51 protein-coding genes and 1 pseudogene (1 of these 52 running past the window's edge) are annotated in these 56,900 nt (G+C 64.4%); 22 read left to right on the top strand and 30 right to left on the bottom strand.

Translation table 11 applies throughout. From position 1 onward, the window contains the following. From ccoG to ACXJMY_RS21690, 7 genes are all read right to left on the bottom strand, one after another. A protein-coding gene (ccoG, locus tag ACXJMY_RS21720; RefSeq protein ID WP_456621387.1) for a cytochrome c oxidase accessory protein CcoG crosses the window boundary here: on the bottom strand, positions 1-1,454 show its 5' portion. The gene continues 13 nt to the left of window position 1, outside the view; 1,454 of the gene's 1,467 nt are visible here — the first part of the coding sequence; the start codon lies at positions 1,452-1,454; its stop codon lies beyond the left edge, outside the window. A gap of 111 nt (positions 1,455-1,565) precedes the next feature. Beyond that, positions 1,566-2,438, bottom strand: a complete 873-nt coding sequence (gene ccoP, locus ACXJMY_RS21715) for a cytochrome-c oxidase, cbb3-type subunit III (protein WP_456621386.1) — start codon at positions 2,436-2,438, stop codon at positions 1,566-1,568. Positions 2,439-2,444: 6 nt separating this feature from the next. Beyond that, positions 2,445-2,609 carry a CcoQ/FixQ family Cbb3-type cytochrome c oxidase assembly chaperone gene (locus ACXJMY_RS21710; RefSeq protein ID WP_015687703.1) on the bottom strand — a complete coding sequence of 55 codons (165 nt, stop codon included), beginning with the start codon at positions 2,607-2,609 and terminating at the stop codon, positions 2,445-2,447. A gap of 13 nt (positions 2,610-2,622) precedes the next feature. After that, on the bottom strand, positions 2,623-3,357 hold the full coding sequence (ccoO, locus tag ACXJMY_RS21705; RefSeq protein WP_027546562.1) for a cytochrome-c oxidase, cbb3-type subunit II: 735 nt from the start codon (positions 3,355-3,357) through the stop codon (positions 2,623-2,625). A gap of 12 nt (positions 3,358-3,369) precedes the next feature. Further along, on the bottom strand, positions 3,370-5,019 hold the full coding sequence (ccoN, locus tag ACXJMY_RS21700) for a cytochrome-c oxidase, cbb3-type subunit I (protein ID WP_456621385.1): 1,650 nt from the start codon (positions 5,017-5,019) through the stop codon (positions 3,370-3,372). Positions 5,020-5,230: 211 nt separating this feature from the next. Beyond that, a complete protein-coding gene (locus tag ACXJMY_RS21695; protein WP_456621384.1) occupies positions 5,231-5,656 on the bottom strand; it encodes a CBS domain-containing protein in 426 nt (141 codons plus the stop codon). 35 nt (positions 5,657-5,691) lie between these two features. Beyond that, positions 5,692-6,525, bottom strand: a complete 834-nt coding sequence (locus ACXJMY_RS21690; protein WP_456621383.1) for a universal stress protein — start codon at positions 6,523-6,525, stop codon at positions 5,692-5,694. 206 nt (positions 6,526-6,731) lie between these two features. Between ACXJMY_RS21690 and fixL the strand changes: the two genes are divergently transcribed. The 4 genes from fixL to ACXJMY_RS21670 all read left to right on the top strand — a co-directional run bounded on the left by fixL (position 6,732) and on the right by ACXJMY_RS21670 (position 10,223). Further along, positions 6,732-8,249 (top strand): sensor protein FixL, encoded by a 1,518-nt coding sequence (gene fixL / locus ACXJMY_RS21685; protein ID WP_456621382.1) that lies wholly within the window; start codon positions 6,732-6,734, stop codon positions 8,247-8,249. Positions 8,250-8,252: 3 nt separating this feature from the next. After that, on the top strand, positions 8,253-8,870 hold the full coding sequence (gene fixJ / locus ACXJMY_RS21680; RefSeq protein ID WP_456621381.1) for a response regulator FixJ: 618 nt from the start codon (positions 8,253-8,255) through the stop codon (positions 8,868-8,870). A gap of 43 nt (positions 8,871-8,913) precedes the next feature. After that, on the top strand, positions 8,914-9,336 hold the full coding sequence (locus ACXJMY_RS21675; protein ID WP_456621380.1) for a response regulator: 423 nt from the start codon (positions 8,914-8,916) through the stop codon (positions 9,334-9,336). A gap of 185 nt (positions 9,337-9,521) precedes the next feature. Then, positions 9,522-10,223, top strand: a complete 702-nt coding sequence (locus ACXJMY_RS21670; RefSeq protein WP_456621379.1) for a helix-turn-helix domain-containing protein — start codon at positions 9,522-9,524, stop codon at positions 10,221-10,223. 61 nt (positions 10,224-10,284) lie between these two features. Here the strand turns inward: ACXJMY_RS21670 and ACXJMY_RS21665 are convergent, their stop codons facing one another. From ACXJMY_RS21665 to ACXJMY_RS21650, 4 genes are read right to left on the bottom strand one after another with little or no spacing between them, the layout of a single operon-like run. After that, positions 10,285-11,580, bottom strand: a complete 1,296-nt coding sequence (locus ACXJMY_RS21665; protein ID WP_456621378.1) for an MFS transporter — start codon at positions 11,578-11,580, stop codon at positions 10,285-10,287. 23 nt (positions 11,581-11,603) lie between these two features. Next, complete coding sequence (locus tag ACXJMY_RS21660; protein ID WP_456621377.1) at positions 11,604-12,125, bottom strand: PRC-barrel domain-containing protein; 522 nt, start codon at positions 12,123-12,125, stop codon at positions 11,604-11,606. A 24-nt stretch (positions 12,126-12,149) separates the two neighbouring features. Continuing rightward, positions 12,150-14,354, bottom strand: a complete 2,205-nt coding sequence (locus ACXJMY_RS21655) for an amylo-alpha-1,6-glucosidase (RefSeq protein WP_456621376.1) — start codon at positions 14,352-14,354, stop codon at positions 12,150-12,152. Positions 14,355-14,411: 57 nt separating this feature from the next. Beyond that, positions 14,412-16,175: an ABC transporter ATP-binding protein gene (locus ACXJMY_RS21650; protein WP_456621375.1), complete on the bottom strand. Its 1,764-nt coding sequence runs from the start codon at positions 16,173-16,175 to the stop codon at positions 14,412-14,414. Between the two features lie 277 nt (positions 16,176-16,452). Here ACXJMY_RS21650 and ACXJMY_RS21645 point away from each other — a divergent pair, with 277 nt between their 5' ends. Next, positions 16,453-17,523 (top strand): glycosyltransferase family 4 protein, encoded by a 1,071-nt coding sequence (locus ACXJMY_RS21645; RefSeq protein WP_456621374.1) that lies wholly within the window; start codon positions 16,453-16,455, stop codon positions 17,521-17,523. Between the two features lie 184 nt (positions 17,524-17,707). Here the strand turns inward: ACXJMY_RS21645 and ACXJMY_RS21640 are convergent, their stop codons facing one another. From ACXJMY_RS21640 to ACXJMY_RS21620, 5 genes and pseudogenes are all read right to left on the bottom strand, one after another. After that, positions 17,708-19,639 (bottom strand): alkyl/aryl-sulfatase, encoded by a 1,932-nt coding sequence (locus ACXJMY_RS21640; RefSeq protein WP_456621373.1) that lies wholly within the window; start codon positions 19,637-19,639, stop codon positions 17,708-17,710. 128 nt (positions 19,640-19,767) lie between these two features. Further along, the gene (locus ACXJMY_RS21635; protein WP_456621440.1) at positions 19,768-21,051 is read right to left on the bottom strand and encodes a TRAP transporter large permease; all 1,284 of its coding nucleotides are present in this window, start codon (positions 21,049-21,051) and stop codon (positions 19,768-19,770) included. 240 nt (positions 21,052-21,291) lie between these two features. Further along, a pseudogene (locus ACXJMY_RS21630) lies at positions 21,292-21,603 on the bottom strand (TRAP transporter small permease); the annotation flags it as partial. Between the two features lie 296 nt (positions 21,604-21,899). Beyond that, complete coding sequence (locus tag ACXJMY_RS21625) at positions 21,900-22,904, bottom strand: DctP family TRAP transporter solute-binding subunit (protein ID WP_456621372.1); 1,005 nt, start codon at positions 22,902-22,904, stop codon at positions 21,900-21,902. Between the two features lie 199 nt (positions 22,905-23,103). Further along, positions 23,104-23,874 (bottom strand): methyltransferase domain-containing protein, encoded by a 771-nt coding sequence (locus tag ACXJMY_RS21620; protein WP_456621371.1) that lies wholly within the window; start codon positions 23,872-23,874, stop codon positions 23,104-23,106. 143 nt (positions 23,875-24,017) lie between these two features. Between ACXJMY_RS21620 and ACXJMY_RS21615 the strand changes: the two genes are divergently transcribed. The 3 genes from ACXJMY_RS21615 (at position 24,018) to ACXJMY_RS21605 (ending at position 26,731) form a co-directional block, all read left to right on the top strand. Next, positions 24,018-24,761 (top strand): SDR family NAD(P)-dependent oxidoreductase, encoded by a 744-nt coding sequence (locus ACXJMY_RS21615; RefSeq protein WP_456621439.1) that lies wholly within the window; start codon positions 24,018-24,020, stop codon positions 24,759-24,761. 206 nt (positions 24,762-24,967) lie between these two features. Further along, entirely contained in the window at positions 24,968-25,531 is a 564-nt protein-coding gene (locus tag ACXJMY_RS21610) for a hemerythrin domain-containing protein (RefSeq protein WP_456621370.1), read from the top strand. A gap of 156 nt (positions 25,532-25,687) precedes the next feature. Next, entirely contained in the window at positions 25,688-26,731 is a 1,044-nt protein-coding gene (locus ACXJMY_RS21605) for an alpha/beta hydrolase family protein (RefSeq protein ID WP_456621369.1), read from the top strand. An 85-nt stretch (positions 26,732-26,816) separates the two neighbouring features. On the opposite strand, the gene ACXJMY_RS21600 is transcribed toward ACXJMY_RS21605, so the two are convergent. Continuing rightward, positions 26,817-27,170 (bottom strand): UBP-type zinc finger domain-containing protein, encoded by a 354-nt coding sequence (locus ACXJMY_RS21600; protein WP_456621368.1) that lies wholly within the window; start codon positions 27,168-27,170, stop codon positions 26,817-26,819. Between ACXJMY_RS21600 and ACXJMY_RS21595 the strand changes: the two genes are divergently transcribed. Beyond that, entirely contained in the window at positions 27,170-28,603 is a 1,434-nt protein-coding gene (locus ACXJMY_RS21595; protein WP_456621367.1) for an amidohydrolase family protein, read from the top strand. The genes ACXJMY_RS21600 and ACXJMY_RS21595 overlap by 1 nt on opposite strands. Before the next feature lie 147 nt (positions 28,604-28,750). After that, positions 28,751-29,179, top strand: coding sequence for a hypothetical protein (locus ACXJMY_RS21590; protein ID WP_456621366.1), 429 nt, complete (start codon positions 28,751-28,753; stop codon positions 29,177-29,179). A gap of 131 nt (positions 29,180-29,310) precedes the next feature. Here ACXJMY_RS21590 and ACXJMY_RS21585 read toward each other — a convergent pair whose 3' ends face one another. From ACXJMY_RS21585 to ACXJMY_RS21570, 4 genes are all read right to left on the bottom strand, one after another. Next, a complete protein-coding gene (locus ACXJMY_RS21585; RefSeq protein WP_456621365.1) occupies positions 29,311-29,883 on the bottom strand; it encodes a dihydrofolate reductase family protein in 573 nt (190 codons plus the stop codon). 110 nt (positions 29,884-29,993) lie between these two features. After that, positions 29,994-31,094 carry a calcium/proton exchanger gene (cax, locus tag ACXJMY_RS21580; protein WP_456621438.1) on the bottom strand — a complete coding sequence of 367 codons (1,101 nt, stop codon included), beginning with the start codon at positions 31,092-31,094 and terminating at the stop codon, positions 29,994-29,996. A gap of 303 nt (positions 31,095-31,397) precedes the next feature. Next, positions 31,398-32,825: a TAXI family TRAP transporter solute-binding subunit gene (locus tag ACXJMY_RS21575; protein ID WP_456621437.1), complete on the bottom strand. Its 1,428-nt coding sequence runs from the start codon at positions 32,823-32,825 to the stop codon at positions 31,398-31,400. Positions 32,826-33,592: 767 nt separating this feature from the next. Then, positions 33,593-34,654, bottom strand: coding sequence for an isocitrate/isopropylmalate dehydrogenase family protein (locus ACXJMY_RS21570; RefSeq protein ID WP_456621364.1), 1,062 nt, complete (start codon positions 34,652-34,654; stop codon positions 33,593-33,595). 170 nt (positions 34,655-34,824) lie between these two features. On the opposite strand from ACXJMY_RS21570, the gene ACXJMY_RS21565 reads away from it, so the two are divergent. Continuing rightward, positions 34,825-36,213, top strand: a complete 1,389-nt coding sequence (locus ACXJMY_RS21565) for an MFS transporter (protein WP_456621363.1) — start codon at positions 34,825-34,827, stop codon at positions 36,211-36,213. A gap of 10 nt (positions 36,214-36,223) precedes the next feature. On the opposite strand, the gene ACXJMY_RS21560 is transcribed toward ACXJMY_RS21565, so the two are convergent. The 7 genes from ACXJMY_RS21560 to ACXJMY_RS21530 all read right to left on the bottom strand — a co-directional run bounded on the left by ACXJMY_RS21560 (position 36,224) and on the right by ACXJMY_RS21530 (position 44,872). Then, the gene (locus ACXJMY_RS21560) at positions 36,224-37,840 is read right to left on the bottom strand and encodes a B12-binding domain-containing radical SAM protein (protein WP_456621362.1); all 1,617 of its coding nucleotides are present in this window, start codon (positions 37,838-37,840) and stop codon (positions 36,224-36,226) included. Positions 37,841-38,063: 223 nt separating this feature from the next. Next, positions 38,064-38,903 carry an aKG-HExxH-type peptide beta-hydroxylase gene (locus ACXJMY_RS21555; protein ID WP_456621361.1) on the bottom strand — a complete coding sequence of 280 codons (840 nt, stop codon included), beginning with the start codon at positions 38,901-38,903 and terminating at the stop codon, positions 38,064-38,066. A 20-nt stretch (positions 38,904-38,923) separates the two neighbouring features. Continuing rightward, a complete protein-coding gene (locus ACXJMY_RS21550) occupies positions 38,924-40,330 on the bottom strand; it encodes a hypothetical protein (protein WP_456621360.1) in 1,407 nt (468 codons plus the stop codon). Positions 40,331-40,353: 23 nt separating this feature from the next. Continuing rightward, a complete protein-coding gene (locus ACXJMY_RS21545; RefSeq protein ID WP_456621359.1) occupies positions 40,354-41,514 on the bottom strand; it encodes a radical SAM protein in 1,161 nt (386 codons plus the stop codon). Continuing rightward, complete coding sequence (locus tag ACXJMY_RS21540; protein WP_456621358.1) at positions 41,511-43,478, bottom strand: RiPP maturation radical SAM C-methyltransferase; 1,968 nt, start codon at positions 43,476-43,478, stop codon at positions 41,511-41,513. The genes ACXJMY_RS21545 and ACXJMY_RS21540 overlap by 4 nt, the downstream gene beginning before the upstream one ends. Beyond that, positions 43,475-44,410: a radical SAM superfamily enzyme gene (locus ACXJMY_RS21535; protein WP_456621436.1), complete on the bottom strand. Its 936-nt coding sequence runs from the start codon at positions 44,408-44,410 to the stop codon at positions 43,475-43,477. Before ACXJMY_RS21535 ends, ACXJMY_RS21540 begins: the two co-directional genes overlap by 4 nt. A 207-nt stretch (positions 44,411-44,617) precedes the next feature. Further along, on the bottom strand, positions 44,618-44,872 hold the full coding sequence (locus ACXJMY_RS21530; RefSeq protein ID WP_456621357.1) for a hypothetical protein: 255 nt from the start codon (positions 44,870-44,872) through the stop codon (positions 44,618-44,620). Positions 44,873-45,154: 282 nt separating this feature from the next. Between ACXJMY_RS21530 and ACXJMY_RS21525 the strand changes: the two genes are divergently transcribed. The 10 genes from ACXJMY_RS21525 (at position 45,155) to ACXJMY_RS21480 (ending at position 54,300) form a co-directional block, all read left to right on the top strand. Then, on the top strand, positions 45,155-45,604 hold the full coding sequence (locus tag ACXJMY_RS21525; protein WP_456621356.1) for a (2Fe-2S)-binding protein: 450 nt from the start codon (positions 45,155-45,157) through the stop codon (positions 45,602-45,604). A gap of 11 nt (positions 45,605-45,615) precedes the next feature. After that, entirely contained in the window at positions 45,616-47,802 is a 2,187-nt protein-coding gene (locus tag ACXJMY_RS21520) for a molybdopterin cofactor-binding domain-containing protein (protein ID WP_456621355.1), read from the top strand. Positions 47,803-47,855: 53 nt separating this feature from the next. Beyond that, complete coding sequence (locus ACXJMY_RS21515) at positions 47,856-49,127, top strand: FCSD flavin-binding domain-containing protein (RefSeq protein WP_456621354.1); 1,272 nt, start codon at positions 47,856-47,858, stop codon at positions 49,125-49,127. Beyond that, a complete protein-coding gene (soxX, locus tag ACXJMY_RS21510) occupies positions 49,120-49,569 on the top strand; it encodes a sulfur oxidation c-type cytochrome SoxX (protein WP_456621353.1) in 450 nt (149 codons plus the stop codon). The genes ACXJMY_RS21515 and soxX overlap by 8 nt, the downstream gene beginning before the upstream one ends. An 8-nt stretch (positions 49,570-49,577) precedes the next feature. Then, complete coding sequence (locus ACXJMY_RS21505) at positions 49,578-50,045, top strand: SoxY-related AACIE arm protein (protein WP_456621352.1); 468 nt, start codon at positions 49,578-49,580, stop codon at positions 50,043-50,045. Continuing rightward, positions 50,045-50,362, top strand: a complete 318-nt coding sequence (gene soxZ / locus ACXJMY_RS21500; RefSeq protein ID WP_456621351.1) for a thiosulfate oxidation carrier complex protein SoxZ — start codon at positions 50,045-50,047, stop codon at positions 50,360-50,362. Before ACXJMY_RS21505 ends, soxZ begins: the two co-directional genes overlap by 1 nt. After that, a complete protein-coding gene (gene soxA / locus ACXJMY_RS21495) occupies positions 50,359-51,138 on the top strand; it encodes a sulfur oxidation c-type cytochrome SoxA (RefSeq protein ID WP_456621350.1) in 780 nt (259 codons plus the stop codon). Before soxZ ends, soxA begins: the two co-directional genes overlap by 4 nt. Positions 51,139-51,218: 80 nt before the next feature. Next, on the top strand, positions 51,219-52,544 hold the full coding sequence (locus ACXJMY_RS21490; protein ID WP_456621349.1) for an ABC transporter substrate-binding protein: 1,326 nt from the start codon (positions 51,219-51,221) through the stop codon (positions 52,542-52,544). Next, positions 52,541-53,479 carry a carbohydrate ABC transporter permease gene (locus ACXJMY_RS21485; protein WP_456621348.1) on the top strand — a complete coding sequence of 313 codons (939 nt, stop codon included), beginning with the start codon at positions 52,541-52,543 and terminating at the stop codon, positions 53,477-53,479. The genes ACXJMY_RS21490 and ACXJMY_RS21485 overlap by 4 nt, the downstream gene beginning before the upstream one ends. Further along, positions 53,476-54,300, top strand: a complete 825-nt coding sequence (locus tag ACXJMY_RS21480; RefSeq protein WP_456621347.1) for a carbohydrate ABC transporter permease — start codon at positions 53,476-53,478, stop codon at positions 54,298-54,300. The genes ACXJMY_RS21485 and ACXJMY_RS21480 overlap by 4 nt, the downstream gene beginning before the upstream one ends. Here ACXJMY_RS21480 and ACXJMY_RS21475 read toward each other — a convergent pair whose 3' ends face one another. Beyond that, positions 54,301-55,059 (bottom strand): GntR family transcriptional regulator, encoded by a 759-nt coding sequence (locus ACXJMY_RS21475; RefSeq protein ID WP_456621346.1) that lies wholly within the window; start codon positions 55,057-55,059, stop codon positions 54,301-54,303. Between the two features lie 97 nt (positions 55,060-55,156). Further along, complete coding sequence (locus tag ACXJMY_RS21470; RefSeq protein ID WP_456621345.1) at positions 55,157-56,074, bottom strand: amino acid ABC transporter substrate-binding protein; 918 nt, start codon at positions 56,072-56,074, stop codon at positions 55,157-55,159. A gap of 145 nt (positions 56,075-56,219) precedes the next feature. Between ACXJMY_RS21470 and ACXJMY_RS21465 the strand changes: the two genes are divergently transcribed. Beyond that, positions 56,220-56,900 (top strand): NAD(P)/FAD-dependent oxidoreductase (locus tag ACXJMY_RS21465; RefSeq protein ID WP_456621344.1); only part of this gene is annotated, 681 nt, incomplete at its 3' end.

The raw sequence follows: 56,900 nt of genomic DNA, 5'->3' as shown, positions 1-56,900 counted from the left end.
AAATTGTCGGTGGCGGAAGCGACCTCGCCGAGCCCGATATCGGTGACGTGGAAGCGGACCGGAATCGACTTCTCCGGATTGCCGTCCGCGGGCGCGGTCACGAGCAGCCGAAGCTCGCTGGTGGAATCACGGGGGATCACGATCATCGGCCGGTCCGGCGTCACCGAATCGACACCGACGACATGGATCGTCGCGTTGGCCGGACCGTTCGCGTCGATCGCGACGACGCGGTCGTAGCCGCTCTTGTTCAGGAGACGGACGGTGTAGGCGTTCCGGATCGAGCCGTCGCTGAGCCGGACCGCGACCGGATTGCGGTCGTGCAGCACGTTGACGTCGAGCAGGCTGCGCGTCGCCAGCGTATAGAGCATGATGCCGCCGACGGCCGCGATGATCGCGCTATAGACGATGGTGCGGGGACGGACGATCCGATAGACCGGCGCCTTGCCTTCCTGGCGGCGCTGGATGTTGATGTCGTTGTCGTAGCCGATCAGCCGCTTCGGCCGGCCGATCTTGGTCATCACGTTGTCGCAGGCGTCGATGCAGAGCCCGCACTGGATGCATTCGAGCTGCGGCCCGTTGCGGATGTCGATGCCGGTCGGACAGACCGCGACGCACTGGTAGCAATCGACGCAATCGCCGACTGGCTGCCCGAGCGAACGCAGCTCGGCGGCCTTCTTGACCGAGGTGCGCTTCTCGCCGCGGTCATAGCGATAGGTGACGTTGAGCGCCCATTCGTCGGTGAGTGCCGCCTGGATGCGCGGCCACGGGCACATATAGGTGCAGACCTGCTCGCGCATGTAGCCGGCGAGCACATAGGTCGTCGCGGTGAGGATGCCAATCCAGGCATAGGCGATCATCGGCCCCTGGAAGGTGACGAGCTCCTTCACCAGGGTCGGCGCATCGTTGAAATAGAGCACCCAGGCGCCACCGGTCCACCACGCGATCAAGAGCCAGATCGAATGCTTGAGCACGATCTCGGAGATGCGCTCGAGCTTCATCGGGTCGGACGAGGCGTCCTTCTTCATCCGCGCGCGGCGGTCGCCCTCGACCAGCCGTTCGACGGCATAGAACAGGTCGGTCCACACCGTCTGCGGACAGAGATAGCCGCACCAGATGCGGCCGCCGACCGAGTTCATCAGGAACAGCGCCACCGCGGCGATGATCAGGAGGCCGGTGAAGTAATAGACCTCCTGCGGCCACAGCTCGATGAAGAAGAAATAGAAGCGGCTGTTGGGCAGGTCGATCAGCACCGCCTGGCTGGGCGCACCGAGGCCGCGATTCCAGCGCACGAAGGGCAGGAAGTAGTAAACGCCGAGGCAGAACGCCATCAGGCCCCATTTGATCCGGCGAAACGTGCCGGAGACGCTCTGGGGATAGACCTTCGTCCGGGCTGCGTAGAGGGGCCCGACGTCATCGTCCGATGTGAGGTCTTTCGGGTTCACGGTCTTGTTCATCACCTGAAACTTCTCGAGGGGGTGCGATTGAACCTAGACCCGACGTCGCTGCTTCAGTTGATCCAGCTCAAACGGGGGCACTTTTGTTCGCCCCCGTTCGCTGCTGATCAGCTATTTTCCACCGCCCAGCGAGTGGACGTAGACCGCCATCGCCTTGATGGTGGCGGGATCGAGCCGCCCTTCCCAGGCCGGCATGACGCCGGCGCGGCCCTGGCTGATGGTCTCGATCAGGGCGGCCTCGTCCGAGCCATAGAGCCAGATCTTGTCGGTCAGATCAGGCGCGCCCATCTCCAGGTTGCCCTTGCCGCCATCACCGTGGCAGGCGACGCAATTCTCGACGAAGATCTTCTCGCCCTTGGCCTTGTCGTAGCCCGCCCGGGTCGGCAGCCCCGACAGCGACCGCACGTAATTGGCGACCGTGACGATCTCGTCGCCCTTCAGCACGCCGTCCTTGCCGAAGGCGAGCATCTGGCCCTCGTGCGTCTTGGCATGACCGGAGCGTACGCCGAACTGGATGGTCTGCATGATCTGGTCGAGCGTGCCGCCCCACAGCCAGTCGTCGTCGTTCAGGTTCGGGAAGCCCTTGGCGCCGGCACCGCCGGAGCCGTGGCACGGCGCGCAATTGTCGCCGAACACGGTCTTGCCCTTGGCGCGCGCAAGCGCCAGCAGGGCCGGATCCTTCTCGATGTCTGCGAGCGGCGCCGCCGCCAACGCCGCCATCTTCTCACCGCGGAGCGCCTCGAGATTGGCGAGCTCTACTGCGAGGCTGGCGCGCGTCGAGTAGCCGAGCAGCCCGGTCGTATTGCTCGAAATCAGCGGCCAGGCCGGATAGACGATCAAGTAGCCGATCGACCAGATGATGGTGAGATAGAAGCTGATCACCCACCAGCGCGGCAGCGGCGTGTTGAGCTCCTTGATGCCGTCCCACTCATGTCCGGTCGTCGTCTTGCCGGAAACAGAATCGAATTCGCTATGATCGGTCATGGTCTCTCACTCCTCCCGCAACGGCAGGTGTGCTGCTTCGTCGAACGCAGCCTTGTTACGGGGCCAAAATGCGTAGGCGATGATCGCGAGAAAGATCGCGACGAACACCGGCGTCCAGATCGTGGTCACGAGACCGGACGCGAGATTGTCGAGTGTCAGGATGGCTTTCATCGTTGATGCCTTCTCAGCGAAGATTGGCTTTCTCGTTGTAGATCTTGAAGTCGACCAGCGTGCCGAGCATCTGCAGGTACGCGATCAGCGCGTCCATCTCGGTCGGCGTACCGGTCTTGCCGTCGAAGTTGCGCACGACGGCCTTGGCGTAGCGCTTGCTGAAGGCGTCGGAGCCGGCATTGTCCGGATCGGCCTGGGCCTTCAGATCGGCGCCCGCGTTGGCGATCTGGTCGTCCGTGTAGGGCACGCCGACGGTCCGGAGCGTACGCATGTGGTCGGCGATCGTGTCCGGATCCACTTCGGTTGCGCTGAGGAACGGATAGCCCGGCATCACCGACTGCGGCACGATCGCGCGCGGGTTGGTCAGATGGGTGACGTGCCAGTCGTCGGAATACTTGGCGCCGACGCGGGCAAGGTCCGGACCGGTGCGCTTCGAGCCCCACTGGAACGGGTGGTCGAACATGCTCTCGGCGGCCAGCGAGAAGTGGCCGTAGCGCTCGACCTCGTCGCGCAGCGGCCGGATCATCTGCGAATGGCAGAGATAACAGCCCTCGCGGACGTAGACGTTGCGGCCCGCGAGCTCCAGCGGTGTGTACGGCCTGACGCCGTCGACCGCCTCGATCGTGCTCTTGAGGTAGAACAGCGGGGTGATCTCGACGAGGCCGCCGATCGCGATCACCAGCAGGATGCCGACGATCAGGATGATCGAGTTCTTTTCGAAGACTTGGTGACGCGTCCAGAACGACATTGCTTGAGCTCCTCATTCCGCCGGCTGAAGAGCGACGGGCATCTGGACTTCCGCTTCGCCGACGCGGACGGTCATCCAGAGATTGTAGGCCATGATCAGCGCGCCGATCAGGAACAGCCCGCCACCGGCAGCCCGGATGACGTAGAAGGGATGCATCGCCTCGACGGTCTCGATGAAGGAGTATTCGAGGAAGCCGAGCGAGGTGTAGGCGCGCCACATCAGGCCCTGGAGGATGCCGGACACCCACATCGCCGAGATGTAGAGCACGATGCCGAGGGTCGCGACCCAGAAGTGCCAGTTGACGAGCTTCAGGCTGTAGAGGCCCTTGCGATTCCAGGCCCACGGCACCAGGCAATAGAGCGCGCCGAAGGAGACGAAGCCGACCCAGCCGAGCGCACCGGAGTGCACGTGGCCGATGGTCCAGTCGGTGTAGTGGCTGAGCGAGTTGACCACCTTGATCGACATCATCGGGCCTTCGAAGGTCGACATGCCGTAGAAGGCGACGGAGACGACGAGCATGCGCAGCACGGGGTCGGTGCGCAGCTTGTCCCAGGCACCCGACAGCGTCATCAGGCCGTTGATCATGCCGCCCCAGGAGGGCATCCACAGCATGATCGAGAAGGTCATGCCGAGCGTCTGCGTCCAGTCGGGCAGCGCCGTGTAGTGCAGATGGTGCGGACCTGCCCAGATGTAGAGGAAGATCAGCGCCCAGAAGTGGATGATCGACAGGCGGTAGGAATAGATCGGCCGCTCGGCGCGCTTGGGGATGAAGTAGTACATGATGGCGAGGAAGCCGGCGGTCAGGAAGAAGCCGACCGCGTTATGGCCGTACCACCACTGGAACATCGCATCCTGGATGCCGCCCCACGCGACGTAGGACTTCGAGCCGAACACCGAGACGGGAAGCGCCGGGTTGTTGCCGAGATGCAGCACCGCGATCGTCACGATGAAGGCCAGATAGAACCAGTTCGCGACGAAGATGTGCGGTTCCTTGCGCTTGATGATGGTGGCGAGGAAGACGAGCAGATAGACCACCCAGACGATGGTCAGCCAGAGATCGGCGTACCATTCCGGCTCGGCATATTCCTTCGACTGGGTGACGCCGAGCAGATAGCCGGTGCCCGCGACCAGGATGAAGAAATTGTAGCCGACCACGACGAACCAGGGCGCGAGGTCGCCGGCAAGGCGCACGCGGCAGGACTTCTGCACGACGTAGAAGGATGTCGCGATCAGCACGTTGCCGCCGAAGGCGAAGATCACCGCGGAGGTGTGCAGAGGACGCAGGCGGCCGAAACTGATCCAGGGCAGATCGAAGTTCAGCGCGGGCCACGCCAGTTGCGAGGCGATGATGAGGCCGACGAGGAAGCCGGCGATGCCCCAGAACATCGCCATGACGGCGGAGAACTTGATCGGGCCCATGTTGTAGTTGGGGCGGCCGTTGATCTCCGCGGGCGGCAACTCCGCCGGGCGGTCGAAGTAGCGGTTGACGATGCCAAAGACCACAGCCAGGCTCGCCACGGCGCTGAGGGCGGCGTGGAAGGCGAAGGGTGCATCGAGCGCCTTGGCCGAGGCGATCACGCAGAGAAAGGCGGTGACCGCGAACACGAGCGCCAGGCCGCTTTCACCGATGGTCATGGATTTGGAGATGGAGGGCTGCTGCATCGCGGTTTCTCTTTCGAAAGAACACGCCGACAGAAACCACATTCACCCTCGCGGGGAATTGATTGAAATCAAGCTGACTGAATTTCTGGTGATGTCAGTGATGCGACGCTGCCAGTTGCAGTGCCCTCTCCCACAAGGGGAGAAGGGAAGAAAAAGCAGCAGCCTCCGTGAAACCACGGGGGCCGAGATCGCGGGATTTGCAGCCACCGTGTCAGTCGCGCGCGGTCGCCTTGAGTGCCGCGATGACATCCTCGCGGGCGATAATTCCGACCAGCTTTTGCGCGCCGTCGAGCACGACGATGCTCCTGATGCGGTGCTCGACCATGATCTGGAGGACGCGGGTCAACCTCGTATCCGGGCTGACATAGATGAACTCGGGCGTCATGACGTCGCCAACCTTGCGGCGCATCAGGTCGTGATAGCGCGGCAGCATCTGGCTCGGCGTGAAGGCAAAGCACTTCAGGATGTCGAACTTGGTGACGATGCCGACGACCTGCCCGTCGTCCTCGACCGGATAGGAGTTGAAATCGTCCTGCTCGAACATCTCGCTGAGCGCGAGCATGTCGAGATCGCGCCTCACCGTCCGGACGTTGCGCGTCATGTAGCCGTCGACGGTCTGCTCGATAAACTTGTACACGGTGCGCCCTCCTCGATTTCGCGTCTGGCCGGCCGTCAGTGCGACAGCAGCACGCAGCGCGCGGATTGAGTGACCAGATACTGGGTGACGCCACCCAGTATCAACTCGCGAAACCGCGAATGACCATAGGCGCCGGCAACGATCAGGCCCGCGCCGACATCGCCGGCGACCTTCTCCAATCGCGCGGCAGCGGTTTCGTTGCGCGCCGCTTCGGAAACGCGCGCGGTCGCGGTAACGCCCTGGCGGGCAAGCCACGCCGTCGCGTCGGTCACGCCGGCGACCGCGGCGGGGCGATCGTCGTCGCCCTCCGGAATCGCGACGACGGCGACATCCCTGGCCTTGCGCAGCAGCGGCAGCGCATCGGCCAGCGCCCGCCGCGCTTCCGGCGTATCCTTCCACGCCACGAGGACGCTCCGCAGATCGAGCCAGTTGACGCCGTCTGGCACGACCAGGATCGGCCGGCCGGCCTGCATCACCAGATCCTTCGGGCTTGCGAGCGCGAAGGCGTCGGAGAAGGCCGGGCTCTGCCCGCCGGCGACGATGATGTCGGCGCAACGCGCCTGGGTGAGCGTAAAGCGCGCCGGGAAATCCATGGCGCTGCGCCACTCCACATGTCCGCCGCGATTCCTGATCGCGGCGCGGAATTGCGCCTCCAGTTCGGCCAGGCGTCGCTTGACGGAGGCTTCACCCTGGTCGATCAGGCTCTGCGCCGCGGCGCCGTCGCTGAAATAGAGCGGCGGTGCGAACTGCGCCGCAGCAACGCCGACAATGGCGGCCTCAAACCGTTCGGCGAGCTCGCCCGCGACCTGGAGACGCGCCTCGTTGGGCTGATCGAGCGCGAGGCTGACCATCACGGTCGCGTATGTCATCGGGACTCTCCGGTGCAATGAAGCTTCGTGGAATTGTAGGCCTGCCGCACGTCGGCAGGATGAGATAGATCAAACTGCCTGCCGCCCGATTCGGGGAAATCGTCAAAGGATGCAGACGAGCGAACTTGCCTCCGGCTTGGCCTTGGGCAACATTGCCGCGGCGGTAACGGCATCCGGGCCGCCGCATAGGATTGGGAGCCCCAGCTTTGTCGCCGACCCGTGTAACGCATCCGCAGGACGACGGTCGGGGCGAGCATTTCCGGGTCCGGATCGAAGGATTCGGCGTCGGCACCTGGGATCTCGACCTCGAGACGCGGGAGCTGGACTGGTCGGACACCGCCAGGAGCCTGTTCGGAATCGAACGGGACCAACCGCTGAGCTACGAGCTATTCCTGTCCCATCTGGAGCCGAAGGACCGCCAGCGGGTCGAGAGCGCGATCCGACATGTTTCCGAAAGCGGCGGCGGTTTCGACGTGTCCTTCAGGGTCGCCGGCGCCTCCGGCAGAGGACAGTGGATCCGCGCCCGGGCGGGACTCATTCGCGATGAAGCCGGCTCCGCCCGTCATCTCAGCGGCATCTTTCTGGACATCGACGAGGAGAAGCAGGTTGAGCAAGCCCTGCGCACGCGCGAGAGCCACCTTCGCTCGATCCTCCAGACGATTCCCGATGCCATGATCGTCATCGACGGCCACGGCGTCATCCAGCTCTTCAGCTCGGCCGCCGAGCGCCTGTTCGGCTGGTCGGAGCACGAGGCGATCGGCCAGAACGTCAGCATCCTGATGCCGGAGCCCGATCGCTCCCGCCACGACAGCTACATCGCCCGCTACCGCACCACGAGCGATCCGCACATCATCGGCATCGGCCGCATCGTGACCGGCAGGCGCCGTGACGGAACGACCTTTCCGATGCACCTGTCGATCGGCGAGATGCAGTCGGGCGGCGAGCCCTATTTCACCGGTTTCGTCCGCGACCTGACCGAGCATCAGCAGACCCAGGCGCGGCTCCAGGAATTGCAGTCCGAGCTCGTCCATGTCTCGCGGCTGACCGCGATGGGCGAAATGGCCTCGGCGCTCGCTCATGAGATCAACCAGCCGCTGGCGGCGATCAGCAATTACATGAAGGGCTCGCGGCGGCTGCTCGCCGGCAGCCACGATCCGAATGCGCCGAAGATCGAAAGCGCGCTCGACCGCGCGGCGGAACAGGCGCTGCGCGCCGGCCAGATCATCCGGCGCTTACGCGATTTCGTCTCCCGCGGCGAATCCGAGAAGCGGGTCGAGAGCTTCTCCAAGCTGATCGAGGAGGCCGGCGCGCTCGGGCTTGCCGGCGCGCGCGAGCAGAACGTGCAGCTCCGCTTCAGTCTCGATCCGGGCGCCGACCTCGTGCTTGCCGACCGGGTGCAGATCCAGCAGGTCCTCGTCAACCTGTTCCGCAACGCGCTGGAAGCGATGGCGCAATCGCAGCGGCGCGAGCTCGTCGTCACCAACACCCGCGCCGCCGACGACATGATCGAGGTGAAGGTGTCCGACACCGGCTCCGGCTTCCAGGACGACGTCATTCCAAACCTGTTTCAGACTTTCTTCACCACCAAAGACACCGGCATGGGCGTGGGACTGTCCATCAGCCGCTCGATCATCGAGGCTCACGGCGGCCGCATGTGGGCCGAGAGCAACGCATCGGGCGGGGCGACATTCCGCTTCACCCTGCCGGCAGCCGACGAGACCTGAGCCATGACGACCAAGGGAATCATCTACGTCATCGACGACGACGAGGCGATGCGGGATTCGCTGAACTTCCTGCTGGATTCCGCCGGCTTCGGCGTCACGCTGTTCGACAACGCGCAGAGCTTCCTCGATGCCCTGCCCGGCCTCGCCTTCGGCTGCGTCGTCTCCGACGTGCGAATGCCCGGCCTCGACGGCATCGAGCTCTTGAAGCGGATGAAGGCGCAGCAATGCCCGTTTCCGATCCTGATCATGACCGGTCACGGCGACGTGCCGCTCGCGGTCGAGGCGATGAAGCTCGGCGCCATCGACTTTCTCGAGAAGCCGTTCGAGGATGACCGCCTCACCACGATGATCGAATCCGCGATCCAGCGGGCCGAGCCGGCCGCCAAGAACGAGGCCATCACCCAGGACATCGCCGCCCGCGTCGCCTCCTTGAGCCCGCGCGAGCGCCAGGTCATGGAGGGACTGATCGCGGGCCTCTCCAACAAGCTGATCGCCCGCGAATACGACATCAGCCCGCGCACCATCGAGGTGTACCGGGCCAATGTCATGACCAAGATGCAGGCGAGCAGCCTCTCGGAACTGGTCCGGCTCGCGATGCGCGCCGGCCTGATCAAGGATTGAGGCAGGTCAAGGTCCTTGCACCGACCTGTGCTAGCCAGTCAGCATGATCGAGATCGGCTCGCAGCACCAGCGGCTCCCAACGGCGCCATCGGCCAAGCCCACCGTCTACGTGGTCGACGACGATGCCGCCGTGCTGGGATCGCTGCGCTTCCTGCTGGAAACCGACGGTTTTGCCGTGCGGACCTTCAGGAACGCCACCGCGCTGCTCAATGCGAGCAGCGCGCCCGGCGCCGACTGCTACGTGATCGACTACAAGATGCCCGACATCAACGGCATCGAGCTGGTGGGCCGCCTGCGCCAATCCGGCGCCGATACGCCCGTGATCCTGATCACCGGCTATCCCGACGGAAACATTTCGGCCCGGGCCACGGCAGCGGGCATCAAGGACGTCATTTTGAAGCCGCTGCTCGACGAAAACCTGGTCAAGCGCATCCGCCACGCCATCCAGCACAGGCCCGGCGACTAGAGCGCGATGAATCGCGCCTCGTTTGTCGTTTGAGCATGATCTTTCGGAAAATCGATACACACTTTTCCGGATCATGCTCTGACCTAAGGGATTTTACGTAGGTAATCTCCCTTAAGATATCGCTCGAAATTTCCGGATTGCACGATCTCGCGTAGCAAGGCTCCATCACAACGGAGATGGCGCAGATGCTGACCCAGACCTTCAACACCCAGGCGATCAAGACCCAGATCAACGGCAGCAGGATTGCACCGTCTCATCCCGTCTCCGACCAGTTCGGCGCAATCGCCGGCCATGTCGGCCTCGTCGCCACCGAATTCGCCTACCGCAAGGACGAGGAGATCTACGGCGAGGACGAGCCGGCGGAATATGTCTATCAGGTCGTCTCCGGCGCGGTGCGCAGCTACAAGCTGCTCTCCGACGGCCGCCGCCAGATCGGCTCCTTCCACCTTCCGGGCGACGTGTTCGGCCTCGAATCCGGCGCCACCCATCGTCTTGCCGCCGAAGCCATCATCGACACCACGGTACGCCTGGTGAAGCGCGCCAGCCTCGAGAAGGCCGCCGGCACCGATGTGCAGGTCGCCCGCAAGCTGTGGGCCATGACCGCCGGCGAGCTCCGCCACGCCGAGGACCACATGCTGCTGCTCGGACGCAAGACCGCGATGGAGCGGGTTGCGACCTTCCTGCTCGAAATGGACCGCCGCCTCGCCGTCGCCGGCATGATGGCGCTGCCGATGTGCCGGCGCGACATCGGCGACTATCTCGGCCTGACGCTCGAGACCGTGTCGCGCGCGCTGTCGCAGCTTCACACCCAGGGCATTCTCGGCTTCTCGGGCGCCCGCCAGATCGTGCTGCGCAACCGCCAGCGCCTGCACAGTCTCGACGCTTGATCTTCCTCCCACCACTTGGCCGGCTGGACCCGTTTCAGCCGGCCGTTTCTTTTTGCCGCGATCACAGGGTGTGGCGCCGGGTTTCCGGCATCACCAGGAGGATCAGCAGAAAACCGGTCGCGGCAATGCTGGCGAGGCCGATGAAAGCGGTGGCATTGCCGAACTTGTCGCTGACATAGCCGCCGAGCACGGTGCTCAGCGCTGCGCCGATGCCGGTCGCGGTGCCGACGATGCCCTGCGCGAGATTGAAATGGCCGCTGCCGAAGGCGACGTCGGCGACGATCAGCGGGATCATCACCGCGAACACCGCCGCGGTGAAGCCGTCGAACACCTGCACCAGCACCAGCAGATAGGGATCGCGCACGGTTGCGAACAGCAGGCCGCGAATCGCCAGCGCGCCGAACCCGATCAAGAGCAACGGCCGGCGGCCCCAGAGCTGCGCCTTGCGCCCGACCGAGGGCGACAGCAGCGCCACGATCGCCTGCGGCACCACGATGCAGAAGGCGACGAGCACCGTCGCCCACTGGCTCGACCGCGCCGTCACCGCGCTCGCCATCAGCGGCATCATGGCAGCGTTCGCGAGCTGCAACAGCAGCACGCTGAGCGCGAACACGATGAGCGGCCGCTGCCGGATCAGGTGCCAGATATTGGTGTCGCCGCGATCCTTCGCCTCACGCGGCATCTCGCCGTGACAGCGCGCGATGTCGACTTCCTCCTCACGAATGCGCGACAGCGCGATCAGGGTCGGGATCGCGAGCAGGAAGGTGACCAGGAACACCGAGCGGCTCGACAGCAGGTAGCCGGCCGTGCCCATCACCGCCGCAGCCACGCCGTTGCCAAGCGACGCGAAACGCGCATTGCGGCCGAGCCGTTCGCCGATGGCCAGCGGCCCGACCAGGCCCAGGCTGATCGCCGCGATCGCAGGCCCGAGCACGCAGCTTGCCGCCGCGTGCAGCGTGGCCGCGGCCACCACCACGGGGAAGATCGGCATGGCCGCATAGGCGAGCGCGCAGAAGCCGATGGTCACAATCGCCAGCCCGGCGACCAGCCGCTCGGATTTCGCGGCATCGATGATCGCCCCGCCCGGCATCTGCCCGACCAGGGCGACGATGCCGCCGATCGAGAGCACCAGGCCGATCTCGACCTGGGTCCATTTTTGCGTCGTCAGATAGACCGCGATGAAGGGACCGAATCCCGTCTGCACGTCGGCAAGGAAGAAGATGAACCAGTCGAGGCCGCGCAGACTCTGGCGCGACGGCGCCGGAAGGCCGCCCGGCGGCGGCGCGGCGACGTTGTCCTGTTCAACGTGGCGGCCGCGATCCTCGGTGGCATGGTTCTGCTTGCTCGACAACAGCACAGGCGGCCATCCCTCCCCGCGCCTCACTGAATCGCTTGCAGCGGTTGCAGGCTACCCGACGCGCCGAGCACGACGATCGGCGTGTCTTCCTTGTATTCCGGCGCGGCCGCGACCTGCGCCTTGGTCAGCTCCAGCGTGATACTGTCCTTCTTGTTGGCGATCTTGCCGAACCGCATCGCGTTCCAGTCCACCACGATCCTGCGGCTGCCGACGCCGAGGAAGCCGCCGAAATCGATCACGGCGGCGCGCACATGGCCGGTGCGATCGACGATGATGTCGACGATGCGGCCCATGTCCTCGTTCGCCGCGCTGAGCACGTCACGGCCGAGCACACCATGCGCGTCGCTTGCGCCGATGATCGTCACCGAGGGCGGCGGCGCGGCATCCTTCGGCGTGACGGGCACGCTTGGGGCCGGCGGCGCCACCGGCGGCGGCGCATTCACTTCACTTGGGGGCGCGGGCTGCTCCTCCGCGGCGCGCGACACCGCGACGGTCAAGCCCGCGACGATGGCAACGCTCAGGATCAACCAGCCAACGGCACGCATATACCCTCCTCGCGGTTCACCCCGCTAGCGCGCCAGCACGATCGACACCTGGATCTGGCCGCGCGTGCGCAGTACCTCCAGCGCCACGTCGTCGCCGTGGCGACTGACGCGCAGATCGACGCTGGACTCGCCCAGCCGCAGGTCGTGCAGGATCACCTCGTTCAAGAACGCCGGCAGATGCGGATTGCGCAGCCGGATCTCGCCGCGCGCTACGTCGAACTCGATGCCCAGCGCCGCCTCCAGCAGCGTGAACGGCGTCGCGCTGGCCCAGGCTTGCGGCGCGCAAGCGACCGGATAGAGCGTCGGACCGCGCCGCTTTTCGCGCCGGAAGCCGCAGAACAGTTCGGGTAGCCGCCGCAGATCCATATAGGTCGCGGCGTCGAACAGGCCCTTGAAGACATGCGCCACCGAATGCTTGAGCCCGTAACGGGCGAGCCCGAGCGCGATCAGCGCGTTGTCGTGCGGCCAGATCGATCCGTCATGATACGACATCGGATTGTAGCGCACCTCGCCCTGCGCGACCGTGCGGATGCCCCAACCCGAGAAGAAATGCGATCCCATCAGGTCGGCGGCAACCAATCGGGCGCGGTCCTCCCGGATCATGCCGCTGAACAGGACCTGTCCGGCGTTCGACGTGCGCACCTTGCAAGGCCGCTTGTTGCCGTCGAGCGCGAGGGCGTAGGTGCGGAGCTCCTCGCACCAGAACGCCTTCTCGAAGCGCTCGGCCAGTGCCCTGGCTTCCGCCTCGAGCTGCCGCACACGGTCCGGCTTGCCGAGCCGCAGCGCGCAACGGGCGGCGAGCTGCTTGGCCGCGTAGACGTAGCCCTGGACTTCGGCCAGCGCGATATTGCCTTCGGCCAGCTGGCCGTCGGCATGGAAGATCGCGTCGTAGGAATCCTTCCAGCCCTGGTTGGCGAGCCCCTTCTCGGTCGCCCGCTGATATTCGACAAAGCCGTCCTGATCGGGATCGCCGGGTCCGTCGATCCAGGCGAGGCCTGCCTCGATTGCAGGCCACAGCTCGATCAGCGTCTTCTCGTCGCCGGTGCGCTCGAAATAGCGCCCGGCGAGCAGCACGAACAATGCGGTGGAATCCACGCTGCCGTAATATTGCGCGAACGGCACCTCCCGAAGCGCCGCCATTTCGCCGCCCCGCATCTCGTGCAGGATCTTGCCGGGCGCGGCGTCCGCGAGCGGATCGACCGCCTTGGCCTGGAAATGGGCGAGCCGCCGCAGCACGCCCTTGGCGACCCGCGGATCGACCCACAGCATCTGGAGCGCAGTGATCAGTCCGTCGCGGCCGAACGTCGTCGAGTACCAGGGTATGCCGGCATAGGGATAGCGTCCCTGCGGCGTCTCCGTCATCAACATGTTCAGGTCGGCCATGGCCTGGCACAGGACCTCGTTGAAGATGTTGTTGGAGGTTTCGATGCTGGCGGCGCCCATGGTCGACTGGCGCATCTCGCGCCGATGCGCAAGCAAGCTCTGGAAGAATCGCGCGGGCTTCTGCGCCGGCGGCGGGTTGCAGGACACGGCCACGAACAGCGATTTCGCCTGGTGTGGCTCCAAATCGAGCTCCCAGGTCGCGGCATTGACCGACAGCCGCGTCGGACGCGGGTCGAAATGCAGGCCGGTGCTGCGCTCGGCATCGTCAAGACCGCGATAGTCGAACAGGACGTCGGTCGGCCCCAGCAGCCGGCTCGTTCCGATGCCACGGCGCGGGCGACGCTCGCCGCGGACCTCGAACAAATCGGCGAAGTCGTTGTCGAACAGCAGCGTCAACGCGAAGCCGGCCGGCCGGTCGCCGTGGTTCTGCACCCCGATGCGCTGATAGGCCGTGCCGCGCCACAGGAAGATCGTGCGCACGATGTGCAGCAGATCCTTCTGAAGAACGATGCGGCCCTGGCGATAGATGTCGGGGTTGGTGAGATCGACGGTCAACGCCGAATTGTCGTCGCGCAGGTTCGAGCCGAGCAGCAGCGGCTGGAGATCGTCGAGCACGAGCTCGAGCCGGGCGAGATAGCGCGTGTCGTGGTGAAACAGCCCGTCCGGCCCGCCGGCCGACGCGCCGATGTCGCCGTGACTGTCGAGCACGATGAAGGTGTCGTCGTGCTTGAGCGAACGCCGCGGGCGCGCGGCGGGGCCCGTCATCGGAATATAGAACGCCTGTTCCGCGACGGCCTCCACCGTCTGCGACACGGAGATGATCTGGGTTATGGCTTCGGCTGCCATGAGCTGCTCCCCTGCATCCTGTTTCGGAACGCAACCGACGCGAACGTGACCGTTGATTTACGCGGCGGCTTGCGCGAGCCGGCTCATTTCCTGCGTGACCAGTTCACGGTAGGGCCCGTGGCCCTGCATCAGACGCTCTGGCGAGCCGTCCTCGATGATCTTACCACCCTTCAGGACGACCACGCGGTCGAAATTGCGCAGCGTCGCGAGCCGGTGTGCGATCGCGATCACGGTGCGGCCGCGCATCAGGCGCGACAGCGCCTCGCGGATCGCCTCCTCCGATTCGCTGTCGAGAGCAGCGGTCGCCTCGTCCAGCAGCAGGATCGGCGCGTCCTTAAGGAAGGCGCGCGCAATCGCGATGCGCTGGCGCTGGCCGCCGGACATCTTCACGCCGCGGTCGCCGACCATCGTGTCGAGGCCTTCCGGCAGGCTCTCGACGAAATCACACCGCGCCGCAATCGCCGCCCGCAGCACCTCGTCATCGGTCGCATTGGGTCGGCCGTAGCGGATGTTCTCGCGGATGGAGCGATGGAACAGGGAGATGTCCTGCGGCACGACCGATATCGCTTCGCGCAGGCTGAGCTGGGTCACCATTGAGATATCCTGGCCGTCGATGGTCACACTGCCATCGTCGACGTCGTAGAAGCGTTGCATCAGGGTGAACAGCGTCGATTTGCCGCCGCCGGATTGGCCGACGAGACCGACGCGCTGGCCGGGTTGCAGCCGCAGGCTGAACCGCTCGAAGATTTTTTCGTTGCCGGGATAGCCGAAGGTGACGTTGTTGAACGCGATCGCGGCGCCGCTCTTGACCAACGGCTCCGCCTCGGGGTGATCGCGCAGTTCATGCGGCACCAGCAATGTTGCGATCGCCTCCGTGAGCCGCGCGACGTGCTGGGTGACGTCGACCAGCGCCACGGCGAGATCGCGCGTGGCGTTGAGGATGGACAGGCCGAGCGTGCAGACCAGCACGACGTCGCCGGTGGTCGCCTCGCCCTGCTGCCAGAGCGTGATCGCCCAGGCCATCAGCGCGACGGTCAGGACAACGGTCACGCCGGCATGGGTGAGCCGCAGCTTCTCCAGATAGCGCAGGCTGCGGCCGCGGGCGGTGAGTTCCCGATTGACGGTGGCATCGAACCGTTCGTGCTCGTGGCTGATGCCGCAGAAGGCGCGGACCAGCGGCATGTTGCTGATGACGTCGATCATCTCGCCGTCGACCACGGCCGCCTTGTCGGCAAAATCGTCATGCAACGGCTTGCCGGCGGCGGCGAGACGGAACATGGCGATCACCATGCCGCCGGCGATCACGATCAAGCCGAGCGCCATATAGGGACTGACGGTTCCAATCAGCGCGATGGCCGCAACTGTGGCGATGCAGGGCGGCAACACATTCCAGACGAACATGTTCTCGACCGTGAACACCGCGTTCGATGTGGCGGTAATGCGGCTGGTCAGCATGCCCGGCATGCGGTCCGAGAAATAGCTCGGCGCGTGGCCGGTGAGATGGCGAAAAATGTCACGGCGCAGATCGCCGGTGACGCGGACGAAGGTGAAGCTCGCGGTCCAGCTCGCGATCCGCCACAGGAAATTGTCGGCGGTGATCAGCGACATGAGGAAAATGAATGCCAGCCATACGCTGCCGCCGTGCGAGGGGCCGCCCGACAGACTGTCGACCAGGGACTTGACGCCATACTGCGTGCCCACGGAGCAGGCAACCGCCGCCACGACGGCGGCCAGGATCACCAGATGCGCAGCCAAACGACGCCGGAGATAGCGCAAGACAAAGGCAAATGGCCTGCGCGCGTATCCAGAAAGATGATCCATAAGGCTGAGACCCCGTTAAGATTTCGAATTTTGTTAGTTGCCGATTGAACATCGACCACTCCGCCTCGGTTCCCGGGCCGGGCGATCACGACATGCGGATGCGGACGATCTGAGAAGAGGTGATGGCAGCATCGAGACGCATGCCAGATGTGTCGCATAAGTAACGTTCGTTGAGAGGAACTTCGCAACTGCGGGAACGTTCCCTTGGCTGGCATGCCGGTGCCGAACACAGGCGGGGGCTTTTCAACGTCCATGATCGTACAGAGGAGATGGTGAGATGCGCATCGCGCAGGTAGCTCCGTTGACGGAGGCTGTTCCACCCAAGTTATACGGCGGCACCGAGCGGGTGGTGCATTGGTTGACGGAGGAGCTGGTGGCCCTGGGACACGACGTCACGCTGTTCGCCAGCGGCGACTCGCAGACCTCGGCGAAGCTGGATGCGCTATGGCCGAGGGCGCTCCGGCTCGACGGTTCCGTGCGAGACCCCAACGCCTTGCACATGGTGATGCTGGAGCGCGTGCGGCAAAAATGTGACGACGAGGAGTTCGACTTCCTCCACTTCCATCTCGATTATTACCCATGGTCACTGTTCTACCGCCAGCCGACGCCGTTCGTGACCACGCTGCATGGCCGGCTCGATCTCCCCGAGCACCAGCCGGTGTTCAATACCTTCTCCAAGGTTCCGGTGATCTCGATTTCGAACGCGCAGCGGCGGCCGGTGCCGCAGGCGAACTGGGTGAAGACGATTCATCACGGGCTTCCGGAGAACCTGCTGACGCCGACCCCGGCGAAGCAGGAATATCTCGCCGTGCTCGGCCGTATCGCGCCGGAAAAGGGCGTCGATCGCGCCATCAGGATCGCGACCCATTGCGGCATCCCGCTGAAGATCGCGGCCAAGGTCGATCGCGCCGACCAGGATTATTATGACGAGTTGATCCGGCCCATGATCGAGAACAATCCGCTGGTGGAGTTCATCGGCGAGATCAGCGATCACGAGAAATCGGACTTCCTGAGCGGTGCGCTCGGGCTGTTGCTGCCGATCGACTGGCCGGAACCGTTCGGCCTCGTGATGATCGAGGCCATGGCCTGCGGAACGCCGGTCGTCGCCTTCAACCGCGGCTCGGTGCCGGAGATCATCGACGAGGGCCTGACCGGCTTCGTGGTCGAGGACGTCATCAGCGCAGCCGGCGTCGTCAAGCGCCTTCCGCAATTGAACCGTGCCGCGATCCGCAAGCAGTTCGAAACGCGCTTCACGGCGCGGCGGATGGCCCTGGACTATCTCGCGTCCTATCGCAGCCTGACCGAGGCCCAGGCGCCGCGGATCAAGCTCGTCAGCAGCGCGGAGTAGTTGCGCCAAACCTCCGCTGTCGTCCCGGACCAGCGCGCCCGAAGCGCGCGCCGATCCGGGACCCATACGCCGCAGCAAGAGTTTTGCGAAGACTCGTGATGACCAGTCTCGCCCAAAAACTTCTCCCTGGGGCTATGGGTCCCGGCCTCCGCCGGGACGACACTGAATATCTTGCGACAGCGCCCTACCCCACCAGCGCCCGCTTCGGCTCCACGATCTCGAACATGCGCGGAAACTCGTCCATCAGGCCCATCAGCTCGGCGAGCCGCATCGGGTTGCCGGCGAGCTTGACCTTGCCGGCCGCGACGGCTTCCGGGAAGCTTGTCAGCTTCGCGATCACCTCGTCGAGCGTCGACCGCGCAAGCGTAAAACTGGCATCCGCGCCGTCCGCCTGCACGCCCTCGGTGTAGGTGAGCGCGCAGTTCTCGAGGTTGAGCACGAAGGTCTCGCCGGTGTCGGAAAAGCGCCAGTTCAACACGATGTGGTTGCCCTCGGCCTTGGGGCCGTTGAGGCGGATGCCGAGCACGTCCCAGAGCTGCCCGGTGCGCAGCGCCGCCAGCGTCTCGCGCGGCATCGGCGGGCGCGGCGGCGCCTTCGGCATGCCCTGGCGCAACTCCTGGGCGCCGAACAGATAGGCGTTGCGCCAGGTCGCGCTCTCGGCGGCGTAACCGAGCTGCTCGAGCGTGTCGGCAAGCAGGTGACGCGCCGCCGCATTGTCGGGCTCGGCGAAGACGAGATGGCCGAGCGCCTGCGCGACGAAGCGGAATTCCCCCTTGTCGAAATCGACCCGCGCCCGCGCGAGGATGGCATCCGCTCCACCCATGTACTCGACATACTTCTTGCCCGAGGCCACCGGCGGCAGCGGATCGAGATTGACCGGATTGGCGTCGTACCAGCCGAGATACTTTTGGTAGATCGCCTTCACATTGTGCCGGATATGGCCGTAATAGCCGCGGCCGTGCCAGGCGCCTTCGAGGCTCTTCGGCAATTGAATGGTCTCGGCGATCTCGGCGGCGGTGAGGCCGTGGTTCATCAGGCGGATGGTCTGGTCGTGCGCGAACTTGTAGAGATCGCGCTGCTGCCGGATCATGGTGCCGATGCGCTCGCGCCCCCACACCGGCCAGTGATGCTGGCCGCACATCGCCTCCGCCTTGCCGTCCCAGAGCTGCAAGGCCTCATTGAGGTATTTTGACCAGGCCAGCGCGTCGCGCACGTCGGCGCCGCGGAACGGCAGCAGGTTGTGGAAATTGTGGGTGCAGTTCTCGGCGAGGTTCAGCAGCTTGTAGCGCGGAATGAAGAAATGCATCTCCGCCGGCGCTTCGCTGTTCGGCGCCATCTGGAATTCGAACTCGACGCCGTCGATGATCCGCTTGTCGCCGGTCGCCATGATCAGATCGGTGGGACGCAGCAGCGCGACCGATCCCGCCGCCATCGACTTGCCGAGGCCGCAATCGACCTGCCCTCGCGCCCCCTTGGCGAGGAACGGGCCGAACTGGTACTGCGCCCGGCGCAGCATCGACGGTCCCGCGATGATGTTCTCGGAGACGGCGTGCTCCATGAACAGGTTCGGCGCGATGAGCGGCACGCGATCTGTGGCGAGCGCATCCGCCTCCAGCACGCCGCGCGCACCGCCCCAGTGATCGGTATGGGTGTGGGTGAAGATGACAGCCGCAACCGGCCGCGTGCCGCGGTGCTTGTAATAGAGTTCGAGCGCGGCGCGGGCGCCTTCGATCGAGGTCAGGGTGTCGACGACGATGACGCCGCTGTCGCCCTCGATCAACGTCATGTTGGCGATGTCGAGCCCGCGCACCTGGTAGACGCCGGGCACGACCTCGAACAGGCCGTGATGCATGTTGAGGCGCGACTGGCGCCACAGGCTCGGATTGACCGTCGGCGGTGCCTCGTCAGTGGAGAGAAAGCCGTAGGGCTCGAGGCTCCAGACCGTCCGTCCTTGCGGGTTCGATACCTTGGCGTTCTCGAGCGTGCCGAGAAAGCCGCGCGCGGCATCGTCGAAATCCCGCGTGTCGGAAAACGGCAGCGCATTCAGCATCGCCGTTTGTTGCGCGATGACGGACGGCGTTGCGTCCTTCGGCTCGCTGTTGGAGATCTCGGTCATCTCTATATCCTCCCGGCCTGTTGCGATCATCTAACCGCATCTCGCGGTCGATTGCCATCGCTAGCCGAGCAGCACAGGCGCCCTTCCCTTCTCCCCTTGCGGGAGAGGGTGCACCGTCTATGCGGCACTCAGTGCATCCCCAGCACCCGCGGCAGCCACAGCGTCAAATCGGGCCAGTAGGTCACGATGACGAGGAAGCCGAGCATGGTGATCAGCCATGGCAGCACCGCGACCGCGAGCTCGGTTATTCGCATTCGCGCGATCATGGACGCGACATAGAGGTTCAAGCCGACAGGCGGATGGCAGAGGCCGACCTCCATGTTGACGTCCATCACGATGCCGAAATGGACGAGGTCGATGCCGAGCTTCTTCGCCGCCGGCGCCAGGATCGGCGCCATGATCAGGATGATCGAGTTCGGCTCCATGAAGTTGCCGGCGAGCAGCAGCAGGATGTTGACGACCAGCAGGAAGCCGACCCAGCCGAGGTTCTGCGCCGCGATCCAGTCCGCGAGCGTCGACGGCAGGTTCTCGTTGGACAGCACGAAGGAGAACAGCACCGCATTTGTGACGATGTAGAGCAGCATCGCGCTAGTGTTGGCGGCGCGGAGCAGCACGCGCGGCACGTCCTTCAACCCGATCGCCTTGTACACGAACACCGCGATGATGAAAGAGTAGACCGCGGCCATCGCGGCCGCCTCGGTGGCGGTGAACAGGCCGCTGTAGATGCCGCCGATGATGATGACGACCAGCATCAATCCCCAGATGCTCTCGCGGAACGTCCGCACGGTCTCGCCCCAACTCGCCTTCGGCAACCGCGGATAGTCGCGCTTGCGCGCAAGCCACCAGGTGACGATGCAGAGCATGACGGTCAGCATCGTGCCCGGCAGCAGGCCCGCGACGAACAGCGCGCCGATCGAGGTGTTGGTCGCCACCGCGTAGACGATCTTCGGGATCGACGGCAGCATCAGGATGCCGAGCGAGCCCGCAACCGTGATGATGCCGGCGCCGAAGTGCATGGGATAGCCGTGGCGGACCATCTCGGGCAGCACGATGGCGCCGATCGCCGCGACAGTGGCGACGCTCGAGCCGCACACCAGCGCGAACATCGCGCAGGCGACGATGCCGGCGAGGCCGAGACCACCATGCCAGTGGCCGATCAGCGAGGTCGCGAAGTTGATCATGCGGCGCGCGACGCCGCCATGGGTCAGGAAGTTGCCGGCGAGGATGAAGAACGGGATCGCCATGATCTCGAAACCCTCGATGCCCGTGAAGAGCTTCATCGAGACGGCCTCGATCGGCACCGTGGTCAGCGTGAACAGGAAGGTCATCACGGTGAGACCGAGCGCGATCGAGACCGGGATGCCCGTCAGCATCAGCGCGATCAGGAGCGCGAACACCGTGGCGGCACGCATCCAATGCGGCAGCTCCAGCACGCCGGCCTTCTCGGCGAAGCACATGGCGAAAATCAGAATCGGCGCCAGGATCAGGATCACGCCGAGCGGCGAGACTTTTCGCGCCGCGGCTTTGGTCGCGGCGCCGGCGGGCTGCGGGTGCAGCGCCGGCGAGACGTCGGCCTCCACGCCCTCGACATGGGTCTCGTCATGGTGCGGCAGCTCGCCGGTCCAGAAGTAGATCCACGAGACCTGGAGGAAGCGGAAGCACATCAGACCGGAGCCGAGCGGGATCGCCAGATAGACGAACCACATCGGCACTTCGAGGTCGTTGGACTGCTGTCCGGTGTGGAACATCTCGCGCACGAAGGAGGCGCCGAAGGCTGCGATCATGCCCGTGAAGAGCGCGCCGCAGAGCAGCGCGAACAGGATCACGTGCTTGCGTGAATGTTCGGGCAGGCGGTTGACGAGCAGATCGACGCCGACATGGATGCCGGTGCGCACGCCATAGGCCGCGCCGAACTTCGCCATCCAGATGAACATGTAGATGCAGAGTTCCTGCGCCCAGGACATGTCGAGCTCGGACAGGAACTTGAACACCGCCATCGACAGCGCCGCGAGCCAGGTGAACCCGTGCGCGGCGGCCCATTTCGAGAACACGATCGACTCGCCGGCGCCGTAGCGGTGCACCACGGCGATGAAGATCAAGCCCGTTGCAGCCGCAATGAGCGTCGCGATCAGCCATTCTTCCAGATGGTTGAGCGCACGATTGAGCACGCGAAGCAAATCAAGTCCCCCTTATCAGACCGAAACGGCCGGGAGTGCGTACACTCCCGACCGTTCGTATTGTTGTTTCCCCGGAACGCGCGTCAGTTCATCTTGACGTCGAGTTCCTTGGCGACGAGATCGAGCACCTCCTGCCCGACCCGGCCCTTGGCCCATTTGTATGTCGGCTGCATCGCCTCCTGCCAGGCCTTGCGATCGGCGTCGGAGAGATAGTGCAGCGTGGTCTTGCCCGACTTCTTGATCTCGGCCAGCGCGTCCTCGTTCTCCTGGCGCGCGATCGAGTTGGTGTAGTCGGTCGCCTCGTTCATCGCCTTTTCGAGCTGGGCGCGGATATCGGGCGGCAGGCCGGACCAGAATTTCGAGTTGACGATGACCGCATATTGCAGATGCGCATGATAGGACACGGTGATGTCCTTCTGCACTTCGTAGAATTTCTGCGTCCAATAATTCGACGCCGTGTTCTCGCAGCCGTCGACCACGCCGGTCTGGAGCGCCTGGTAGACTTCCGAGAAGGCCATGATCTGCGGGATCGAGCCGATCAGGCGGAAATACTGGTCGGCGATCTTCGATCCGGAAATGCGGAACTTGAGCCCCTGGAAATCCGCAGGCTTCATCAGCGCGCGACTGGAGGAGACCATGTGGAAGCCGTTGTCCCAATAGCCAAGCCCCGTGATGCCCTTGGCCTCGAGCTTCTGGAACAGCCACTTGCCGACCGTGCCCTTCATCGCATTGGCGTAGGTCTGGTCGTCCTTGAACAGCCAGGGCAGGTCGAGCGCCTCGAATTCCTTGATGCCGAGCGGCGCGAATTTCGCGGTCGAGGGCGCGAGCATCTGCACCGAGCCGAGCTGCAGCGCCTCGATCTCCTCCTTGTCCTTGTAGAGCGAGGAGTTCGGATAGACCTCGATCCTGACCTTGCCGTCGGTGTACTTCTCCGCGAGCTCCTTGAACTTCAGCGCGCCTTTGCCTTTCGGGGTGTCGTTGGCGACGACGTGGCTGAACTTGATGACGATCGGGTTTTGGGCCTGGGCAATGGCAGGGGCCACAAGAATAGCGGCGGCCGCGACCGCATAAAGCAGCAGCTTGCGCATGAAGTACCTCCCCAACAACCTCGGAAACCGGGTCTTTTTTATTTTACGGTTTCAGTAGTGGCAGCAATCCACCAGCCGAACAACTAGACCTAAGCCCAATTTGCCGCAGCCAAGCTATCTTGACGGCTGGTGTATATGCAACTCGGCACCCGCTCCAGCCCCGCGAAGCGAGCGCTTATGCCGCATCGCGGCGGCGCCATTAACCTTTGCGCTGGGCCACCACGAAGAGGCGCCGGAACGGGAACAGCGTCTGTCCCATTGCATTCTTCGGATAGGCTGTCGCGACCCGCATCCCATAGGCCGCCTCAAAGGCCGCCTTCTCGTCGCCCTGCAACACGTCGAGATAGCGCGTCAGCCAGGTGCCCTTGGTCCACTCTTTCACGGGGTTCTCGCCCTCGAGGACCTGGAGATATTCGGTCTCCCAGATGTCGATGTTCTCAGACAGCGGCGCAAGCAAGTCGTGATAGAAGGCCGGCCCCTCGACCGGCGGCGGGGTGACGAGATGCTCGACCTTGGACCGCCAGGGTCCGTTCAGCGCGGTCTCGCCGATCAGCACATGCGAGGGGGCCAGAAAGTTGCGCGGCATCTGCACCGCGAGCATGCCGCCGGGCACGACCTTCTCCATCACCGAGGGAAACAGTGCCGCATGATTGGGCAGCCAGTGCAGTGCGGCATTGGAATAGATCAAGTCGTATGGCTTGGCGGGCCGCCAGGCGCCGAGATCTTCATGTGACCAGACCACGTCCGGCGCGGCCTTGCGGCCCGCGGCGACCATCTCGGCCGAACCTTCGACGCCGGTCACGGTCGCATCCGGCCAGCGCTCCTTGATCAGTTTTGTCACGTTGCCGGCGCCGGCCCCGAGATCGGCGATCTGGCGCGGAGCAAAATCCGGAATCCGCATCAAGAGGTCGACTGCGGGCCGGAGCCGGTGGCCGGAGAATTTCAGATATTGCTGCGGATCCCAGACCATCTCGTGAGCCTTTTCTTTTTCGTGTTTCCTTCGCTGCGCCTCTTGGTTACCACTGCTCGTCCCGCTCAGGCAATTCGCAAAGCCCGCGGGACGGGCAGGAAACGAACAGCAACAAGCAAAAGCAAACAAGAGAGCGTGTGACCATGGACCTCGGGCTCAAATCGAAAACCGCTGTTGTCACCGGCGCGAGCATCGGCATCGGCCGCGCCATCGCCAAGGGCCTGGCTGCCGAAGGCGTGCGCGTCGTGGGCGTGGCGCGGCGGGCCGACCTGCTCGCAGAGCTGGTGCAGCAGGTCGGCGGCGGGCTGATCACACCGTTCGAGCAGGACGTGATGGCGAAGGACGCGGCGGAGAAGATCGCGGCCTTCGCCGTGAGCGAGCTCGGCCATGTCGACATCCTCATCAACAATGCCGGCGGCAGCCGCCCCCTTCCCGTCGATGCGCCCGACAGCAAATGGGACGAAGCGATCGCGCTGAACTTCACCAGCTATCGCCGCATCGCGCATGCGCTGCTGCCGCAGATGATCGCGCGCAAATGGGGCCGCATCGTCAACATCACCGGCAAGTCCGAGCCGGAAGGCCTCAACGCCGCGTTCGCGGCCAAGGCCGCCGTGCACGCCTGGGCCAAGGGCCTGTCGCGCGAGATCGGCGAGCACGGCATCACCATCAACTGCATCCCGCCCGGCCGCATCATGAGCGAACAGATCCGCCGCAACTACCCGCCGGATTATCGCGAGCGGTTCGCGGAAGAAGAGATTCCGGTCGGCTATTGGGGCGAGCCGGAGGACCTCGCGGCGCTCGCGGTGTTTCTGGCCTCGCCGGTGGCGCGGTACATCACGGGGACGGTGATCCCGGTGGATGGGGGGCTGCGGCGGTATCAGTTCTAGGGCGGGGTCGCTGAAGCCGATCAGGCCGCGAGAGCAGGCAGTGTCTGATCTGCTCTCGCAAGCGACGCGGCGGTTGCAAAATAGGCGACATAGAACAGGCGGATGGCGCACCATACGTCCGGAACTTGATTTAGCGCAAAAGAGCTGAGGCGACTTGGGGCTAGGCTTTCGAAGCTTCTCAATCGGTCGCCTTGTGGATCGCAGCAATGATCATTGAGCGCTTAAGCCAAGAGCACCRCAATATCGAGAAACTGCTCGCCATCCTTGAGCGGGAACTTCAGGTTTTCGATCGGGGCGACCGCCCCGACTATGAGGTTATCGGCGCGGTTATCAGCTACTTCGAACTTTACCCGGAGGTTTACCACCATCCTCAGGAAGACCTGGTCTTCGACAAGCTAACAATTCGCGATCCCGGTGCGGCTGCGAAGGTCGGTGATCTCGCTCGCGAACACCAGAAGGGGGCCGAACTTTTGCGCCGCGTCGCTCATGCGGTCGACGATGTTCTCGYGGATCGCGAACTGCTTCGGCAGGATGTGCATGCCATCGTTCGCGATTTCATAGAGCACGAGCGGCGCCACATCATGAAGGAAGATCGCGATTTCTTTCCCGCCGCCCTGAAGGCTCTCGAGCCTGAAGATTGGACGGAGATCGCTTCGGCCATGACCAATCCTGAGGATCCGCTGTTCAGCGAGGCCGCCGAAGAGACGTTCGACGCGCTACGGGCGCGCATCTTGCAGTTGGAACAAGAAGCCGAAGCCGGACGGCACTAGTCACGCGGACTCATAAGCCCGTAGGATGGGTAGAGCGCAGCGAAACCCATCGACGGCATCCAACGTCACATGCGGTGACGCCCTTTGGGGCGAGCGTAGACTTGAGTCTGCGGACAAGCTAAATTTTGTCGGTGACGCGCGCGGGGTGAAGATAGGATGGCATGGGCCAGTGCAGAATTCCGATCGCTAGACTTCGATCGGATACCGAGCTGCGTTGTGGTGTACATACGTGCCTTGCTTCTCGCGCTCGCATTGCTGGTCGCGGGCACATCTGCACAAGCAGATCCACAGCGATTTCGCGCTGGCGTCACGCGCATCACAGTGCAGGATGTTGTCCCGTTCGACACATTGATTGTGTATCCAACAGACGCGGCCGAAATTCCCTTTCAGGATGGTCTATTCACAATTGACGCAAGCCGCGATGCGCCGATCGCCCCTGGGGCGCGCTTTCCTGTTGTTCTTTTCTCACATGGCGGAGGGGGAACGATCAAAGCAGGAGGTAGCTCGCTCCCCTATGCCGCTCTTCTCACCTCCTTGGCGCGCGAGGGTTTTGTCGTGGTCGCGCCGTTTCATCCCGGGTCTAAGCGTCCTCGCGAAGCTCTCGAAGATCGACCACGCCAGATTCACAAGGCGCTCACCGCAATGTTGGCCGATCCACGCTTCGCGATGCATACCGATCCTAACCGTCTTGGTATGATGGGATTTTCCTACGGCGGAGCCGTCACGCTGATCGTCGCGGGGGCGACTCCCAGCCTGGCTCACCTGGCGGCTTATTGCCGAGACCGTAGCGATGATCCGATGGCTTGCGACGGCGTGCCGACCGATGGCTCCTTGGCCAATGCGGCCGGCAATAGATCGCCAGATGCGCTCGCCGTGAACGCCCTCATACTATTGGAGCCATTCGGCGCCTTGTTCGATCGAGACGGATTGACGCCGGTCGGCATGCCGACGCTGCTCTATCGTGCGGAAGGCAGCGATCTCAAGGCTGATGGCAATATCTTCGCTCTCGCGGCGGCATTGCCCCATCCGCCGCGACAGGAGTTGGTGCCGGGCGGTCATTTCATATTTTTCGGTCCATGCTCTCCCGCACTGCAAGCCGACGCGCCTGCGGCCTGCAAGGATGCTCCCTGGGTCGACCGTGCGGCGGTCCATCGGCGGATCGAGGCTGAAATTGGCGACTTCCTGCGCCGGAATTTATAGTCCGTAGGATGGGTAGAGCGAAACGAAACCCATCGACAGCATCCGCTGTGAAGCGTGATGGGTTTCGCAAGTGCTCTACCCACGCCTATTCGTGGAGCAGCGTTTGCCAGTCGGGAGGCACCGCGCCGGCCGGACCGGGCACCGGCTGATCCAACGGATGCGAGTGAGGGCCTTGAAGCTTCGGGCCGGCGAAAGCCTCTCCTGTGCGATAGTCGTAAAACCATCGTTCGCCCGGCTCGAAGCTCGTGATGATCGGGTGACCTGTCGCCGCGTTGTGTTTCGTTGCATGCTGATTTGGTGACGCATCACAGCAGCCGATGTGACCGCATTCGACACATCTGCGAAGATGAAACCACCACCCGTCCGCAGCCGAGCATTCCACGCACCCCGTTCCGGTTGGCTTGGCCGCGAGGTTGATGCCATCCCTCTCAGGCTTCATTGGTCAACTCACTGGAAGTGCTCGCAGTTACCGCAGATGCACTCAAGCCGCGATCTCCGCCACCATCGCATTTTGCCAGTGTTTTGCCCGACGGGTCAACATCGCGACAGCACGAAGCCTCTCGCGGGACAATTGGGGTGCGTTCACACAAAGTTGCGGCAGCGATGTGCAGGCGTAACACAAGGCATCGTTCGGCGACGAAAAATCGGCGTATTCCGATCCCCAACAATCACCGCCCACGCTGCAGCCGCACCACGGACAGCGGAGGAACGAAACGTTCTGCCGATAGAAACACCACAGGCCTTGGCTTTGCCAGTTCGTCACGGGAGACGCGCAACATGAACAAATGGGATCAAAAATCTGGAGGGCATCGCCCCTGCCCTGCCTGTTACGGCCCGCCTTCGTCGCGCCGCAGCTTCCTCGCGGGAGCTGGTGCACTTGGCCTCGCCTCGGCCATCCCCGCCGTTGCGGTGCACGGCCAGACCAAGCCGGTCCTGATCGATACCCACCTTCATTTCTATCCGCCCGAATATCAAAAGCTGTGGCTTGGCTACGAAGACGCACGCAAGCAGCCGCACTTTCCCGGTCAGGTGGCCTGGACTCGCGGGAAGCTCGTCGAGGACATGGACCGCAATGGCATACGTACAGGCATCCTGTCGGTCGCCTCTACTCCTGGCGTGTGGTTCGACCTCGGCCCGGTGGAAGCCGGCCGGCTCGCGCGCGCCTGCAACGAGTATGCAGCGGAGATGATGCGCGACCATCCGGGCCGTTTCGGCCTGTTCGCGACCTTGTCGATGCTGGACATCGACGCCACGCTCAAGGAGATCGAATATGCGTTTGATACGCTGAAGGCGGACGGCATCGGGCTGCAAAGCAGCTACGGCGACAAATGGCTCGGCAATGCCGCCTACAGGCCGGTGTTCGAGGAGCTGAACCGTCGCAAGGCGGTCGTTTATGTGCATCCGCTGGTCGCGAGCTGCTGCAGCGCGCTCAGCGTCGGCACGTTTCCGGCGGTGATCGAAGTCCCGCACGACACCACACGTACGGTGACGAGCCTTCTGCTCAGCGGCGCATTTGCCCGCCACCGCGACATCAAATGGCTGTTCTCGCACGCCGGCGGCACGATACCGATGATGGCCGGGCGCATCAATTCGTTCTACGGAGCGCGGCCCGACCTCAAGGAGTTTGCGCCGGAGGGGATCGAAGGCGAGCTGCGCCGGCTTCACTACGACACCGCGAATGCGACTTTCGCGCCGTCCATGGCCGCGCTGCTCAAGCTCGTCCCCGTCTCCCAGATCACCTACGGCAGCGACTATCCGTATTTCGGCCTTGGCCAGTTCGCGCAGTTGCAGAAGCTTGGTCTCTCGACAGGGGATCTCGATGCGATCGGCCATGAGAACGCGATACGTCTCGTTCCCCGCTTGCAGGCTTAGAGCATCGGGCAGCGTCTCYCGACGGCACGGCGATGCGCGACACGGATGCTTGATCTAGATCAAGCCCGCCGCGGCAACGCCATCCCGGAATAGGCCGTCGATGGCCGCGCAGAAAGCGCCGCCCGCCAGCCAAGGAGATGATCGATCATGCCCTCCTCGAATTCCCTGCGCACCCTCGTTCTCGCCGGAGCCGGCGCCCTGCTGCCCGCTATGGGCGTCCAGGCCGGGCCGATCCCGACGCATCTGGCGACGATGAGATCGATGGTCGATCAGAACACCACTGAAGTGCGATGGGTCGGCGGCTGGCGTGGCGGCTATGGCTATCGCGGCGTCGGGTGGGGCTATCGCGGCGGCTGGGGCTATCGCGGCTACGGTTATCGCGGACTCGGCTATGGCGTCGCCGGCGCCGTCGTCGGCGGCGCGATTGCGCGGAGCGCCTATTATGGCAGCTATGGCGGCTACTATAGCGGTTATCCCGCCTACGGCTACAGCTACCCGCCCGCGTCCTATTACGGTTATGGCGGCGGCTATGGCGACGACAATTGCCTGCCCTCCGGCAGCTACTGGGCCTATTAGCGAAAACGCATTCGCCGTTCCGGAGGATGGCTTGCCGCGGGCCGCCATTTCCCGGACGAGCTAGGTCGCATACTCGTTAATTTTGTTGCCGCAGAAAACCTCGCCCACGGTTGTGAAAATCCGGCTATGAGCTATTCCTGCCTTGCGACTTTCGTCAAAGAGCGTCGGTAGTGCATAGGCCGTTGCCGAGCGGCTTCGCCGAAACCAATTCGAGCTGTCGCGCGCTCGGCAAGCCGCTCTCGTATAGAGTGGGGCCGTGGCCGACGATCCTGGTGGTGAACGAGGAACTTGTACTCGTCGATCAAATCCATCCGATCCAGCTCAACCGCGAGCTTGCCGCTACCGAGGAGCACGCCCGCCGGGGTCGCACCCTTGAGATTCTGCACGCCTGTTCGCAGATCACCGGCGATGTGGTGGCTATTGTTCCACGGGAAGTCGTTTCGCGTTGACGACACCACGTACTTCGGCTTGGCATCCAGCTTAACCGCCCACTCGCGCATCGGCGGCGGTACATCCGCTTCGCCGCGGGCGACCGCTGGCCAGTAGCTCTCCATCATCTCGTAGGTGACGCGGCCCCACAACATCGCCCCGCTCTCGTCCATGAGGCGAGTGAAGAAGGCGTGTGTCTCGTTGTCGGCGATTCCTTCTTGGTGGTCGACACAGCCGTCTAAGGTGACGGTGGTGCTGAAGATCAGTAGTCCCATGCGACAAGCATACAATCTTCCGATACCGTAGTCACGCGGGTCAACTGCGGCTGTTGCTGGCAGCAGAACAGCTGCTCTGGTTCACCCTCGTGCCGACGGGCAGCAGCACCTCACCCCTCGCCCGCCGGCGGAACGACATACAAGGTCAGCGCAAACACGGCGTAGATAAAGATCATCAGGGCACCGACGAACCATGCCGAGCGTCCACTCGCGGTGACGAAGGCCGACGTGACCGTTGCAATCATCACCATGGTGACGGCGCCCGGCCAGAATTGCAGGTTCATCGGCGTGGGTCCGACGACGTAGCTGAGCAGCACAAGCGCGGGGGCTACGAACAGCGCGATCTGGGAGGCGCTGCCGAGCGCGATGCTGACGGCCATGTCGAGCCGGTCCTTGCGTGCCGCGGCAAAGGCAACCGCAAATTCGGCGGCGGCGCCGACCAGCGAGACGACAATGAAGCCGACGAAGGCCGGGCTCATCCCGAACGTTTCCGCCGCCTTCTGCACCGATTCCACGAAGATCTCACTCACCAGCGCGACCAGCACGGTGACGACCAGCAGCGTGCCGACGGCGATGCCGATTGGCCAGTGCGCCTCCTTGTCGTCGCCATGATCGGCGCTTGCGAACAATTCCTTGTGCGTCCCGAGCGAGAACAACAGGCCGAGTGCGTAAGCGATGATGAGCAGGACTGAAATGCCGACGCTGAGCTTGTTCAAGATGCCCCCGCCCTGCGGCAGGTGCTCGAGATCGGCGACCGCCGAAGGCGCAAGCAGGGCAACGGTTGCCATCAGCAACAAGCCGGAAGAAAGCCGCGCGCCGGCGCGGTTGTACTCCTGCACGTGGTAGCGCATGCCGCCGATCAGCAGGCAGGCCCCTAGCATGAACACCGCGTTGGTGACGATCGCGCCCGCAATTGAGGCCTTCACCAGCATGTACTGGCCTGCACGCAGTGCCGTGATGGCGATGATCAGCTCCGTCAGATTGCCGAGCGTTGCATTGAGCAGTCCGCCCACGGCATCGCCGGTCTTGGCAGCGACCGCTTCGGTGGCGTGGCTGAGCAGGGCCGCCAGCGGCACGATGGCAAGCACCGCCAACACGAAGAGCAGCGTGTGGGAATGCGGGGCAGCCACATCGGCCACCAGCACGATGGGCACGAAGACCAGCATCCAGAGCAAGGGGGTATTTTTGATTTCCCTGAGCAGGGTTTGCATGACGGCCGCCCTTTCCATGGATGYGCTGATGGAAAGGTCTGCGGGCCTGCGAGGCGAGTATTGATCTGCCTCAATGTGGGCCGTCGGAGTGCCGCCCGTCGCCCGGAGGGTGGGTAGTGCGCAGCGAGACCCATCGACAGCATCCAACGTGACACGTAATGGGTTTCGCAAGTGCTGTGCCATCCTACGGCACTGGACTGAGTGATCACGGCAAGGCGGCGATGGTGGTAATCGCAATCGGTCGGTGGATGTGTGCCCCGGAAAACTTCGCCGGGTTCGGAGGTCCGCCTCTACATGGCCGCCTCATCCTCGCGGCGTAGCGCTATGGCCTGTTGCCGCGCCTCGGACGCTTTCCAGGGAGGGACGTTGCAACGCGGCTCGCCGCTCCGCGATGGCATTGCTCAACAGGTCGAGCACCAGGCCAAATGCCGCGAGTTCCTCTTCCTCGATAGCGCCGTCATCGTAGCACTCGAGCGTTTCACCGATGATGGCGTCGGCCTCGCCCTGCAGGGCCAGCAGTTCCTGGTTGGATTCCGCGGACCGCGCGCTGGAAACCATGGCCAGGATTCTCTTGCGATGGCTGGTGTTTTCCTCTCTTTCGTCTCGATTCAAATAGCGGCGCAACCAGGCGCCTGCCGAACCGATCCCGGAGAGAAGCAGGAGCCCGAACCAGAAATAATCGCCGTACCTGTCGAGGAAGGTACGTTCGTTGCCGTCGATGACGGCCGCCGCTCCCCGATGTACCGGCAGATCGGTGTCCTTCTCGAGGTCCGGCTTGGTGATGTGTGCAGCACCTGGTACCTGCCGCGCAATCGCCTGACGAACGGCAAACAGCTGCCGGAAGAAGGCGGCCACCGTCGTTTCGGATAAGGTCTTTCTCGCCACGATGAGGTGGCTGACGCTGACTGTCTCGACCTTGTCCTCCGGCCAAGCTGGATCCGCATTGAAGACGCTGGGCGGAATTTCCTCGGATTCATACCGGGGGTGCTTCAAGGCGATCGCGTCTGACGTCTCGACGGCGAGAAACTTCGGCTCGCCTCGTGCCCGCGCCGTTGCGGCGATGGCATCCGACGTGATCTTGCTATCGAGTGGACCGACCGCCATGAATGCATCGAGGGTCGGATCGCGCGCCAGTTCCTCGATGTGGTCCGTGCTAAAGTGCGTCACCGCGACCTTGTCGGCTGCCACTCCGGAGGCGCTCAAGATGACCTGCAGCAACGCGGCGTTCGCCGGGGTCCGCCCGATCACGCCGACACGGCGCCCCGCGAGATCGGCGACCTCTTTGATTTTCGGCGAGTGCTTTCTTTTGGAGCTCTTGCCCGCAGGTCCGGACGGCGACCACAGCACGACGAAGTTTTTACGTACGACAGCGACGGTCTGCGCCTCGGCGGGCATTTCCAGGTCGCCGCGGCCAACGGCAAGGTCGGCCTTGCGAGCCCCAAGCAGGGCGAGAGACTCCACCGCCCCGTCCGTTTTGATCGGAGACAGCTTGATAGTTCGGCTTTCACTGCCGAAGGCATCGGCCATTGCCTGAATTACTTTGTAATCGTCGCTGCCCGGTGGTCCAACGGCGATCCGGAGAATGTCCGGCCGCAACGCATAGTAGAGCGCGCCCGCTGCGCCGCCAAAAACAAGAAATCCAACGGCGAGGACCAACAGTAAGGAATTGCTCCTTCTCCGCTCTCGGCGGGCCGCGTCACTGGTCTTGCTTGTACTCTCGGGCGAAGACATTGCTGCTGCCAACCGCAGATCAAGGCGCATCCTGGCTCCTAGGATACCACGTTTTCCCAGGAACAACGTCGTGGCGGCCGGCTTGGTTCATACCGGCTTGGTTCATATCCGTCCGAGCCTGAGGTGCGACTGGCTGCTCTCGGTCGTGCTGCGGCACTCCTCAATTACGGGCAGCCGCCCACCCTGCTATCGCCGTTCCGAATGTCACAGTGAGTACGGCTGAGCGCTTGAATCGAAGCTCCTTCAAATTGCGCGGCCCGGTCACCCGCTGACGCCTGAACGAGCCCCTCTCAGCATGTGGTGTGATAAGCAGTCAGGCGCATCGCAGAATGAAGGCTGTCCGAGCGACGAGATGCATGGACAATCCCCGATCCCTGCCACGATAACATCCTGCCGGTGTTTTGCCCGACGGGTCAACGTCGTCGCGGCAGCGAATGTCGTCGCGACGCGGCTCGAAAATCCCTTATCGATCAAAGGGCCTTCTACTGTGCATGGGGTTGTTTGTCGATTTTTTGTTTTGAGCGCGGGATTGATGGCCATGTTCTGAGCGCCGAGAACGAACCTGCCGCCGCCGCGGCGGTGCGCTCCCTCTCCCCGTTCTTACGGGGCCGCGACGAGCTGCGCTCGCGCTGAGAGGGTTGGGGTGAGGGGCTGGCTCCGCATAAGAGGTGAGAGCTGGACTCGCGGAGACTCCCCCTCACCCGGAATCCGCGCTTCGCGCGAATTCCGGCCTCTCCCCGCAAGCGGGGAGAGGCGAAGAGAGCCGCTCACTCCCCCTGCACTATCTCCGCAATCGCAGCCCCCGCCGCGATCGTGCCGAGCTTGCCGCCGACGTCGCGCGTCGCCCTGCCCTCGCCGATCGCCTTCGCCACCGCCGCCTCGATCGCACGCGCGGCCTCCTCATAGCGGACGGCGCCGCTCCGCTCGCCGTGCCAGCCGAGCAGCAGGGCCGTCGACAGGATCAGCGACACCGGGTTGGCAACGTCCTGGCCTGCGATGTCCGGCGCCGAGCCGTGCGCGGCCTGCGCCATCGCGTAGCGGTCGCCGACATTGAGCGAGCCGCCGAGGCCAAGGCTGCCCGACAGCTCGGCGGTGAGGTCGGACAGGATGTCGCCGAACATGTTGGTGGCGACGATGACGTCGAAGCGATCGGGGTTGCGCACCACATGCGCCATCATCGCATCGACCAGGATGTCGTCGACTTCGAGGCCGGGATAACCCCTCGCTGCCTCACGGCAGATGTCCAGAAACATGCCGTCGCCGATCTTGAGCACATTGGCCTTGTGCACGATGGTGAGATGCTTGCGCCGCTTCATCGCCAGCCGGCAGGCGGCATGCGCAATGCGCTCGCAGCACAGGCGCGTGATCCGGCGCAGCGAGATCACGACATCAGGCGTGACCAGCATCTCGCCATTGCCCTGCTCCATGTTGCGGTCGGCGTAGAATCCCTCCGTGTTCTCGCGCACCACGACGAGATCGAAGTCGCCGAGCCGGCCGGGCCGCCCTGCATAGGTGCGCGCGGGCCTGACATTGGCGTAGAGGTCGAGGGATTTGCGGAAATGGCGCGACGGATTGATCTCGCCATGCGCCTCGTCCTTGAAGTCGAAGGTCGCGGTCGGCCCCAGGACGAGGCCGTCGGCCGCGCGCACCATATCGAGCAGTTCGGGCCGCACCGTGGTGCCGAACTGTTTCAGGCTCGCATGTCCGACGGCATGCTCCTCCAGCCGCAGATTGAGCTGGAAGCGCTCGGAGGCCGCGCGCAGCACGCCCGATGCCGCGGCCGTGATCTCGGGTCCGATGCCATCCCCGGGCAGAACGACGATATGCATGATGATCCCCTGACATTGCGGCTGCCGGGGCGATCATACGCCAGGGCGCAGCGTCATCGCCTGACCTTGGCGCATACACAGCATGCAAGCGTATGCCTGTGGAAGCCGCCCTGCCCGTAGTACATGCGGGAAAGACCATTTGAGCCCCGCTGTCGGAGAACGCGCAGGCAATGACAATCACGTTACCTGCCGCTGCGCGCGAGCCCGATCATGCCGTTGCCGATGGCCTGCCCGCCGAACGGCGGCGCTGGGCGATCGCCGCGATCTTCACCGCGCTGGCGATGGCTTCGCTCGACACTGCGATCGCCAACATCGCGCTGCCCGCCATTGCCGCCGATCTGCATGTCAGCCCGGAGCAGTCGGTCTGGGTCGTCAATGTCTATCAGATCGCGCTGGTGGCGACGCTGCTGCCGCTCGGCGCGCTTGGCGAGATCGTCGGCCACCAGCGCATCTATCTCGGCGGCCTGGTCCTGTTCACCGTCGCCTCGCTGCTCTGCGCGGTCGCCTGGTCGCTGGACAGCCTGCTCGTCGCGCGAACGCTGCAAGGATTGGGCGCGAGCGGCATCATGAGCGTCAACACCGCGCTGGTGCGCTTCGTCTATCCCGGCCGGATGCAGGGCCGCGGCTTCGGCCACAACGCGCTCGTGGTCGCGACCGCCTTCACCATCGGGCCGTCGATCGCCTCCGCCATCCTGGCCGTCGGCCCATGGCCCTGGTTGTTCGCGGTCAACATTCCCTTCGGCCTCGTCGCAATCGGCATCGGCTTTGCGATGCTGCCGAAGACGCCGCGGGCGGATCACGGTTTTGATTTTCTCGGCGCGATCCTGGCGTCTGCCTGTCTCGGCCTGTTCATCACCGGTATCGGCAGCGCCGCGCACAATCTGTCGCCTGTCGTCGTGGGCATCGAGCTGGTCACCGCGCTGGCGCTCGGCTTCATCCTGACGCGCCGTCACGCCGACCATCCCGCGCCGATGCTGCCGATCGACCTGTTCAGCCGGCCGATGTTCGCGCTGTCGGCGGCGACCGCGGTCTGCTCCTTTGTCGTGCAAGGCCTCGCCTTCGTCGCGCTGCCGTTCTATTTCGAGGATGTGCTCGGCCGCTCCCAGGTCGAGACCGGCTTCTTCATGACGCCGTGGCCGCTGGTGGTCGGGATCATGGCGCCGATCGCGGGCCGCCTGTCCGACCGCCACGCGGTCGGCCTTTTGGGCGGCATCGGGCTCGTGCTGCTCGGCATAGGCATGGCGCTGCTGGCCCTGCTTCCGAACAATCCCGGCATTCCCGACATCATCTGGCGGATGGCGATCTGCGGCATGGGTTTTGGCTTTTTCCAGGCGCCGAACATGAAGGCGGTGATGGGAAGTGCGCCGCCGCACCGCAGCGGCAGCGCCTCGGGCATCGTCGCGACCGCACGCCTGACGGGGCAGACTACGGGCGCGGCGCTTGCTGCGGCCTGCTTCTCACTCGCGGGTCACAACGGCGCCACCGTGGCGCTGTCGCTCGGCGCGGGCTTTGCCGCGGTCGGCAGCCTGATGAGCTTTTTGCGGCTGGCGGTGAAGTAGGCCCGTCCGATCAAGCCAGGTGCCGGGCGGCTGCCGCATCGGCAGTCACCGCCGGGATCACCGTTTGATCGTCCAGACCGGCCAAACGCGCATCGATGGCATCGATGACCTTGCGCGAGAACGGTCCGAGATGCGCGTAGGCCGCGATCATCTGCACCGCGATCCGCGCCGATGACGTATCGCGCTTGGCGCAGTTCATGAACGTTTGCCAGAGCGGTCCGCGCGCCTCGGGAAGGGCGGTGACCACCCGGTGCACGGTCTCCATTGCCCCGATCCTGGCGCGGATGTCGCCCTCGACCAATTCGTGGCGTTGCCTGGACCGGTCGAGCAGCGTCATCAAGCGATCGACGCGGTTCGCATAGGCCGCCGGGCTGTAGACGCGCTCCAGCACCGTCCTGTAGTCCGTCAAAATGTCGCGCAACGGGCGCACCGGATCGAAGTTGATTCCGCCCATGCACTGGTCGCCGCTGCTCGGTGCCAGATCGTGGTCCGGATGCAGCCGGCCTTCCTTGGCGAGGCGGCGCGTCAGCTGCGTGTTCGGCAAGGCATAGAGCAGGCCGACCATGGCGACCGGAATGGCGGCTTCCTCGATGAAGTCGACCATGGCATCCGCCATCGACAGCTTCTCGTTGTCGAAGCCCACGATGAAGCCAGCGGTGACGAGCATGCCGGCGGCGTAGATCTTGTGGATGCTCTCGGCGATGTTGCGCCGCGTGTTCTGCTTCTTCCGCATCGCGACCAGCGTCGCCGGATCCGGACTTTCGATGCCGACGAAGATGGCGAAGAAATTGGCCGCCCCCATCAGGTCCAGGAGCTCGGGATCGTCGGCCAGATTGACCGATGCCTCGGTCGACAATTCGAAGGGATAGCCGTGGGCGCGCTGCCATTCGGCCAGCTGGGGAAGAAACAGCCTGAGCGACTTCTTGTTGCCGATGAAATTATCGTCGACGAAGTCGAGATGGCCGCGGTAGCCCATGGCGTAGAGCCTGTCGAGCTCGACCAGCATCTGCGCGTTGGTCTTGGTCCGCGGCACGCGTCCGTAGAGCTCGATGATGTCGCAGAACTCGCAGGTGAACGGACAGCCGCGCGAATACTGCACACCGAGATAGAGATAGTCCTCGAACTTCAGCAGGTCGAAACGCGGCACCGGCGTCGTGGTGACATCGGCCTGGAATTTCGGCGCGCTGAAGGTGCCGGAGCGTGCGCCGCTGTCCCAGGCCGCGATGAATTCGTCGATGACGCTTTCGGCCTCGCCGAGCACCCGGAAGTCGGCGCTTTCGTAGACGTGCGGGCTGGACGTCGGATCGGGACCGCCGACCACCACCGGCTTGCCCGCCGCGCGGCACAGTTCGATCAGGCGCAGCGTGTCGGCCTGCTGCGGCATCATTCCGCCGGTGAAGACCACGTCGGCCCAGGCGAGATCCTCGTCCCCGAGCGGCGCCGTATTGCAGTCGATCAGCCGTACCGTCCAGCTCTTGGGCAGCATCGCGGCAACGGTGATCAGCCCAAGGGGGGCAGCGGGGCGCTTCACGCCCATCAGTTCGCAGGATTCGCCAAAGCTCCAGAAGGACTCCGCAGTGAAAAGCGGATAGAGCATCAGCACGTTACAGGGGCTCGGCACGTTCATGGAACTCCTTTGGCTTCGCCGCAGTGTAGCAGAGCATCTTCGTCTTGCACCCCAGCAAAAGGGACAAACTGTCGCCGCAACGCAGCAGTGATCGAGGCCTGGAACCGGCGTTTACAGCCGGATCGTCGTCCCGAGCCGTGAATTGGCGTTCAGGGAGGGGTAAGCGGCCGCTTGGGCAGGAATCGGCGCCTGACGGCCGGACGACGGGCGCGACCCAGCGCCGTCAGCCGCGCTCGCTCGCAAGCAGCTTGCGGCTGCTCGCCAGGACATCGCTGCACCACGCGAAGAATGCACCCAGGAATTCACGGCCCGGCGCATCGGTGCGTGCGTGCTGCCTCAATGTCTCGAATCCCGTCTCCATCCGCGAGGCATTGCGCGCCAGCAGCGCGCGGATGTCGCTGCGGACCTGCGGATCGTCTTCCTGCTCGAGCATATGCACGTCGAGCTGGGTGACGTGGATGAACGAATATTGCGCATGCAGGACGGCCGTCATCGGACGCGGCCGGTCGACCACGATCGGACTGGGATAGAGCTCGTCTTGCGGATTGCTGATGATCCGGATCGCATTCTCGTTGGCGACGCCAAACGCCCTCAGCTTGTGATGGGCCATTTCATGAACGATCGCCTGCGCGGTCGCGAGCGGGCAATTGACCGTGAGGCCGATGACGCCAAAGCGCGCGTCGACCGAGTGGCTGGCCGAGCCGAGACGGCCGGGTCCGTCGGTCGGCTGTTCGGTGTCGTGATAGCACTGGATGGTGTGCACGATGTCCGGCCACTGTCTTGCAGCGAGCGGCCAGCGGCGGACGTAGCCAAGCGCCTGCTCCATTGCCGCGACGGCTTGCGCATCGGGGACGAACCGCGGCCCGGGCAGCAATGGATCCTCGGTGCGCAAGGCAACCCTGCCCTCCGCAATGGTCGGCGCACCGTTCGTCGAAGGCCGCCGGGGAGGCAGCGGCCGCCAGGGCGTCGGCTCGGTTTCGATCAATCCGAGGGCGACGGCGGTGTCGTACCCATCGGCCTGCGGCCGGGCCGTGCGTTCCCAGTCAATCGACGTCGCATCCATGGCGATCTCCTTCGAACGGGTCAGTGTCGGCAATCATTCGTCGGCGAGAGGGCCGCGGAGACCCGCCCGACCCGCCCGGGCAGCAAGGCACGCCCCATCGTCGCGGCAAGCGTGTCGATGTCCTTGAACCGGCGCAGCGAGCGGTCGGTGCCGATCACGATCACCGTTCGCGCGACCGCACGGACGACGGCCAGCGCCTCGCGACCGCTGGCCGCAAGCCGTTCCGGATCGATGAAAGCAAGGTCGACGCCATCAGGCGCGAGACGCAACAGGGCAGCAAGCGCCTCGATGCTGGTCCCTCCGAGCACCGGCAATGACGAATCCAGACGTCGGCGCGCGGCCTCCGCTGCCGCGGCATCTTCCTCGGTGCCGTAGAGTCTCATCCTTGGCCTGGTCTGCGCGATCAGCTCCAGCAGCAAGCCATCGCCGCATCCGACGTGCACGGCCGATCCCGCGCGGCGGAGCGTGCCGGTCTGCTCCCAGACGACGGTGCTGAAGCGCGAGCGCATCGCGAACGGACTTTCGAACCCCGCCGCTTCAAATCCCGTGCCGATCTCCGCGAGGATGGCGGCGCCATCCGCGGGCTTGACCGTTGCGGCCTCCGGTTTCGCCGGGCGCGCGGCGCCGCGACCAGGCTCTCGATGCGGCGGTCCGCTCTCGTGAGACAGCCACGTGCAGCGAAATGCGCCCGTCGTGATTTCGGCAACACCGTTGACCAGCGAAGCGTTGACCGCCCAATCCGCCATCGCTTCGAGCCAGCCCATCTCCTCGGCGAATCCCAAGGCGCGGCCGACGTCGATGTATTGGCGCGAATGATCGTGAGTGGCGGAGCAATCAGCGGAACAAGGCGCGTGCCTCACCGGCCCAAGCCCCAGAACCGCGAGCGCGGCATGGGCATGCATGGCCGCCATGCCGTCGCGCGCGAGCATGCTGGCCAACGGATCGCTGCCGCCGCGCTGGAGATGGTCCGCCCAGGATTTTGCGCAGCACGGCGGATAGCCAAACCGCATTGCCGCCTGCTCCAGGCCATCCGCCGCCGGCTCCGCGATCGAGGCATCGAGCGGCGGCTTGCCGATCAGGAACGCGTAGTCGAGCAGCCGCTTCGGTTCGTCGACCGACGCCTCGGCGGGCCAGTCGGCGGCATATCCGAGCGCGGCCTTGATCGGCTTCGCTTCGAGGCCGCTCGCGCGTGCTCTCTCCGTCAAGGCATCGACGCCATCATAGCCGGTCCATACCAGCGTGGCCGGAATCCGCTCGCGGCGCACCATCTCCAGTTCGATCGCGATCGCCGCATGCCTGAGACGTTCCAGGCGCGGCTGCCAGAGCGCGCGCGCCTGCGGGCCGCTGAAGCTGATGCGCTGCGCGGCCGCCTTGGCGAGCACCGGCTCCCGCGGCGCAGCCGCCAGCGGAGGACGGGGCCAAGTCAACCAACATGTCAGCCACGCCGACGTCATGATGGTCCCGCCTGCTGGATCAGCGAATGCAGGGTGGGATTGTCGCCGATCGACCAGGCGGCGATCATCTTCGCTTCGAGATCGGGCCGGCTCTCCGACCGGCTGATCACGACGTCCCCCTTGGCCTGAAGCTCGGTCTCGATGTCCTCGAACAGGCCGAACCAGACCGGACAATCGACCGAGCGCATCCGCCAGTCGCCTCCGATCGCCGTGCCCGGACAATTGCCCTTGCAGGCCAGGAAGAAGCGACACCCCTCGCATCCGCCATTGGCCTGCGGCGTGCGGTAAAGCGAGAGCTGGCGCTCGAATGCCTCGCGGCCGGCGCGCATATGGGTCACGCCATCCTTGTTGGTGCGGCCGCAATTGCCGAGCCGGCCGTCGCTCTCGACCCCCACCACGGCGCGGGTGGCATAGGGATCGCAGGCATGGAACACGCACGAGGTCTCGGCGTCGTTCCCCGTCAGCATCGCGGCCATCTCGGCGAAGATGTCGAAGCGAACCGACGCCAATTCCTGTTCGAGCCGGCGCAGCCGCCGCAGGGCCGCGAGGTTCTCCTGCGCGCTGAGCGGCAATCCTTCGCCGCCCTCGGTCTCGTCCTGCTCCAGGAGATGCAGGCGCAGCCTGCGCACACCGAGCCCGCCCAGAAACCGGATCCACTCGCAGAGGACGCCCAGCCGCTCCGGCGCCGCGTTCATCCGGTTCAACGTCACGATCACGTTCGGCGGCATGCCCTCCCGGCACAGCGTCTCGATCGCCGCCTCGATCCGCGCAGTCGCGCGCCGCGTCGCCGGCAGGCTGCCGGCCCAGCGGGCGTCGTTGAGCGGTCCCGGCCCGTCGATCGAGATGCCGATGCGAACCCGGTATTTCCTGAACAGCTCGATGTCGCGCTCCTCGATCAGCGTGCCGTTGGTCTGCATGCCGACCCCACCATGGCGGTCGAATCCCAATTGCATCAACCGCTCGAGATCCGGCCGGCGCGTCAGCATGATCTCGCCGCCGAACAGGCTGAACGGCTCCGCCAGCCGGTCCAGCGTGGCGATGATCGCATCGAGATCGTAGCGCGTCGGCACGTTGCCGGCGGTGCGGATACCCTCCTGATAGCAGTAGCGGCATTTGATGTTGCACTTGTCGCCGAGCGGGCGGACTTCGATGGTCATGGCTGCACCCGTTCCAGGCCAACCGGTTCGCCGTGGAAGTCGGTCAAGGCCGCGTGCAGCGGGCCTGCCGCCTCCTGAACGATCGGCTGCTCGCGCGGCAGGACGTAGCCGAGGGGAAACTCGGCACGGGCATCGGCGTCGAAGATCTCACGGCCGGCCTCGGTGACGAGCGACAGCATCCTGCCGTCGATCTCGATCGCAAACCGCCGCATCAGGAGCGCATCCGTTGCGGCCTCGACCGACGCGGCATCGAAACGATCGGCCAGCTGCGCGACGATGTTCGGCCGCGTGCAGGGATTGCGCAGCGGGTTGAGCACGGCGATCTCGACCGGTGTCGGGCAATAGAACGGCTGGCGCGCGCAGGCCCGCGTGTCGCTGATGAGATGAGCGCTTCCCGCGGCCGTCATCGTCAGCTGCGGTGCAAAGGGCTGGTCGAACCAGCGGGAGCGCCAGGTCGCGCTGGCGGTCTTCAGCGCCGTCAAATCCTGTTCGCGCGCGGCTTCGGGCGCCTCGCCTTCGAAGAAATAAGCGAGATCGGCGAGATCCTCGTCCGGGACGTCGTAGATCGCAGCATAGGCCGGCATCGGCGTGACGTTGCGAAAGCCGATCTCGGAAGCGCGTTCGAAATTGGGGCTGAACCGGTCGAGACGAATGCGGCCGCAGCCGACCGGCGGCTGAAGATGTTCGAGCAGCGGAACCATTCCGGCGACGGCGTCGTAAGCGTCGCGCGGCTCGCCGGGGAATCCATACAGGATCGACCAGACAAGTCCGACGCCGAGCTCACGGCAATTGCGCAGCAGACGCAGGTTGAGCAAGGCGCTCACGCCCTTGCGCATGAGATGCAACACCGGATCCGACAGGCTCTCGATGCCGGGCTGCAACCAGACCGTCCCCGCATGGGCCAGGGTTTCCAGCTGCGCCTCGTCCATGTTGGCCTTGATCTCGTAAAAAAAGCGAAAGGCGTGCGACGGACGTTCGGCGAGCTTTCCGAGCACGCCGTCGATGTGGGACATGCCGAGGATGTTGTCGGTCGCGGCGAACCGTCCGATTCCGAACGCCGCATGCAGCGTCTCGATCTCCTCCAGCACGCGCGGCGCCGACTTGGCCCGGAACGCCATGCCCGCGCCGTTCAGGCCACAGAAGGTGCAGTGATGTTTCTGCCCCCACCAGCAGCCGCGCGACGACTCGAACGGTATCGAGGGGCGGACGCGCGCAGCTTCGGACAACCCGGGCAATTGCGCGAAATAGTCGGCGTAGTCGGGGATGGGCAGCGCATCCATCCTGGTCGGACCGGCCGCCGCACCGACGCAAGGCCGCTCGCGGGACAAGCACCCCGGCAAATCGACCGGCCGCTCGCCGCGCAGGATCGCCTCGACGGACGGACCCAACACGGTGTCGGCTTCGCCATTGAAGACATAGTCGATCTGCGAAAAATTCTTCAGCAGCACCGCGCCCATCGGCCCGTGGCAATTGGCGCCGCCGAAGCAGATCACGACGGACGGGTCGCGCTCCTTGACCGCGGCCGCGATCGCCAGCGAGGCGACGGTCTGCTCGAACATCGAGGTGAAGCCGATGATCCTGGGGTTGCGTTCGAGCAAGCGGTCGGCTGCTTCCGCGACAAAGGACGGGATCACGGTGCGCCGAATCTCGTAGAGCTGCGCCAGCCCCTTGCGCTCGATGGCGGTGCCGAGCTCGCTTATGTGCTGCTGCACCTGCGGCCGGTCGGGCCGTGTTCCCAGGCAATTGCCAAACAGCCAGTCGCCCGCCAGCAGGTGGCTCGGCAGCTTCTCCGCAAGCTGCTCGTTCAGATCGAGCCCGATGCGGTCTGCGAAGACCAGATTCAGATAGAGCGACTCGGCGCTGATGCCCTTCTCCCGCAGCAGCGCCTGCAACAGGCCAAGCGCCGCCGACGGACGCACCACGGACATCACCGGCGCCGAGCAGAACAGGACATCGACGCTCATTGGGCGGCCACGACGGTTGCAGGCGCGGGCGGTCCGTCCAGCAGGATCTCGCAGGTCTCGATCTGGGGCCGCCGCGCCTCGGCGGCTTCCCGCACCCGCGCCAGCAGCTCCGGTGAGCGGAAGATGCGATCACAGGCGGTGCAGATCCCATCGAAATCCTCCGCGCGCATGGGCGCGGGATCGTCGGCCGTGACGGCGGCCAGGATAGCGACCGGTCCCTCGAGCCTGATCCATCGGTAGAGCGGGTCGTCGGCGGCAGCCCGCATGGCGGCTTCGATGCCCTCCTCCGCGATATGGCCGACCTTCAGGGATTCGTAGTGCGGAAGCACGCCGCAGCAGGGCCGGATGCCACCCTCGTGATCGACCGTGACGGTGTGGAGAACGGACTCGCAGGGTCCGCGATAGGCCGAGGCGTGCCGAACGCGCCCCGCCTGCGTGTCCTCATCCGTGTCCGCGCCGCGGCCGGTCGAGTTGGCGACGGTCTCATAGATGTTGATCCCCGGCTCGTCCTGGAGCCCCAGATCGGCGCGCAGGCTGGCGGCGGTAATCCGCGAACTGCTTTCGACCACCACGGCGATCCGGAGCAGCAGGCCGCACTCCCGCGCGGCGGCAACCGCATTGGCAATGAAGCTCAGCGGCACGAACGCGGCATGGGGATCGTCATAGGACAAGGTCATTTCGGTGAGGCCGGCGGCCCGCAATTGGCGAACGGCCGCCGTCGCGCGCGCGGGCGACTTGGCCCAGAACGCACTCGTCGTGATGCCGGCGCGCAGGCCCAGCGACGCGGCCAACGCCACGGCGTCAGCCACGATGTCCGCATGCAGCATCGGATCGCCGCCGACGAAATGGACGATCTCCATCGACGGGATCTGCGCGGCCTGGCCAATACAGCGATGAACGTCAGCGGCGGAGAGATGGCCGCCGTGAAACATGTCGGATGAGAAGCAGCAGTGCGAACATTTGAGCGGGCATTTCAAGGTGACGTTCAAAACCAGACTGGTAGGCGTCACCCTGGCCGCGCGGAAATCGGATAAATATTGTGCGCCGAGCGCCATGGCCGACCACCTCATATCCCGGCTGTCCGGCGTACCGGTCAGCCGGCCATCATGATCTGCCGACGAGATATCTGCGATGTCGGATCAGAGGATGTCGATATGGATCGTGCCGGCCTGGACGCCGCCGCTGCGCGAGGCCAGCTTGGTCCGCAGCATCGCCGCGGTCTGGTCGTCGAGCTGAACGCCGACGCTGCTCAAATAGGAAACCGGATCCTTGCTCACTTCGCTCGCAAGGCCGAGCAGGTCTGCGTGGGAAGTAAGTCCAGCAGGCGACTTCGCTTTGAGGTCATTACCTGACGCAAGAACTTTTTCGAGATCAATCGTAACGATGCGACCCATGGCGCTTTCTCCCTTAGGATGGACTAATGGTCCATCTAGCGCAAAGGTTGTACAATACCCTGGATTAGTCAAATCATTTCTCTACAACCAAACGCTGTGGCCATGCACCGCCGTTCACAACGCCGCAACACCGCGCACCCGGCATTGTTCCCCGCGCGCGCCGTCTCTTTGGCGGATCTTTGGCGGACACCCCTCGGACTGTTGATTTGAACGTTTCCAGTTTGCCGGACAGATTGCGCGCCTGAGTCTAATCGGTGGATTGGGCCAATCAGGGGACTTGCGATGGCAAATCTAACAATCAACGGAAAAACCTTCACACTGGATGTGGAGCCGGATACGCCGCTGCTCTGGGCGATCCGCGAGAATGCCGGCCTGACCGGCACCAAATATGGCTGCGGCATCGCGCAATGCGGCGCCTGCACCGTTCACATGGACGGTGTCGCCATGCGCTCCTGCGGGATCTCGGTCGCTGAGGCCGAGGGCAAGAAGATCACCACGATCGAGGGACTGGCGTCCGGCAATTCGCTGCACAAGGTGCAGGAAGCCTGGATCGCCCAGGACGTTCCGCAATGCGGCTACTGCCAGAGCGGCATGATCATGGCGGTGGCGGCGCTTCTGAACGAGAAGCCGAAGCCGACCGACGCCGACATCGACGAGGCCATTACCAATATCTGCCGCTGCGGCACCTTCCAGCAGGTGCGTGAGGCGATCCACACGATCGCAAGCGCGTAAGGAACCGCCACATGAACAAGCATGTTTCGCCCCGAATGAATCGCCGTGCCTTCGTCATAGGCAGCACCGCACTCGGCGCCGGCCTCGTGATCGGCCTCGATATCCCCTTCGGCGGCCCCGCCGTGGTCCGCGCGGCCGACGGCTCGCCCGAGATCGGCGCCTGGGTCGTGGTCAGGCCCGACGACACCGTGGTGATCCGCATCGCCCGCTCCGAGATGGGCCAGGGCTCGCTCACCGGCCTCGCCCAGCTCGTCGCCGAGGAACTCGAATGCGACTGGACCAAGGTCACGACCGAATATCCGACACCCGGCCAGAGCGTCGCCCGCAAGCGCGTCTGGGGCGATTTCTCGACCGGCGGGAGCCGCGGCATCCGCTCCTCGCAGGACTATGTCCGCAAGGGCGGCGCCACCGCGCGCGTGATGCTGATCCAGGCCGCCGCCGACCAATGGAAGGTGCCGGCGTCCGAATGCACCGTCGCCAACAGCGTCATCACCCACACGCCATCGGGAAAAACCACGACGTATGGCAAGGTCGCCGAGGCCGCGGCCAAGCTGACGCCGCCGGCCGACGTCACGCTGAAGGACCCGAAGGACTGGAAGCTGATCGGCAAGGGCGTGAAGCGGCTCGACACCGCCGACAAGACCACCGGCAGCATGATCTACGGCATCGACGTCAAGCTGCCCGGCATGCTCAACGCCGCGATCAAGGACTGCCCGGTGTTCGGCGGCAAGCTGAAGAGCTTTGACGAGGCCAAGATCGCCGGCATGAAGGGCGTCAAGAAGGTCGTCAAGGTCGGCGATAGCGCGGTTGCGGTTGTTGCCGACACCTGGTGGCACGCCAAGACCGCGCTGGAAGCGTTGCCAATCGTCTGGGACGAGGGCGACAACGCCAAGGTTTCGAGCGAGTCGATTGCAAAATGGCTGGCTGAGGGCCTCGACAACGCGCAACCGGCCTATGTCGGCAACAAGAACGGCGACGCCAAAGCGGCGATCGCCGGCGCCGCCAAGAAGATCGAGGCCGTCTACAGCTATCCCTACCAGAACCACGCCACGATGGAGCCGATGAACGCCACCGCGCTCTACACCGCGGACAAATGCGAGGTCTGGTGCGGCACACAGAATGGCGAGGCGGCCTTCGCAGCGGTGCTGGAGGCCTCGGGTCTGCCGGCGGAGAAGTGCGACGTGCACAAGGTGATGCCCGGCGGCGGCTTCGGCCGGCGCGGCCAGACCGACTATGTCCGCCAGGCGGTCGCGATCGCCAAGCAGATGCCGGGCACACCGATCAAGCTGGTGTGGTCGCGCGAGGAGGACATGGCGCACGGCAGGTATCACCCGATCACACAGTGCAAGATGACCGGCGCGTTCGATGCCAACAACAATCTGGTCGCGCTGCACTACCGTCTGTCCGGGCAGTCCATCCTGTTCTCGCTCCGCCCCGAAGCGCTGCAGAACGGCATGGATCCGGCCGCGTTCCAGGGCGTCGCCCAATCCGGCGAAGCCGCGTTCGGCTACTCGGTGCCGAACCTCCTGATCGAGCATGCGATGCGCAACCCGCACGTTCCGCCCGGCTTCTGGCGCGGCGTCAACGTCAATCACAACGCGATCTACATGGAATGCTTCATGGACGAGCTGGCCCAGGCCGCAGGCCAGGACCCGCTCGAATTCCGCCGCAAGCTGATGGGCAACCACCCCAAGCATCTGGCGGTGCTCAATGCCGTGGCCGAGAAGATCGGCTGGAGCACGCCGGCGCCGCAGGGCGTCTATCGCGGCATCGCGCAGGTGATGGGCTATGGCAGCTATGTTGCTGGTGCTGCCGAGATCTCGGTGACCGACGGCAGCAAGATCAAGGTGCATCGCATCGTCGCCTCGACCGATCCCGGATACGTCGTCAATCCGGCGCAGGTGGAGCGGCAGATCGCCGGCTCCTTCGTCTATGGCCTCTCCGCGCTGTTCTACGGCGGCTGCACCGTCAAGGACGGCCGCATCGAGCAAACCAACTTCGACACCTACAATTCGATGCGCATCAACGAGATGCCGAAGGTGGAATCGGTGATGGTGCCAAGCGGCGGATTCTGGGGCGGTGTCGGCGAGCCGACCATCGGCGTCGCGGCGCCGGCGGTGCTGAACGCCTATTTTGCGGCCACCGGCAAGCGCATCCGCTCGGTGCCGCTGCGCGACCAGAACATCACCTTCGCGTAAGATAAGGCCGCGGCGGTTACAACGGCCGCCGCGGCATTTTCCGGATGGGACCCATGAATGCGCCGGTGACACGGCGGAATGCCGTCCTTGGCATCACCGCCGCGGCCACATCGCTCGCCGTACCTTCGATCCTGCGCGCGCAATCGGCGGGCCGTGTCGTCGTGATCGGCGGCGGCTTCGGCGGCGCGGCCTGTGCTCGCGCACTCAAACGCGCCAGCGCGACATTGCAGATCACACTGATCGAGCCGAACAAGGTCTTCACCTCCTGCCCCTTCAGCAACGAGGTGATCGCGGGCCTGCGCGAGATCGAAGCGCAGCAGTTCGGCTATGACAAGCTCGCCTCCGAAGGCGTCGCCATCGTCAGCCGGGCGGCGACCAGGATCGATGCGCAGACGCGAAGCGTGACGGTCGATGACGGCACCACGCTTGCCTACGACCGCCTCGTGCTCTCGCCCGGCATCGACTTCCATTTCGAAGCGCTGCCCGGCTACGACGACGCCGCGTCGGAGAAAATGCCGCACGCCTGGAAGGCCGGCGCGCAGACAATATTGCTGCGCAAGCAGCTAGAGGCGATGGCGGATGGCGGCCTCGTCGCGATCGCGATCCCCGCCAATCCCTCACGCTGCCCGCCGGCACCTTACGAGCGCGCCAGCCTGATCGCGCACTATCTGAAGACGAAGAAGCCACGCTCGAAGGTGTTGATCCTCGATGCCAAGGACAATTTCTCCCAGCAGCGGCTGTTCGAGAAGGCATGGAAGGAGCTCTACGGCGACATGATCGAGCGCGTGGCGCTGTCGCAAGGCGGCCGCGTCACTTCGGTCGACCCCTCGACCGGGACCATCGTTACCGAATTCGGCAACTACACCCCCGACGTCGCCAATGTCATCCCGCCGCAGCGTGCCGGACACATCGCCGGGATCGCGGGCGCTGCGGATGCGACCGGCTGGTGCCCGATCGATCCCGTGATTTTCGAATCGAAGCTCGTGCAAAACATTCACGTCATCGGCGACGCCTGCCTCGGCGGCGGCATTCCCAAGTCCGCATCAGCCGCCGGCGCGCAAGGCACGGCCTGCGCCGCTGCGATCGTCAGTCTGCTTGCCGGCCGTGCGCCGGACATGCCGCGGCTGAGCGGTGTGTGCTACACCACCGTCGCGCCCGGTTACGGCTTTTCGCTTGCCGGCAATTACCAGCCCAAGGGCGACATCTTCGCGGAGGTCGAGGGCGGCGCGACCAGCCCGGTCGATGCACCGCGCGAGCTGCGTGCGCGCGAGGCGGCCGAGGCGGAGCGCTGGTTTCAAACCATCACGGCGGACAGCTTTGGCTAGAGCATCCCTCCATGTCGCAGCGCTGATCGCCGCCGTTGTCTTGGCCAGCGGAGCAAGAGCCGACGAGCTCGTGCCCTACAGAATCATCGGTGACACCATCCCGGAGCCGCTCACGGGTGCGCCAGGCGACCCCGCGCGCGGCCGCGCGCTGGTGGTGGCGCGCACCACGACCTGCATCCTCTGCCATTCCGGGCCGTTCCCGGAGGCGCGGTTCCAGGGTGACCTCGCGCCCGATCTCACCGGCACCGGGAACTGGTGGTCGGCGGGCCAGTTGCGGCTGCGGCTGGTCGATGCATCGCGCTACAACCCGCAGACCATCATGCCGTCCTATTATCGCAATGACGGGCTGGTCCGTGTCGGACGTAATTTCGCCGGCAAGCCGATATTGTCGGCTGCAGAGATCGAGGACATCGTGGCCTATCTTGCAACGCTCCGGGACTAGGACTGTTCATGCGAACCACACGACGACAATTCCTGAGCCTTGCCGGAGGCGTTACCGCCGCCGGGACGATCCCGATCGTCACGCTGCGGCCGCTTGAGGCGACGCCTGCGATGCTCAACACCGCGATCCGTAACGTCATCGGCGAAGCTCCGGTGCGCACCGGCCGGGTCAAGCTCGACATCCCGCCGCTGGTCGAGAACGGCAACACGGTGCCGATGACGGTGAGCGTCGCGAGCCCGATGACGGCGAACGACTACGTCAAGAGCATCCACGTCTTCAACGAGAAGAACCCGCAGCCGAACATCGGCAATTTCCATCTCGGCCCCTCCTCCGGCCGCGCCCAGGTCTCGACCCGGATCCGGCTCGCCGACACCCAGAAAGTGGTCGCAATCGCGCGGCTGTCCGACGATACGTTCTGGCAGGCCGCCGCCGAAATCGTCGTGACACTGGCGGCCTGCACCGAGGAGATGAACTGATGGCCGCGCTGATCAACGTTCCGGCAAAGGCCAAGCGCGGCGAAATCATCGAGATCCGCACGCTGACCTCGCACATCATGGAAACCGGCTTTCGCCACACCGCTGCCGGCGAACTCGTGCCGCGCGACATCATCACGAGTTTTACGTGCCGCTACAACGGCACGGAGATCTTCCGTGCCGACCTCTTCCCGGCGATCGCGGCCAATCCATACCTGTCGTTCTTCACCGTTGCGAAGGAGAGCGGCAGGTTCGAGTTCGAATGGATCGGCGACAACGGCTACGCGTCCACGGCGTCGGCATCGATCACGGTCGAATGAAGTTTTGGCGCGCGATAGCGGCGGCGACATTGTTGGCCGCGGCCCCTGCCCTGCTCGCCGGCGAAATTCCGTCCGATGCGCGCCGTTCCGGCTATGCCTTCATGGGACCCGACACGCGCGCGATGCAGGATGACGACACCTCCAATCCGGGCATGTTGTTCGTGCTCGATGGCGAGGCGTTGTGGGCGAAGAAGACCGGCAGCGCCGACAAGGCCTGCGCCGACTGCCACGGCGAGGCGCGGAGCAGCATGAAGGGCGTCGCGGCGCGCTATCCCGCCTTCGACAAGTCGCTCAGCCGCCCCGTCACGCTCGACCAGCGCATCAACATCTGCCGCGCCAACCATCAGCAGGCAACGCCGCTGCCCTATGAGAGCCGCGACCTGCTGGCGCTGTCCGCCTTCGTCGCCCACCAGTCACGTGGCGTTCCGATCACAGCCGGCGATGATCCGCAACTAGAACCCTTCGTTGAGCAAGGCCGCAACCTGTTCACGCAGCGCGAGGGCCAGCTCAACCTTGCCTGCACCAATTGCCACGACGACAACTTTGACAAGCGCCTCGCCGGCGCGCCGATCACGCAGGGACAGCCGACCGGCTACCCGCTCTATCGCCTGGAATGGCAGACGCTGGGATCGCTGGAGCGGCGGCTGCGCAGCTGCATGACCGGCGTCCGCGCCCAGGCCTATGATTACGGCGCACCTGAGCTGGTCGCGCTCGAGCTCTACCTGATGTCGCGGGCGCGCGGCCTGCCGATGGAGACGCCGGCGGTGCGACCTTGATCCGCCAGAATAGGACTAGGCAGGCGTGGCACGGCCGCTAGTATCCCTCCCAAAGAAAACGAGTCATCGGGAGGGATACAGTGGCTGACCATCAGATTTCGCGCCGCAGACTATTGGCCGGCACCGCGGCGGCCGGCGCGCTTGGCCTCACTGGATTTCCGGCGCGCGCGGAGGTGAACTGGAAGAAATACGCCGGGACCAAGCTGGAGGTGATCCTCGCCAAGGGCCCGCGCGGCGACAACCTGCAAAAATACGTCAAGGAGTTTACCGAGCTCACCGGCATCCAGGTGGAGTCGGAGCAGATTCCCGAGCAGCAGCAGCGCCAGAAGGTCGTGATCGAGCTCACCTCGGGCCGGCCGAGCTTCGACGTCGTCCACCTCAGCTATCACGTGCAGAAACGGCAATTCGAGAAAGGCGGCTGGCTCGCCGACCTCACGCCCTACATGAAGGACCCGACGCTGACCGCGCCCGATCTCGTGGAGAGCGATTTCTCGGCCGCCGGCCTGCAATACTGCAAGAACGACAAGGGCCAGATGCTGTCGCTGCCCTGGTCGGTCGACTATTTCATCCTCTACTACAACAAGGAGCTGTTCCAGAAGAAGGGCGTCGCCGTCCCCAAGACGCTGGACGAGATGGTCGCGGCGGCCGAGAAGCTCACCGATGCCAAGGAAGGCACCTACGGCTTCGTCGGACGCGGCCTGCGCAACGCCAACATGACGTTGTGGACCAACTTCTTCCTCAACTATGGCGGCGAATTCCTCGATGCGAGGGGCAACATCCTGACCGACGGTCCGGAGGCCATTGCGGCAACCAAGCTCTATCAGACATTGCTGACGAAAGTCGCTCCGCCCGGCGTCGCCGGCTTCAACTGGATGGAGTCGATGGCCTCGTTCACGCAAGGACGTTCGGCGATGTGGATCGACGGCGTCGGCTGGGCGCCCCCGCTGGAGGATCCGGCAGCCTCACGCGTGGTCGGCAAGGTCGGCTACACCGTCGTGCCGGCCGGCCCGAAGGGACAATATTCAGCGACCTATGGTGATGGCATCGGCATCGCCGCGGCGAGCAAGAACAAGGAAGCCGCCTATCTGCTTTGCCAATGGGTGGTCTCGAAGCAGCAGGGCGCCCGGCTGCTGCAAGCCGGCGGCGGCGTACCGTTCCGCAACTCGATCCTGAACGATGCCGAGGTCCAGAACGGCGTGAAGATGCCCAAGGAATGGCTGCAATCGGTGATCGATTCCGCCAGGATCAGCAAGCTGGGCCTGCCGGTGATCATTCCGGTCGCCGAATTCCGCGATCTTGTCGGTGCCGCGGTCACCTCGACCCTTGCAGGCGCCGACCCGGCCGCAGAGCTGAAGAAGGCCCACGAGCAATTCCGGCCGATCCTGGAGCGCAGCGAAAAGGCGTGAGTGCGTTGACACAATCAACTCCGGCCGCGGCTTCCACCGGGACCGCGTCGGAGAAGCCATTGCGGCGACCGTCTTACTGGCCGTTCGTGGTGCCGGCGCTGGTCGTCGTGCTCGCCATCATCATCTTCCCGTGGGTCTTCACCATCTGGATGAGCCTGAACGAGTGGAAGGTCGGCTCGGCGACCACCTTCGTCGGGCTCTCCAACTATCTGCGGCTGACGAGCGATCCCCGATTCCTCGAGGCGGTGGGCCACACCATGGTCTACACCGTGCTGTCGGTGCTGCTGCCACTGCTGCTCGGCACGCTCGCAGCCGTGGTGTTTCACCAGAAATTCGCCGGCCGCGGCTTCCTGCGCGGCGTCTTCATCATGCCGATGATGGCGACGCCGGTCGCGATCGCGCTGGTCTGGACCATGATGTTCCATCCGCAGCTCGGCGTGCTGAATTACCTGTTGTCGCTGGTCGGGATACCTCCGCAGCTCTGGGTCTTTCACCCCGCAACCGTCATTCCCTCGCTGGTGCTGGTGGAGACCTGGCAGTGGACGCCCCTGGTCATGCTGATCGTGCTCGGCGGGCTCGCGGCGATCCCGGCCGAGCCTTATGAGAGCGCCCAGATCGACGGCGCCAGTTTCTGGCAGGTGTTCCGCTTCATCACGCTGCCGCTGATCATGCCGTTCCTGTTCATCGCCGGCATGATCCGCATGATCGACGCGGTGAAAAGCTTCGACATCATCTTCGCGATCACTCAGGGCGGACCGGGCTCGGCGTCGGAGACGATCAACATCTATCTCTACAGCGTCGCCTTCACCTATTACGACCTCGGCTACGGCTCGGCGATCGCGGTGGTGTTCTTCCTGCTGATCGTCCTGCTTGCGGCGGTGATGCTGTACGCCCGCCAGCGCATGGTGTGGACCGAGATCGCGAGCGGCGCATGACACCCCGTCAAATCCTCGGCAAGATCGGCCTGTGGCTTTCGGTGTTCGTCATCGTGTCGCCGGCCATCCTGTTCTTCCTCTGGATGTTGTCGCTGTCGCTCAAATTCGAGGTCGACAATGCCGCCTACCCGCCGGTGTTCATCCCGGAGCGTTTCGCCTGGAAGAACTATACCGACGTGCTCGCCTCCAACCGCTTCCTGACCTATTTCGTCAACAGCCTGATCGTGACCGGCAGCGCGACCTTGCTTGCGCTCGTCGTCGGCGTTCCCGCCGGCTATGGCATCGCGCGGATGGCCGCGCACAAATCCGCGATCGTGATCCTGATCGCCCGCATCACGCCGGGATTGTCCTATCTGATCCCGCTGTTTCTCATGTTCCAGTGGCTCGGGCTGCTCGGCACGCTGGTTCCGCAGATCATCATCCATCTGGTGGTGACGGTGCCGATCGTGATCTGGATCATGATCGGCTATTTCGAGACGACGCCGATGGAATTGGAAGAAGCAGCCCTGATCGACGGCGCCACGCGTTGGCAGGTCTTCCGCCACGTCGCGCTGCCGATCGCCAAGCCGGGCATCGCGGTTGCCTTCATCCTGGCCGTGATCTTTTCCTGGAACAATTTCGTCTTCGGCATCGTGCTGGCGGGCCGCGAGACGCGCACCTTGCCTGTGGCGGTCTACAACATGATCTCGTTCGACCAGTTGAGCTGGGGGCCGCTCGCGGCGGCAGCCCTGATCGTGACCTTCCCGGTGCTGCTGCTGACGGTGTTGGCCCAGCGGCAGATCGTCGCCGGGCTGACGGCGGGGGCGGTCAAGGGCGGATAGCTAGCGCGAGGTCGCAACGACGCGGCCGGATCCGTGGCGCATGGCCGCCGCGAGTGATTTTTGCGTGTGCACGATGTGCTCCTCAAGCAGCTTAATGGCCGTATTGGCGTCTCCGGCACGGCACGCATCGAGGATGGCCCAATGCTCGCGGTTCGGCTGCTGCTTGCCCGCCGCCAACGAGACCTGCAGCCTGACGAAGCGGCTGACATGCCCATAGTTTAATTCGATCATCGATAGCAGCTTCGGGCGATTGCAGGGAACGTACAGCGTTTCGTGAAACCGCCAGTTCATCTCGCCCCATTTCTGGGGTTCCGGCTCGTTGTCATAGCCACCGAGAATCTCAGCAGCGGAATCGAGATCGGCATCGACCATGTTCGGAATGGCAAGCTTGAGCGCGCGGCATTCCAGACCGATCCGGATCTCCAGCAGCTCCAGCACGTCTTCCAGCGAGACCGACGATACCGCGGCGCCCCGATTCGGGTGCAACGTAACGAGGCCTTCGCTTTCCAACTGTCGAAGAGCTTCGCGAACCGGGATACGGCTTGTCCCGAAACGGCTGGCGAGTTCATCCTGGCGCAGCTGCATGCCGGCAGCCAGTTCGCCGCTGAAGATGGCCTTGCGCAGCGCATCCCTCACCAAATCCGGTGTGGACGCTACGCGGCCATCGCTCGTAGCGGTGCTCGGCTTGTCCGGCGGGGTGCCTGGACGCAGACCTTTCTTGGGTGAGGTTCGGGTTTTCATGACAGGCGTGACAGCCAATCGCCCTCGTTGCCGCACAATCGCGACCGTCCCCGTATAAAATCAGCCCACGAATTGCGCAAGAGAACCTCCGAACCTGCTCAAACGAACTGAACACCTATTGATAAGATGCCGGATCGGCCGAGTCGCTCGGGCGCTGAACGACCTTCTTCAGTGCTGCGCTCATCGGAAGGTTGAGATTGATATTGCGCGGCGGGATCGGCGTCTCGAACCATTTGCGGTAGATGCGCTCAAAATCACCGGAGCTGAAGAGATCACCAAGCGTGGCATCCACCAACTGCTTGAAGCCGGGATCGTCGCGCCGCATCATGATCGCGTACGGCTCCACCGAGAGAAAATCTTTCGAAATCTGATAGAGCGATGGATCATGCGAGTTGGCGATCAAACCGGCAAGCAAGACGTCATCCATCACGAAGGCAGACGCACGATCGGTCGAAACCATCAGGAAAGCCTCTGCGTGATCCTTCGCCGGAACGATGGTCATACCGAGGTTGTTTCGGACGTTGAGTTCGTTGAGCAACCGCAGGCTTGTGGTACCGGCAGTCGAGACGACGGTGCGTCCCTTGAGATCGTCGAAGCGACCGATACCCGCCGATTTCTTCGAGACGAAGTTGCTGGTCGTCAAATAGGTTGTCGACGAAAATGCCACCTGCGTCTGCCGCTCGGCCGTGTTCGTCGTGGACCCGCACTCGATATCGACGGTGCCGTTGGCGAGCAGCGGAATTCGCGTTGCTGATGTCACTGGCAGATACTTGACCTGAAGATCGGGTCGATTGGTCAGGGTCTTAATCCGGTCGACGATGCGCGAGCAGAGATCGACCGAGAAGCCGACCACATGTTGCGCGTCGTCGAAATACGAGAATGGGATCGACGTATCGCGGTGGCCAAGGGTGAGGACGCCGCTGCTTGCGATCCTGTCCAGCGTATCGGACTTACTTTGCGCAGACAGGGGACACGCTGGTGAGAGGGAGAGAAACGCCAAACAAATCAAAACATTAGATCCRACATTACGCATATTTGCCGCCTTTTTGGATACACAATGTCTTTATTGTATACGATATAGTTCTATATTATACAATGGCCGCGCGCGCCGTGGTGAAGTCGGCAGCGCTTGCGAAACGCGGAGCGGCCTGTCCGGCTCAAGACGAAAGGGAAGATCAGTGCATTACGACGTCGTCGTTATCGGCGGAGGCGCGGTCGGGGCGAGCATCGCCTACTTCCTGAGGCGTCATCCGAAGGCGTGCTCAGTAGCCGTGGTCGAACGAGACAAGACCTACCGCCTCGCTTCGACACCGCGTGCATCAGGCGGCGTCCGCCGGCTGTTCGCGCTGCCCGAGAACATCGCGCTTTCCAATTTCAGCATTCCCTTCTTCGAGCGATTTGACACCGACATGGCGGTGGATGGCGAACCGGCACAGATCGACTTCAAGAAAAACGGCTATCTCTTCATCGTCTCGGCTGCAGACATCGGCACGCTCGAGAGAAACTTTCGCGTGCAGGAAGAGAACGGCGTTAACGTCGTTTGGCTCGATCAAAACGGATTGAAGATCAGATTACCCTCAATGAATGTCGACGATCTCGCAGCCGCAGCATATTCGCCTGACGATGGCTGGCTGGATCCCTACAGCGTGCTGCGCGGATTGCGGCGGAAGGCCCTCTCGATCGGCGCGACGTTCCTCGATGACGAGGTTATCGGACTCGAGGCGCAGCGCGGACGCGTCAGAAATGTGACGCTGAAATCGGGAGCAGTCATCTCAGCGGACCACGTGGTGAACGCGGCCGGCGCATGGGCAAAGGAGATCAGCGCGATGGTCGGGATGCGGGTGCCGATCGAACCGATG

Source organism: Bradyrhizobium sp. P5_C12, assembly GCF_054049735.1.
The sequence above is the reverse complement of the archived record's forward strand: the minus strand, read 5'-3'. Positions and strand labels throughout refer to the sequence as shown.

Excerpts from the sequence above, each read along its gene's own strand:
- ccoP (WP_456621386.1), bottom strand. The coding sequence starts at position 2,438 with ATGACCGATCATAGCGAATTCGATTCTGTTTCCGGCAAGACGACGACC.
- ACXJMY_RS21710 (WP_015687703.1), bottom strand. The coding sequence starts at position 2,609 with ATGAAAGCCATCCTGACACTCGACAATCTCGCGTCCGGTCTCGTGACC.
- ccoO (WP_027546562.1), bottom strand. The coding sequence starts at position 3,357 with ATGTCGTTCTGGACGCGTCACCAAGTCTTCGAAAAGAACTCGATCATC.
- ccoN (WP_456621385.1), bottom strand. The coding sequence starts at position 5,019 with ATGCAGCAGCCCTCCATCTCCAAATCCATGACCATCGGTGAAAGCGGC.
- ACXJMY_RS21690 (WP_456621383.1), bottom strand. The coding sequence starts at position 6,525 with ATGACATACGCGACCGTGATGGTCAGCCTCGCGCTCGATCAGCCCAAC.
- fixJ (WP_456621381.1), top strand. The coding sequence starts at position 8,253 with ATGACGACCAAGGGAATCATCTACGTCATCGACGACGACGAGGCGATG.
- ACXJMY_RS21675 (WP_456621380.1), top strand. The coding sequence starts at position 8,914 with ATGATCGAGATCGGCTCGCAGCACCAGCGGCTCCCAACGGCGCCATCG.
- ACXJMY_RS21670 (WP_456621379.1), top strand. The coding sequence starts at position 9,522 with ATGCTGACCCAGACCTTCAACACCCAGGCGATCAAGACCCAGATCAAC.
- ACXJMY_RS21660 (WP_456621377.1), bottom strand. The coding sequence starts at position 12,125 with ATGCGTGCCGTTGGCTGGTTGATCCTGAGCGTTGCCATCGTCGCGGGC.
- ACXJMY_RS21655 (WP_456621376.1), bottom strand. The coding sequence starts at position 14,354 with ATGGCAGCCGAAGCCATAACCCAGATCATCTCCGTGTCGCAGACGGTG.
- ACXJMY_RS21650 (WP_456621375.1), bottom strand. The coding sequence starts at position 16,175 with ATGGATCATCTTTCTGGATACGCGCGCAGGCCATTTGCCTTTGTCTTG.
- ACXJMY_RS21645 (WP_456621374.1), top strand. The coding sequence starts at position 16,453 with ATGCGCATCGCGCAGGTAGCTCCGTTGACGGAGGCTGTTCCACCCAAG.
- ACXJMY_RS21640 (WP_456621373.1), bottom strand. The coding sequence starts at position 19,639 with ATGACCGAGATCTCCAACAGCGAGCCGAAGGACGCAACGCCGTCCGTC.
- ACXJMY_RS21635 (WP_456621440.1), bottom strand. The coding sequence starts at position 21,051 with ATGCGTGCCGCCACGGTGTTCGCGCTCCTGATCGCGCTGATGCTGACG.
- ACXJMY_RS21625 (WP_456621372.1), bottom strand. The coding sequence starts at position 22,904 with ATGCGCAAGCTGCTGCTTTATGCGGTCGCGGCCGCCGCTATTCTTGTG.
- ACXJMY_RS21620 (WP_456621371.1), bottom strand. The coding sequence starts at position 23,874 with ATGGTCTGGGATCCGCAGCAATATCTGAAATTCTCCGGCCACCGGCTC.
- ACXJMY_RS21615 (WP_456621439.1), top strand. The coding sequence starts at position 24,018 with ATGGACCTCGGGCTCAAATCGAAAACCGCTGTTGTCACCGGCGCGAGC.
- ACXJMY_RS21605 (WP_456621369.1), top strand. The coding sequence starts at position 25,688 with ATGGCATGGGCCAGTGCAGAATTCCGATCGCTAGACTTCGATCGGATA.
- ACXJMY_RS21600 (WP_456621368.1), bottom strand. The coding sequence starts at position 27,170 with ATGAAGCCTGAGAGGGATGGCATCAACCTCGCGGCCAAGCCAACCGGA.
- ACXJMY_RS21590 (WP_456621366.1), top strand. The coding sequence starts at position 28,751 with ATGCCCTCCTCGAATTCCCTGCGCACCCTCGTTCTCGCCGGAGCCGGC.
- ACXJMY_RS21585 (WP_456621365.1), bottom strand. The coding sequence starts at position 29,883 with ATGGGACTACTGATCTTCAGCACCACCGTCACCTTAGACGGCTGTGTC.
- cax (WP_456621438.1), bottom strand. The coding sequence starts at position 31,094 with ATGCAAACCCTGCTCAGGGAAATCAAAAATACCCCCTTGCTCTGGATG.
- ACXJMY_RS21575 (WP_456621437.1), bottom strand. The coding sequence starts at position 32,825 with ATGTCTTCGCCCGAGAGTACAAGCAAGACCAGTGACGCGGCCCGCCGA.
- ACXJMY_RS21570 (WP_456621364.1), bottom strand. The coding sequence starts at position 34,654 with ATGCATATCGTCGTTCTGCCCGGGGATGGCATCGGACCCGAGATCACG.
- ACXJMY_RS21565 (WP_456621363.1), top strand. The coding sequence starts at position 34,825 with ATGACAATCACGTTACCTGCCGCTGCGCGCGAGCCCGATCATGCCGTT.
- ACXJMY_RS21560 (WP_456621362.1), bottom strand. The coding sequence starts at position 37,840 with ATGAACGTGCCGAGCCCCTGTAACGTGCTGATGCTCTATCCGCTTTTC.
- ACXJMY_RS21555 (WP_456621361.1), bottom strand. The coding sequence starts at position 38,903 with ATGGATGCGACGTCGATTGACTGGGAACGCACGGCCCGGCCGCAGGCC.
- ACXJMY_RS21545 (WP_456621359.1), bottom strand. The coding sequence starts at position 41,514 with ATGACCATCGAAGTCCGCCCGCTCGGCGACAAGTGCAACATCAAATGC.
- ACXJMY_RS21540 (WP_456621358.1), bottom strand. The coding sequence starts at position 43,478 with ATGAGCGTCGATGTCCTGTTCTGCTCGGCGCCGGTGATGTCCGTGGTG.
- ACXJMY_RS21535 (WP_456621436.1), bottom strand. The coding sequence starts at position 44,410 with ATGTTTCACGGCGGCCATCTCTCCGCCGCTGACGTTCATCGCTGTATT.
- ACXJMY_RS21530 (WP_456621357.1), bottom strand. The coding sequence starts at position 44,872 with ATGGGTCGCATCGTTACGATTGATCTCGAAAAAGTTCTTGCGTCAGGT.
- ACXJMY_RS21525 (WP_456621356.1), top strand. The coding sequence starts at position 45,155 with ATGGCAAATCTAACAATCAACGGAAAAACCTTCACACTGGATGTGGAG.
- ACXJMY_RS21520 (WP_456621355.1), top strand. The coding sequence starts at position 45,616 with ATGAACAAGCATGTTTCGCCCCGAATGAATCGCCGTGCCTTCGTCATA.
- ACXJMY_RS21515 (WP_456621354.1), top strand. The coding sequence starts at position 47,856 with ATGAATGCGCCGGTGACACGGCGGAATGCCGTCCTTGGCATCACCGCC.
- ACXJMY_RS21505 (WP_456621352.1), top strand. The coding sequence starts at position 49,578 with ATGCGAACCACACGACGACAATTCCTGAGCCTTGCCGGAGGCGTTACC.
- soxZ (WP_456621351.1), top strand. The coding sequence starts at position 50,045 with ATGGCCGCGCTGATCAACGTTCCGGCAAAGGCCAAGCGCGGCGAAATC.
- soxA (WP_456621350.1), top strand. The coding sequence starts at position 50,359 with ATGAAGTTTTGGCGCGCGATAGCGGCGGCGACATTGTTGGCCGCGGCC.
- ACXJMY_RS21480 (WP_456621347.1), top strand. The coding sequence starts at position 53,476 with ATGACACCCCGTCAAATCCTCGGCAAGATCGGCCTGTGGCTTTCGGTG.